Below are 57,671 nucleotides of genomic sequence, written 5' to 3'. Positions count from 1 at the left end.
CACCCGCGTGACCGCGGGCAGCTGCGAGGCCACGACCTTGGCTTCGGCCAGCGGCACCGCGTTGGCCTCCGAGCCGTCAGCAAACACGGGCTGCAGTTCGCTCAGGCGCCGGGCATTCTCGTCATCCGAAAACAGCTGCAGGTCGATACCATGGGCTGCCTGCAGCCGCAGAAGCACGGGCACGGTCAGGGGGCGCTGATCGTTCTCGATCTGGTTGAGGTAACTTGGCGAGATCTTGAGCGAAGCGGCCAGTGCGGCCTGCGTCAGTCCCTGCTGTTCCCGCAACGTCTTGAGCCGGACGCCCATGTAAGCCTTGGTCATCTTCGCAAACCTTGCAAATTTACAGGGGCCATTGTTGACATTCCTTGGCCTCTGCCGTTGTTGATCGCCCCTATTTTTGCGAAGATTGCAACGTTATGACAGATTCGATTGAGAAAAACATGAGCAACGCCGCGGATTTGGAATCCTGGAACAAGGCAGCCGCCAAGTCCGCCCCCGGGGGCGACGTGAGCGCGCTGAACTGGCGCACCCCCGATGGCATCACGGTCAAGGCGCTCTACACCGCAGCCGATCTGGTGGGCCTCAAGTACACCGACACGCTGCCGGGCTTCGAGCCGTACCTGCGTGGCCCGCAGGCCACGATGTATGCGGTGCGCCCCTGGACCATCCGCCAGTACGCCGGCTTCTCCACTGCGGAAGAGTCGAACGCCTTCTACCGCAAGGCATTGGCCGCGGGCGGGCAGGGCGTGAGCGTGGCCTTCGACCTAGCGACCCACCGCGGCTACGACAGCGACCATCCGCGCGTGACCGGCGACGTGGGCAAGGCCGGCGTGGCGATCGATTCGGTCGAGGACATGAAGATCCTGTTCGACCAGATTCCGCTGGACAAGGTGAGCGTGTCCATGACCATGAACGGCGCTGTGCTGCCGGTGCTGGCGGGCTACGTGGTCGCGGCCGAAGAGCAGGGCGTGGCGCAGGACCAGTTGAGCGGAACCATCCAGAACGACATCCTCAAGGAGTTCATGGTCCGCAACACCTACATCTTCCCGCCCGCGCCGAGCATGCGCATCATCGGCGACATCATCGAGTACACGGCGCAGAAGATGCCCAAGTTCAACTCGATCTCGATCAGCGGCTACCACATGCAGGAAGCCGGCGCCAACCAGGCGCTCGAGCTCGCCTTCACGCTGGCCGACGGCAAGGAATACGTGAAGACCGCGCTGGCCAAGGGCCTGGACGTCGACGGCTTCGCCGGGCGCCTGAGCTTCTTCTGGGCCATCGGCATGAACTTCTACCTCGAAGTCGCCAAGATGCGCGCCGCGCGCCTGCTGTGGTGCCGGATCATGAAGGAGTTCAACCCGAAGAACCCCAAGAGCCTGATGCTGCGCACGCACTGCCAGACCTCGGGCTGGTCGCTGACCGAGCAGGACCCCTACAACAACGTGGTGCGCACCACCATCGAGGCCATGGCCGCGGTGTTCGGCGGCACGCAGTCGCTGCACACCAACGCCCTGGACGAAGCCATCGCGCTGCCCACCGAATTCAGCTCGCGCATCGCGCGCAACACGCAGCTGATCATCCAGGAAGAGACCCACATCACCAGCGTGATCGACCCCTGGGCCGGCAGCTACATGATGGAGAAGCTCACGCAGGACATGGCCGATGCGGCCTGGACCATCATCGAGGAGGTCGAGGCCATGGGCGGCATGACCAAGGCGGTCGACAGCGGCTGGGCCAAGCTCAAGATCGAGGCCGCCGCGGCCGACAAGCAGGCCCGCATCGACTCGGGCCGCGACGTGATCGTGGGCGTGAACAAGTACAAGCTCAAGACCGAGGACGCGATCGACAGCCTGTCGATCGACAACGTGAAGGTGCGCGACGGACAGATCGCCAAGCTGCAGGCCATCCGCGCCACGCGCGACACCGCCAAGACCCAGGCCGCGCTCGATGCACTCACGGCAGCCGCCGAAAGCGGCGAGGGCAACCTGCTCGCGCTGAGCATCGACGCGGTGCGGCTGCGCGCCACGGTCGGCGAGATCAGCGACGCGCTGGAAAAGGTCTATGGCCGCCACCGCGCCGACACGCAGAAGGTGACGGGCGTCTACGCCGCGGCCTACGACTCGGCCGAAGGCTGGGAGGCGCTGCAGAACGAGATCGCCGCCTTCGCCGAAGCCCAGGGCCGCCGCCCGCGCGTGATGATCTCCAAGCTGGGCCAGGACGGCCACGACCGCGGTGCCAAGGTGGTGGCCACGGCCTTCGCCGACCTGGGCTTCGACGTCGACATGGGGCCGTTGTTCCAGACGCCGGAAGAGTGCGCGCGCCAGGCGATCGAGAACGACGTGCATGCAGTCGGCGTGAGCACGCTCGCGGCCGGCCACAAGACACTCGTGCCGGCGATCATCGCGGAGCTCAAGAAGCAGGGCGCGGACGACATCATCGTGTTCGTCGGCGGCGTGATCCCGCGCGGCGACTACGAGATGCTCTACGAGGCGGGCGTGAAGGGCATCTACGGCCCGGGCACGCCGATTCCGGCCAGTGCGAAGGATGTGCTGGAGCAGATTCGCGCTGCGGTCGCAGGCTGAGGCGTGTCTATATCCGATCAACCGTTCGGGCTGCGCTTGTCGAAGCCGTCCACCACGTGAAGCCCTTCCACGTCTACCTCCTGCGCTGCTCGGACGGTTCCTACTACGTCGGCCAGACCGACGACTTGGAAAGCCGCATGCAGCAGCACGGCGACGGGCTCATCGGCTACACAGCGACCCGCAAGCCCGTCGAGTTGCTGTGGCAGGGCGAATTCGAAACGCGTGAAGGCGCCATCGCTTTCGAGCGACAGATCAAGGGATGGTCGCGTGCGAAGAAGGAAGCGCTGATGCGAGGGGACTGGGAAGGTGTCAGGGAACTGGCGAAGTCGCGGTCTGCGGGTGCTGTGGATGTTGTTCCCGATGTCGCAGCGCCCATGTCTCCCGTGCTCGATGCCTCGGTGCCCATGTCCCCTGTGACCGATGCCTCGGTGCCCATGTCCCCTCTGACCGATGCGTCGGTGCCCATGTCCCCCGTGCCCGATGCCTTGGCGTCGCTCCCCCCCGTTCGGCCTGAGCTTGTCGAAGGCGGCGCGCGGCTTCGACAAGCTCAGCCCGAACGGTCGGAAGAGTTGCCACCCGAACGGTCGGAAGAGTTGCCGCCGGAACGGTCGGAAGAGTTGCCGCCCGAACGGTTGGAAGAGTTGCCGCCCGAGCGGTCGGAAAAGGTCCAGCTCGAACGGTTCAAGAAGTCCCAGCCCGAGCAGACACTGGCTCGCATCGATGCCGCAGCGCCCATGTCCCCCGTGCCCGATGCGTCGGTGCCGATGTTCCCGGTGCCCGATGCATCGGCGTCGCTCCCACCCGTTCGGCCTGAGCCTGTCGAAGGCGGCGCGCGGCTTCGACAAGCTCAGCCCGAACGGTGGGAAAAGCGCCAGTCTGAACGGTCGGAAGAGGCCCCACCCGAGCGGTCGGAGGAGTTTCAGGCCGAACGGCCCAAAAAGTCCCAGCCCGACCGGTCGGAGAACTCCCAGACCCAGCAGACACTCGCTCGAATCATCGACTCCATATCCCCGGCAACCCAGCGCCGCGCGATCGCCAAGGCGATCACGCTGCTCGAATCGACGCGCGCCGACCATCGCCTGCTGGCCGACGAACTGCTGACCGCGCTGCTGCCGCACACCGGCCGGTCGTTCCGCCTCGGCATCTCCGGCGTGCCCGGCGTGGGCAAGTCGACCTTCATCGAGACGCTGGGCCTGTTTCTGATCGAACAGGGCCACCGCGTCGCTGTGCTCACCATCGACCCTTCTTCCACCGTGTCGGGCGGCTCGATCCTCGGCGACAAGACGCGCATGGAGCGGCTGTCGGTGCACGAGCGGGCGTATATCCGGCCCAGCCCGTCGAGCGGCACGCTGGGCGGCGTGGCCGAGAAGACGCGCGAGGCCATGCTGGTCTGCGAGGCTGCGGGCTACGACGTCGTGATCGTCGAGACCGTCGGCGTGGGCCAGAGCGAGACGGCGGTGGCCGGCATGACCGACATGTTCGTGCTCATGCAGTTGCCCAATGCGGGCGACGACCTGCAGGCCATCAAGAAGGGCGTGATGGAGATCGCCGACCTGGTGGTCATCAACAAGGCCGACCTCGACCGCGACGCGGCCACACGCGCGCAGGCACAGATCACGTCGGCGCTGCGCCTGTTCGGCCACCATGGCAATCCGGCGCATGCCGAGGCCATGAAGGCCGCCCATGCCGCGCCCGGTTCGCCCGAGGCCGAGATCCGCTTCTGGCAGCCGCAGGTGATGCAGCTCAGCGCCTTGCTCGGCACCGGCGTCGATGCCTTTTGGGCCTCGGTCACGCGCTTCCGGCAACTGCAGTCCGCCAACGGCAAGCTCGAAACGCGGCGCGAGAAGCAGGCGCTGTCGTGGATGTGGGAACGCATCGACGCGGGCCTCAAGCAGGCCTTCCGCCAGCATCCGCAGGTGCGCGAGCTGCTGCCCGACACCCTGGCCCAGGTCGCCGCCGGCAAGCTGCCCGCATCGACTGCCGCCCGCAACCTGCTCGCCGCGCAAGCGACGCGGGCATCCTGAATCCCATCGCTCTTCCGATTCATCTTCACGATCGAACGCCATGAAAGAAATCCTCGAACAACTCGAAAAACGACGCGCCCAGGCGCGCCTCGGCGGTGGCCAGAAGCGCATCGACGCACAGCACAAGAAGGGCAAGCTCACGGCGCGCGAGCGCATCGAGCTGCTGCTCGACGACAACACCTTCGAGGAATGGGACATGTTCGTCGAGCACCGCTCGACCGACTTCGGTATGGCCGACAACAAGATCCCCGGCGACGGCGTGGTCACCGGCTACGGCATGATCAACGGCCGCCTGGTCTTCATCTTCAGCCAGGACTTCACCGTCTTCGGCGGCGCCTTGAGCGAAGCGCATGCCGAGAAGATCTGCAAGGTGATGGACCAGGCCATGAAGGTCGGCGCACCGGTCATCGGACTCAACGACTCGGGCGGCGCCCGCATCCAGGAGGGCGTGGCTTCGCTCGGCGGCTATGCCGACGTGTTCCAGCGCAACGTGATGGCGTCGGGCGTGGTGCCGCAGATCAGCATGATCATGGGCCCGTGCGCCGGCGGCGCGGTGTACTCGCCGGCCATGACCGACTTCATCTTCATGGTGCGCGACAGCTCGTACATGTTCGTGACCGGCCCCGAAGTGGTGAAGACCGTGACGCACGAGGACGTGACGGCCGAGGAATTGGGCGGCGCGCTCACCCACACCACCAAGAGCGGCGTGGCCGACATGGCCTTCGAGAACGATGTCGAGGCGCTGATGATGCTGCGCCGGCTCTACAACTACCTGCCGCTCAACAACCGCGAGAAGCCGCCCGTGCGCCCGAGCGGCGACCCGGCCGACCGCGCCGACCTGTCGCTCGACACGCTGGTGCCCGAGAACGCCAACAAGCCCTACGACATGAAGGAGCTGATCGGCAAGGTGGTCGACGACGGCGACTTCTTCGAGCTGCAGCCCGACTATGCGAAGAACATCGTGATCGGCTTCGCGCGCATGGAAGGCCAGAGCGTGGGCATCGTGGCCAACCAGCCGCTGGTGCTGGCGGGCTGCCTGGACATCAAGTCCTCGATCAAGGCCGCGCGTTTCGTGCGCTTCTGCGACGCTTTCAACATCCCGGTCGTGACCTTCGTCGACGTGCCCGGTTTCATGCCTGGCACCAGCCAGGAGTACGGCGGCATCATCAAGCACGGTGCCAAGCTGCTCTACGCGTACGCCGAGTGCACCGTGCCGAAGATCACGGTCATCACGCGCAAGGCCTACGGCGGTGCGTACGACGTGATGGCCTCCAAGCATCTGCGCGGCGACGTCAACCTCGCCTGGCCTCGTGCCGAAATCGCGGTGATGGGCGCCAAGGGCGCGGTCGAGATCATCTTCCGCGAGGACAAGAACGACCCCGAGAAGCTCGCGGCGCGCGAAGCCGAATACAAGGCCCGCTTCGCCAACCCCTACGTGGCCAGCACGCGCGGCTACATCGACGACGTGATCCTGCCGAGCGAGACGCGCAAGCGGATCTGCCGCTCGCTGGTCATGCTGCGTGAGAAGAAGCTCGAGAACCCGTGGCGCAAGCACGGCAATATCCCACTCTGAGAAGACCAAGATGTTCAAGAAGATCCTGATTGCCAACCGCGGCGAGATCGCATGCCGCGTCATCAAGACCGCCAAGAAGATGGGCATCCTCACGGTGGCCGTCTATTCCGATGCCGACAAGGACGCGCGCCATGTCGAGCTGGCCGACGAGGCCGTGCACATCGGCGGCTCGGCCAGCCGCGACAGCTACCTGCAGGCCGATCGCATCATCGCCGCCTGCAAGAAGACCGGTGCCGAGGCCGTGCATCCGGGTTACGGCTTCCTGTCGGAGAACGAGGCCTTCGCGCGCAAGGTCGAGGAAGAGGGCATCGTCTTCATCGGTCCGAAGCACTACTCGATCGCGGCGATGGGCGACAAGATCGCCTCGAAGAAGCTCGCGAACGAGGCGAAGGTCAACACCATCCCGGGCTGGAACGAAGCCATCGAGACGGCCGAGCGTGCGGTCGAGATCGCACGCGACATCGGCTACCCGGTGATGATCAAGGCCTCGGCCGGCGGCGGCGGCAAGGGCCTGCGCGTGGCGCATGACGACAAGGAAGCGCTCGAGGGCTTCACCGCCTGCCGCAACGAGGCGCGCAACTCCTTCGGCGACGACCGCGTCTTCATCGAGAAGTTCGTGGTCGAGCCACGCCACATCGAGATCCAGGTGCTGGGCGATTCGCAGGGCAACGTGATCTACCTCAACGAGCGCGAATGCTCGATCCAGCGGCGCCACCAGAAGGTGATCGAGGAGGCGCCGTCGCCCTTCATCTCCGAGGCCACGCGCAAGGCGATGGGCGAACAGGCGGTGGCGCTGGCCAAGGCCGTGAAGTACCAGAGCGCCGGCACGGTCGAGTTCGTGGTCGGCAAGGACCAGAGCTTCTACTTCCTCGAGATGAACACGCGGCTGCAGGTGGAGCATCCGGTGACCGAATGCATCACCGGCCTCGACCTGGTCGAGCTGATGATCCGCGTGGCGGCCGGCGAAGCGCTGCCGCTGACGCAGGCCCAGGTCAAGCGCGAAGGCTGGGCCATCGAGTGCCGCATCAACGCCGAAGACCCGTTCCGCAACTTCCTGCCCTCGACCGGCCGGCTGGTGAAGTTCCAGCCGCCGAAGGAGACGATGTTCTCGGCCGACACCGAGCACCTGTACGGCGTGCGGGTCGACACCGGCGTGTACGACGGCGGCGAGATCCCGATGTTCTACGACTCGATGATCGCCAAGCTGATCGTGCACGGCAAGGACCGCCAGCATGCGATCGCGCTGATGCGCGAGGCGCTCAACGGCTTCGTGATCCGCGGCGTCAGCAGCAACATCCCGTTCCAGGCGGCGCTGCTCGCGCATCCGAAGTTCGTCTCGGGTGACTTCAACACCGGCTTCATCGCCGAGCACTACAGCAAGGGCTTCCACGCGGAAGACGTGCCGCATGCCGATCCCGCGTTCCTGGTGGCGCTGGCCGCGTACGTGCACCGCCGCTACCGCGCGCGTGCCTCGGGCATCAGCGGCCAGCTCGAAGGCCATGGCGTGAAGGTGGGCGAGCAGTTCGTGGTGGTGGAATTGGGCGCGGACGGCCAGAACGTGCAGCACCCGGTCTCGGTGTCCGACTTCCATGGCAAGACCGGCGCGAGCGCGGTGACCGTGGGTGACAAGCACTACAAGATCGACAGCGGCTTCGCGCTCGGCGCGATCCGCGTGCAGGGCATCGTCAACGACAAGCCTTTCGTGGCCCAGGTCGAGCGCGGTGCGGGCAAGAACCCGCTGGCTTTGCGCATCGCGCACAACGGCACGCAGATCGAGGCCATGGTGCTGTCGCCGCTGGGCGCGCGCCTGCAGCAGCTGATGCCCTACAAGGCGCCGCCGGACCTGAGCAAGTTCCTGATGTCGCCGATGCCGGGCCTGCTGGTCGAGGTGTCTGTGCAGCCGGGCCAGCACGTGCAGGCCGGGGAGAAGCTCGCCGTGATCGAGGCGATGAAGATGGAGAACGTGCTGTTCGCCTCGCAGGACGGCGTGGTCGGCAAGATCTCCGCGGCCAAGGGCGAATCGCTGGCGGTCGACCAGATCATCATGGATTTCGTCTGATGGGGGCGAACGATCTCCACGGCGGCCAGGCCGTCACCTTGCACCGCCCCGTGGCAACTGCCGCAGCGGCATCCGGCGCCTGGTCGGTCGAGGCCGTGCAGGCGCTGCTCGACAAGCCCTTCATGGAACTGCTGTTCGAAGCGCAGACCGTGCACCGCCGGCACTTCCCCGAAGGCGACATCGAGCTCGCGACGCTGCTGTCGGTCAAGACCGGCGGCTGCCCCGAGAACTGCGGCTATTGCCCGCAGGCGGCCGAGTTCGACACCGGCGTCAAGGCGCAGAAACTGATGGAGGTCGACGAGGTGGTGCGCGCCGCGCAGGCCGCCAAGGACGCCGGTGCCACGCGCTTCTGCATGGGCGCCGCCTGGCGCGCGCCCAAGGACCGCGACGTGGAGAAGGTCGCGGTGCTGGTCGAGGCCGTCAAGGGCCTGGGCCTGCAGACCTGCGCTACCTTGGGCATGCTCGAGCCGCACCATGCCGAGCAGCTCAAGAACGCCGGCCTCGACTTCTACAACCACAACCTCGACACCGCGCCCGAGTACTACGCCGACGTGGTGGGCACGCGCACCTACCAGGACCGGCTCGACACGCTGGCCCATGTGCGCGCGGCCGGCATCAGCGTGTGCTGCGGCGGCATCATCGGCATGGGCGAGACGCCGGTGCACCGCGCGGGCCTGATCGCGCAGTTGGCCAACATGGCGCCGTACCCCGAGTCGGTGCCGATCAACAGCCTGGTGCGCGTGCCCGGCACGCCGCTGGCCGATGCCGACCCGGTGGACCCGCTGGACTTCGTGCGCGTGATCGCGGTCGCGCGCATCACCATGCCGACCGCGCGCGTGCGGCTGTCGGCCGGCCGCCAGCAGCTCGGCGATGCGGTGCAGGCGCTGTGCTTCATGGCCGGCGCGAATTCGATCTTCTACGGCGACAAGTTGCTCGTCACCGGCAACCCCGACGTCGAGGCCGATGTGCAGTTGCTGCGCAAGCTGGGCCTCAAGGCGCGCCAGGTGGCCGCCACCCACGGAGAACACGCATGACGACACGTCCCTTCAAGGTGCTCGGCATCCAGCAGATCGCCATCGGCGGACCGGACAAGCTGCGGCTGCAGAAGCTCTGGGTCGACATGCTGGGGCTCGAGGTCACGGGCACTTTCCGCAGCGAGCGCGAGAACGTCGACGAGGACATCTGCGCGATGGGCGCGGGCCCGTTCAAGGTCGAGGTCGACCTGATGCAGCCGCTCGACCCCGACAAGAAGCCCGCGGTGCACACCACGCCGCTCAACCACGTGGGCCTGTGGATCGACGACCTGCCCCAGGCCGTCGAATGGCTGACCGCGCAAGGCGTGCGCTTTGCGCCGGGCGGCATCCGCAAGGGCGCGGCCGGCTTCGACATCTGCTTCCTGCACCCGAAGGCGAACGACGAGTTTCCGATCGCGGGGGAGGGCGTGCTGATCGAGATGGTGCAGGCGCCGGCCGAGGTGGTGAAGGCCTTCGCGGCGCTGGCGGCGGGCGGCTGAGGGGTCAGGGCGTGCGGGCGGCCTTGGCCGCACGGGCGCGGGCCAGCGCGGCTTCGACGATGCTGCGTTTGCGGTCGGCGGGTGCTTCGACGTCCTGTGGCGGCGCGGCCTCGACCTTGGGGCTGCTGACACGTCGCTGGTGGAGGACATAGCGGGCCAGGGCCGCATCGGCCTGCGTCTTCGACCACGCGGCCCAGCCCGTGCGGCCGGGCGTCGCATCCTCGAGCGCGATGCAGTCGACCGGGCAGACCGGAATGCACAGCTCGCAACCCGTGCAATGAGCCTCGATCACGGTGTGCATGCGCTTGTTCATGCCGACGATGGCGTCGGTCGGGCAGGCATCGAGGCACAGCGTGCAGCCGATGCACCAGGCCTCGTCGATCACGGCCATGGCGCGCGGGCCTTCGGCGCCGAACTGGGCATCGAGCGGCAGCAGCGGCCGCCCGGTGCGTTGTGCCAGCCGCTCGATGCCTTCGGCACCGCCCGGCGGGCATTGGTTGATGGCGGCCGTCCCCTCGGCCACGGCCTGCGCGTAGCCCGCGCAATCCGGATAGCCGCACCGCGTGCACTGCGTCTGGGGCAGTGCGTCGTGGATGCGTGCGGCGAGTCCGTTCACTGGGGAAATGCGCGGCTCAGCGCGCGGCGCTGGCGCCGGACTTCTTGCGCGCCGCGGGCTTCTTTTTGGCCGCAGCGACGGGCGCCGCCACGGCCGCCTCGGTCACGGCTTTCCTGGCCACGACCTTCTGGGTCGCCACCTTCTTCGCCGCGGCAGGGGCTCCGGCCCGGGCCACCGGCTTCGCCACGTCTTCGGCCGCGAGCAGTGTCTCGTCGGCCGGCAGGGCGTCGCCCGCACGGCTCTGCGGCTCGTCGTTGGCGGCGATGAATTTCTGCACCTTCGGGTACACCAGCTCGCGCCAGCGGCGGCCGCTGAAGATGCCGTAGTGGCCGGCACCCTTGACCTCGTAGTGCTCGCGCTTGTCGTCGTCTATGCCGGTGCACAGCTCGTGCGCGGCTTCGGTCTGGCCCGAGCCCGAGATGTCGTCGAGTTCGCCTTCGACCGTGAGCATGGCGGTGCCGCGGATGTCCTGCGGCTTGACGCGCTCGACCGAACCGTCGGCCGCCTTCACGTCCCAGGTGCCTTCGACCAGCAGGAAGTCCTGGAACACCGTGCGGATGGTCTCGAGGTAGTAGTCGGCGTCCATGTCGAGCACGGCGTTGTACTCGTCGTAGAACTTGCGGTGGGCTTCGACGCTGGTGTCGTCACCCTTGATCAGGTCCTTGAAGTAATCGTAGTGGCTGGTCGCGTGCCGGTCCGGGTTCATCGCGACGAAGCCGGTGTGCTGCAGGAAGCCGGGGTAGACGCGGCGGCCGGCGCCGGGGAAGTTCTCGGGCACGCGATAGATCACGTTGTTCTCGAACCACTCGAAGCTCTTGTTCGTCGCCAGGTTGTTGACCGAGGTCGGCGACTTGCGCGCATCGATCGGGCCGCCCATCATGGTCATCGACAGCGGCGTCTGCTCGCCGCGGCTGGCCATGAGCGAGATCGCCGCGAGCACCGGCACGGTGGGCTGGCACACGCTGATCACATGGCAGTTGCCGTACTCGGTCTGCAGGTGGTGGATAAATTCCTCGACGTAGTGGATGTAGTCGTCGAGGTGGAATTCGCCGTCGGCGATGGGCACCGTGCGGGCGTTCTTCCAGTCGGTGATGTAGACCTTGTGGTCCTGCAGCATGGTGCGCACGGTGTCGCGCAGCAGGGTGGCGTAGTGGCCGGACAGCGGCGCCACGATCAGCACCACCGGCTGCTTCTTGAGCTTCTGCAGGGTCTCGGGCTTGTCGGTGAAGCGCTTGAAGCGCCGCAGCTGGCAGAAAGGCTTGTCGAGTTCGATCGCTTCCTGGATCACCACGTCGATGCCATCGACCTTGACCGAGGTGATGCCGAATTCCGGCTTCTCGTAGTCCTTGCCCAGCCGGTAGAGCAGGTCGTAGCCGGCCGCCATGCGCTGCGCGAGCGGCGTGTGCGACAGCGGCGTGCCGTTGCTGTAGAGCTTGGCCGCGGCCTGGGCGAAGTCGGTCAGCGGTTCCATCAGGGACCGCTGGGCTTCATAGAGGTGGTAGAGCATCGTGATCCCTGTCGTTGATTGCTGCAGTGCAATATATCAACTTGGGACGACGTGCGTGTAGGGGCCTGCCCCTACACGCACGTTTCCCCGGCGCCAGCGAGCCCCGTCAGATCACCTTGGCGATGCTCTGGCAGACGTAGTCGATGTTCTTGCTGTTGAGCGCGGCCACGCACATGCGGCCGGTGTCGGTGCCGTACACGCCGAATTCGTTGCGCAGGCGGACCATCTGGTCCTTGCTCAGGCCCGAATAACTGAACATGCCGATCTGCGTGGTGATGAAGCTCATGTCCTGCTGCACGCCGGCGGCCTTGAGGCCGTCGACCAGCGTCTGGCGCATCGCCTTGATGCGGGTGCGCATCTCGGCCAGCTCCTTTTCCCAGACCGCGCGGCGGGCCGGGTCGTTGAGCACGGCCGCCACCACGGCGCCGCCGTGGATCGGCGGGTTGCTGTAGTTGGTGCGGATCGTGATCTTGAGCTGCGACAGCACGCGCGCGGCCTGGTCCTTGTCCTCGCACAGCACCGACAGCGCGCCCACGCGTTCACCGTAGAGGCTGAAGCTCTTGGAGAACGAGGTCGAGACGAAGAAGCTCAGGCCGGCGGCGACGAACTTGCCGATCACGGCGCCGTCTTCCTCGATGCCGTTGCCGAAGCCCTGGTAGGCCATGTCGAGGAAGGCCACGAGGTCCTTCGACTTGACCGCCGCGATCACCTGGTCCCACTGGGCCGCGGTGATGTCGTAGCCGGTGGGGTTGTGGCAGCAGGCGTGCAGCACGACCACCGTGCCGGCCGGGGCGGCGTTGAGCGCGGCCAGCATGCCTTCGAAATTCACGCCGCGCTTGGCCGCGTCGTAGTAGGGGTAGCTTTCGACCACGAAGCCGGCGTTGGTGAACAGCGCGCGGTGGTTTTCCCAGCTCGGGTCGCTGATCAGTACCTTGGCGTCGGGGTTGAGCTTCTTGAGGAAGTCGGCGCCGACCTTGAGGCCGCCCGTGCCGCCGATGGCCTGGATGGTCGCCACGCGGCCGGATTTCACCGGTTCGCTGTCGGCACCGAAGACCAGGCCCTTGACCGCGCTGTCGTAGGCGGCGATGCCGTCGATCGGCAGGTAGCCGCGCGCGCTGGGCGCCTTCATCATGTCCTGCTCGACCGCCTGCACGCAGGCCAGGAGCGGCAGCTTGCCGTTGTCGTCGTAGTACACGCCGACGCCGAGATTGACCTTGTGGGGGTTGCTGTCGGCGGCATATTGCTCGTTGAGACCCAGGATCGGGTCGCGCGGCGCCATCTCGACGGCGGTGAACATAGACATGAAGAAGTCCTCAGGATGAATCGGTTCGCCGGCGGTTCGGGAAGCAAACCGCCTCTGGCTCTGGGCCCGAAGCTGTATTAGGCTTTCAGGTTGCCTTGAATTTTACCGACCGTACGCCACCTGGGACGGACACGCCATGCCCGAAATTTCCGAAGTCACCTCCAAATCTCCCCACGCCGACCCCGTGGGACCTGCCAAGGAGGGGACTTTCATCTCCTATCCGGGCTCGCCCTTCGAACTGTTCCAGCCCTATCCCCCGGCGGGCGACCAGCCGGCGGCGATCGAGAAGCTGGTCGAAGGGGTCGAAAACGGCGAGGTGTTCCAGACGCTGCTGGGCGTGACCGGGTCCGGCAAGACCTTCACCATGGCCAACGTGATCGCGCGCATGGGCCGTCCGGCGATCGTGTTCGCGCCCAACAAGACGCTGGCCGCGCAGCTCTACAGCGAGTTCCGCGAGTTCTTCCCGAAGAACGCGGTCGAGTACTTCGTCAGCTACTACGACTACTACCAGCCCGAGGCCTACGTGCCTCAGCGCGACCTGTTCATCGAGAAAGACAGCTCGATCAACGAGCACATCGAGCAGATGCGGCTGTCGGCCACCAAGAGCGTGCTCGAGCGGCGCGACACGGTGATCGTGGCCACGGTGAGTGCGATCTACGGCATCGGCACGCCCGAGGACTACACCCAGATGCGCTTCATCATGCGCACCGGCGACAAGATCGGCCAGCGCGACGTGATCGGCCGGCTGATCCGGATGCAGTACACGCGCAACGAGCAGGACTTTTCGCGCGGCACCTTCCGCGTGCGCGGCGACACCATCGACGTCTTCCCGGCCGAGCACAGCGAGCTGGCGATCCGCATCGAGCTGTTCGACGACGAGATCGAGACGCTGCAGCTCTTCGATCCGCTGACCGGGCGCATCCGGCAGAAGATCCCGCGCTTCACGGTCTACCCGTCGAGTCATTACGTGACGCCGCGCGACAAGGTCATGACCGCGGTCGAGACCATCAAGCTGGAACTCGTGGACCGCGTAAAGGAATTCGTCGGCCAGGGCAAGCTGGTCGAGGCGCAGCGGCTCGAGCAGCGCACCCGCTTCGATCTCGAGATGCTGGCCGAGATCGGCCACTGCAAGGGCATCGAGAACTACTCGCGGCACCTGTCGGGCGCGGCGCCGGGCGACCCGCCTGCGACGCTGACCGACTACCTCCCCAAGGACGCGCTGATGTTCCTCGACGAGAGCCATCAGATGATCGGCCAGCTCGGCGGCATGTACAACGGCGACCGGGCGCGCAAGACCACGCTGGTCGAATACGGTTTCCGGCTGCCTTCGGCCATGGACAACCGGCCGCTCAAGTTCGAGGAGTTCGAGAAGCGGATGCGCCAGTGCATCTTCGTCTCGGCCACGCCGGCACAGTACGAGAAGGACAATTCCGGCAATGTCGTGGAGCAGCTGGTGCGCCCGACCGGGCTGATCGATCCCCTCGTCGAGGTCCGCCCCGCCACCCACCAGGTCGACGACGTGCTGGGCGAGATCCGCATCCGTGTCGAGAAGAACGAACGGGTGCTGATCACCACGCTGACCAAGCGCATGGCCGAGCAGCTGACCGACTACCTGGGCGACAACGGCGTGAAGGTGCGCTACCTGCACAGCGACGTCGACACCGTCGAGCGGGTCGAGATCCTGCGCGACCTGCGGCTGGGCGCCTTCGATGTGCTGGTGGGCATCAACCTGCTGCGCGAAGGGCTGGACATTCCGGAGGTGTCGCTGGTGGCGATCCTCGACGCCGACAAGGAAGGCTTCCTGCGTGCCGAGCGTTCGCTGATCCAGACCATCGGCCGCGCGGCGCGGAACCTGAACGGCAAGGCGATCCTCTACGCCGACCGCATGACGGAGTCGATGAAGAAGGCGATCGGCGAGACCGAGCGCCGGCGCACCAAGCAGATCGCCCACAACGAGGCGAACGGCATCACGCCGCGCAGCATCGTGAAGAAGGTGCGCGATCTGATCGACGGCGTCTACAGCGAGAAGACCGGCAAGGAGATGGCCAAGCTGGAGCTGGAGCGCGCCAAGGTCGAGGACATGAGCGAGAAGGACGTGGCGCGCGAGATCAAGCGGCTCGAGAAGCTCATGCTCGAGCACGCCCGCGACCTGGAATTCGAGAAGGCGGCGCGGGTGCGCGACCAGCTTTCGGTGCTGCGCGAACAGGCCTTCGGCGCCTCGGGCGGGGACCATATTCCACCCGTCTGAGTCCGCGCGGGTTTACCCGAGCGCGACAGAGGGCTTTCTGCTATACTTGAGCGAAACAGTCAACAACAAGAAAAACTTCGCGATGAAGGACCGATTCGCACCTCGCGGTGACGGGCCGGCAAGGGCGGAGACCACGCCACCGGGCTTCGGCTTCGGTGTCTATGTTACGAGCACACAAGGAGCTTGCGATGCGTCTCACTACCAAAGGTCGTTTTGCGGTCACCGCCATGATCGATCTGGCCCTGCGCCAGAACACAGGGCCGGTCACGCTGGCGGCCATCAGCCAGCGCCAGCAGATCTCGCTGTCCTACCTGGAACAGCTGTTCGGCAAGCTGCGCCGGCATGAACTGGTCGAGTCCACCCGCGGCCCCGGCGGCGGTTATAGCCTCGGTCGCAAGGCGGCCGACATCACCGTCGCAGACATCATCGTCTCGGTCGACGAGCCGATCGATGCCACGCATTGCGGTGGCAAGGAAAACTGTCTGGGCGAGGCCGGTCGTTGCATGACGCACGAGCTCTGGGCATCGCTCAACCAGCGCATGGTCGAATTCCTCGATTCGGTCACCTTGCAGAAGCTGGTCGACGACCAGATCGCCAAGGGCGTCCAGATCGAGAACAAGCCCGCCATCAAGCGCGCCATTTCGAGCCAGCCGGTCGTAAAGCCCATCCGCGTGAACGCGCCGAATTCGGTGTTCGCGCTGGGCAACGTCTTTGCCAAGTCGTGATGACGGACGGCACCTCCGGGTGCCGCGTGCCTGCATCGCCTGAGATCAACAACATTCCCCACGCAGTCTGAGTGAGCCATGGACGTCACCCCGCATTTTCCCATCTACCTTGACTACGGCGCGACCACGCCGGTCGACCCGCGCGTCGTCGACGCCATGATCCCGTGGCTGCGCGAGCACTTCGGCAATCCCGCATCGCGCAGCCATGCGTGGGGCTGGGAAGCCGAAGAGGCGGTCGAGAAGGCCCGTGTCGAAGTCGCCGAACTGATCGGTGCCGATCCACGCGAAATCGTCTGGACTTCCGGTGCCACCGAGTCGAACAACCTCGCCATCAAGGGCGCGGCGCACTTCTACAAGGGCAAGGGCAAGCACCTGATCACGGTCAAGACCGAGCACAAGGCCGTGCTGGACACCATGCGCGAGCTGGAACGCCAGGGCTTCGAGGTGAGCTATCTCGACGTGCAGGAAGACGGGCTGCTGGACTTCGAGGTCTTCAAGGCCGCGATCCGTCCCGACACCATCCTCGCCAGCGTGATGTTCGTGAACAACGAGATCGGCGTGGTCCAGGACATGGTCGCGCTGGGCAATCTGTGCCGTGAAAAGGGCGTGATCTTCCACGTCGACGCGGCGCAGGCCACGGGCAAGGTCGAGATCGACATGGCCACGCTGCCGATCGACCTGATGAGCCTGGCTTCGCACAAGACCTACGGCCCCAAGGGCATCGGCGCCCTGTACGTGCGTCGCAAGCCGCGCGTGCGGCTCGAAGCGCAGATGCACGGCGGCGGCCACGAGCGCGGCATGCGTTCGGGCACCTTGCCCACGCACCAGATCGTCGGCATGGGCGAGGCCTTCCGCCTGGCCCGCCTCGAGATGAAGGAAGACATCGCCAAGGCCGCCGCGCTGCAGAAGCGCCTGCTGGACGGCCTCAAGGATGTCGAGCAGGTCTTCGTCAACGGCGACCTCGAACGCCGCGTGCCGCACAACCTGAACATCAGCTTCAACTACGTCGAAGGCGAGTCGCTGATCATGGGCATCAAGGGCCTGGCAGTGTCGTCGGGCTCGGCCTGCACCTCGGCCAGCCTCGAACCCAGCTACGTGCTGCGCGCCCTGGGCCGCAGCGACGAACTGGCGCACAGCAGCCTGCGCATGACCATCGGCCGCTTCACGACCGAGGAAGAGATCGACTACGCGATCTCCACGATCAAGCACAACGTCGCCAAGCTCCGCGAACTCAGCCCGCTGTGGGAAATGTTCAAGGACGGCATCGACATCAGCACGATCCAGTGGTCGGCCCACTGAACGTTCACAACATTCCGAAAAGAGGTACCCCATGGCTTACTCTCCCAAGGTCATCGACCACTATGAAAATCCCCGCAACGTCGGCTCCTTCGAAAAGGGTGACGACTCCGTAGGCACCGGCATGGTCGGCGCACCGGCTTGCGGCGACGTGATGAAGCTGCAGATCAAGGTCAACCCCGAAACCGGCGTGATCGAAGACGCGCGCTTCAAGACCTACGGCTGCGGCTCGGCCATCGCCTCGTCCTCGCTCGTGACCGAATGGGTCAAGGGCAAGACGCTCGACGAAGCGGCAGCCCTCAAGAACGCGCAGATCGCCGAAGAACTGGCGCTGCCGCCGGTCAAGATCCATTGCTCGATCCTGGCCGAAGACGCGATCAAGGCGGCGGTCAACGACTACAAGCAGAAGCACGCCGTCGGCGCTGCGGCTGCTGCCACTGCCGAAGCGGTTCACTGACATGGCCGTGACGCTCACTGAAGCCGCCGCGCGCCACGTCAACCGGTACCTCGGCAAACGAGGCAAGGGCGTGGGCGTGCGGCTGGGCGTCAAGACCACGGGCTGCTCGGGCCTGGCCTACAAGCTCGAGTACGTGGACGAGTTCACGCCTGAAGACGTGGTCTTCGAGGACCAGGGCGTGAAGGTGCTGGTCGATCCGAAGAGCCTGGCCTACATCGACGGCACACAGCTCGACTTCGTGCGCGAAGGCCTCAACGAGGGCTTCAAGTTCAACAACCCCAACGAGCGTGATCGTTGCGGTTGCGGAGAGAGTTTCAGGATCTAGTCCGCCCCCGAAGCGGCTCACTTCGTGTAGCCGCCTCCCCCTCAAGGGGGGCAACACCAGCGGCCCGGCAAAGCCGGTTCCGCGGTGTTTCTGGAATGAACAACGCCGCCGCCTCATATGACGGCGGCATTTTTTTGCCATGAACCTCAACGACACCGATTTCGAACTGTTCGCCGTTCCCGCGACGTTTGCCCAGGACCGCGGGGCGCTCGACGCCCGTTGGAAAGAGCTGCAGCGCGAAGCGCATCCTGACCGCTTCGCCGCGCAGGGCGCCGCGGCACAGCGCGTGGCCATGCAGTGGTCGGTGCGCATCAACGAGGCCTACCAGCGGCTCAAGGACCCGATCCGCCGCGCGAGCTACATCTGCGAACTGCACGACGCACCGCTGAACGCCGAGAACAACACGGCCATGCCGGCGGCCTTCCTGATGCAGCAGATGGAATGGCGCGAGGCGCTCGACGAGATCGGCGATGTCGCCGCGCTGGAGACGCTGCAGGCCGAGGTCGAGGCGGGCCGCGCGCGTGCGCTGTCTTCGCTCGATTGGTTGATCGATGAGAAGGGCGACCACCCGGCCGCCGCGCAGCAGGTGAGAGCCCTCATGTTCATTGAGCGCTTCGCGCAGGACGTCGAAGCCAAGTTCGATCAGTTGGGACAATAGCCCTCTATGGCTCTACTTCAAATTTCCGAACCCGGCCAGGCGCCCGATCCGCACCAGCGCCGCATCGCCGTGGGCATCGACCTGGGCACCACGCATTCGCTGGTGGCTTCGGTGCGCAACGGCGTGGCCGAGTGCCTGCCCGACGACCAGGGCCGGGTGCTGCTGCCGTCGGCCGTGCGCTACCTCGAGAACGACCGTCGCCAGATCGGCTTCGATGCCCTGGCCGCGCGCGCGCAGGACCCGGCCAACACCATCACCTCGGTCAAGCGGCTCATGGGCCGCGGCCTGGCCGACATCGCGAACCGTGACGACATGTCCTACCGCATCGGCGGCAGCGACGCCGGCATGGTGACGGTGCAGACCCTGGCGGGCGAGAAGTCGCCGGTCGAGATCAGCGCCGAGATCCTGGCGACGCTGCGCTACCGCGCGCAGGACACCTTCGACGACGACGAGCTCTACGGCGCGGTCATCACCGTGCCCGCCTACTTCGACGAGGGCCAGCGCCAGGCGACCAAGGATGCCGCGCAGCTGGCCGGCCTCAACGTGCTGCGCCTGATCAGCGAACCCACGGCCGCGGCCATCGCCTACGGCCTCGACAACGCCAGCGAAGGCGTCTATGCGGTCTACGACCTGGGCGGCGGCACCTTCGACATTTCGATCCTGCGGCTCACGCAGGGCGTGTTCGAAGTGATCTCCACGGGCGGCGACTCCGCGTTGGGCGGCGACGACTACGACCACGCACTGGCCGACTTCGTGCGGGCCGAGACCGGCCTTCAGGTCGGCAGCGATGCCGACAAGGCGTCTCTGCTGGTGGCCGCGCGTGCCGCCAAGGAAGCGCTGACCGCGTCGACTTCGACCGTCTTCAGCGCGAACGTGGCCGGCGCGCCGATGGCGTTCGACCTGAGCCGCGCGCAGTTCGATGCCGCCACGCAGCCGCTCACCGACCGCACCATCGCAGCCGTGCGCAAGGCATTGCGCGATGCCAAGCTCAAGCCCGACGCACTGCAAGGGATCGTGCTGGTCGGCGGTTCCACGCGCATGCCGCAGGTGCGCAGCGCCGTGGCCGATTTCTTCGGCCGCGAGCCGCTGATCAACCTGAACCCCGACGAGGTCGTGGCGCTGGGTGCCGCGATCCAGGCCAACCAGTTGGCCGGCAACAGCGGTGCCGACGACCTGCTGCTGCTCGACGTGATCCCGCTGTCGCTGGGCATCGAGACCATGGGCGGGCTGGTCGAGCGCATCGTGCCGCGCAACCAGACCATCCCGACGGCGATGGCGCAGGACTTCACCACCTACCAGGACGGCCAGACCGCGCTGGCGCTGCATGTGGTCCAGGGCGAGCGCGATCTGGTCGCCGACTGCCGCAGCCTGGCGCGCTTCACGTTGCGCGGCATCCCGCCGATGGCCGCGGGCGCGGCGCGCATCCGCGTCACCTTCACCGTCGATGCCGACGGCCTGCTGAGCGTGAGCGCCAAGGAGCAGGGCAGCGGCGTCGAGGCCAGCGTGGCCGTCAAGCCCTCGTATGGCCTGTCGGACGACCAGGTCGCCACCATGCTGCGCGAGAGCTTCTCGACCGCGCAGCAGGACATGCAGGCACGCGCGCTGGTCGAGGCGCGGGTCGATGCCGACCGCATGCTGCTCGCGACGCAGAGCGCGCTCGATGCCGACGGCGACCTGCTGACCGAGGCCGAGCGCGCAGCCATCGACACGCTGATGAGCGGATTGCGCGACACGCTCGCCACCGCCACGGAAGCGGCCGCCGTCGAAGCCGCCACCAAGGCGCTGGCCGATGGCACCGAGGCTTTCGCGGCGGAGCGCATGAACCGGGGCATCGCGCGCGCGCTGTCCGGGCGCAAGGTCGAATCTCTTTAAAAAACCATGCCCACGATCAAGATCTTTCCCCACCCCGAGTACTGCCCGAACGGCGCCGAACTGAGTGCGCCTGCCGGCACCTCGATCTGCGAGGCGCTGCTGGACCATCACATCAACATCGAGCATGCCTGCGAGATGAGCGCGGCCTGCACCACCTGCCACGTGGTGGTGCGCCAGGGCTTCAACTCGCTCAATGCGTCCGACGAGACCGAAGACGATCTGCTCGACCGCGCCTGGGGCCTGGAGCCGCAGTCGCGGCTGAGCTGCCAGGCCATCCTGGCGCAGGAGGACGTGACGATCGAGATTCCCAAGTACTCGATCAATCACGCCAAAGAGAACCACTGAGAAAGAGCCCGCCGCATGTCACGTCAGATCGTCCTCGACACCGAAACCACTGGCCTGTCCGCCGAGAACGGCGACCGCGTCATCGAACTCGGCTGCGTCGAGCTGCTCAACCGCAAGCTCACCGGCAACGACCTGCACATCTACTTCAACCCCGAGCGCGAGAGCCACGAGGAAGCGTTGAAGGTGCACGGGCTCACGACCGACTTCCTGCGCGACAAGCCCAAGTTCGCGACGCTCGCCAACGACGTGATCGAGTACCTGCGCGGTGCCGAGCTGATCATCCACAACGCGGCCTTCGACGTGGGCTTCCTCAACAAGGAATTCGAGCGCGTCGGCCTGCCGCCGCTGCGCACCTTCGTCGACGAGGTGACCGACACGCTGGCCATGGCCAAGCTGGTCTATCCCGGCAAGCGCAACTCGCTCGACGCCCTGTGCGACCGCTTCGGTGTCGACCGCTCGAACCGGACCTTCCACGGCGCCAAGCTCGATGCGCAGCTGCTGGCCGACGTCTACATCAACCTCACGCGCGGCCAGGACGCGCTGCTGATCGACGAGGCATCGAACGAACCGACCGCGGGCGCCGTCGTGGCCGTGGACCTGCGCAGTTTCGTGCTGCCGGTGCTGATGGCCACGGATCACGAACTGACGGCCCACGAAGACCTGCTCGCGCAGCTCGACAAATCGAGCAAGGGGAAAACGATTTTTCGTCAAGTCGACGTGTCGCTGCAAAACTCTGTGGCATAATCAGAGGCTTCGCAGGACGCGAAACACTGAGTGGCACGAAAGTGCTGCAAGGGCGGTTAGCTCAGGGGTAGAGCACAGCATTCACACTGCTGGGGTCGGAGGTTCGAAACCTCCACCGCCCACCAAAACACCTCCGAAAAAAGGCTTGGCGCTATCGCCAGGCCTTTTTTGCGTCCGGGAGGTCGATCACGCCGATCTACGCAACCGCCGCGAGGGCGGTCACGAGAGATCGGTGGCCGTGCGCTGTCAGGCCGATGCGCGCGCCGTCAGCCACTGCGAAGGCGGCAGCGGCTTCGCGACGATGCGGATTTCGCCCATGGCGCCCAGGAAGCCGCCGCCGGGGCCGTTGCCCTGGTAGTAGCCGGCACCCACGACCCACGGCAGGTTCTGCGACGCCAGGCCCACGGTGTCGACCGTGTTGCGCAGGATCGGCGCGCCTTCCACGTACATCGTGGTTTCCTTGGCCACCGGGTCGTTGACCACCGCGACGTGCAGCCAGCTGTCGAGCAGGATCTCGCCCGACCAGTTGGCGCGCGAGGAGGTCGGCGCCGGCTTCTGCGGGATCACCTCGAACTGCACCTCCTTGAGATTCGAGATCGCGAACTGCACCGGCGGTGAGGCGTCCCAGCCCTGGAAGCCGGGGAAGTTCCGGTTCCATCCGCCGCGCGTCATGATGTTCATCCAGGCGTTCTTGTCGGTCCAGTTCTTGTCGAGCTTGATGAAGGCCTCGATCGTGTAGCCCGTGGTCTCGAAGGTCTCGCTGTTGAGCGCGGCGGTGGCGTCGGTCATGAAGTAGCTCAGGCGCGCGCTCGCCGCATTGCTGAACTGCACGCTGCCGGGCGCCGACGACAGGCGGTGGCGGTCGCTGCTCCAGCGCAGGTCGGCGAGCTGGGCCGTGTTGCCCGCGGGTGCATCGAGTGCGCCGCGCGTCAGCTTCGCGCCCTTGTTGGAGGCGTCGGCAATGACTTCACGGTCGTTGAGCGCCGCACCCACTGTGCCGCCGAAGAAGCGCCAGTGGGCCAGGGTCTCGGCAACGTGCGGGTAGTCTTCCGCGTTCGCGGCGGGCTTGGCCGGCGGTGTCTCGATGGCGTTGAAGCCGTCGAGCATCAGCGACGTGGCGGCCAGCGTGCGTGGCGTGGCACTCGGCGTGGCGGCCCGGAAGTTCGGCGCGAAGCGCGCGAAGCGCTTGGCGAAGTCCATCTTGATGCTGAACTCGTTGTTGCTGTCGCGCAGCATCACATGGTCGAACTCGTTGAGCGTCGCCACCGGTTTCTGACGCACCCACGGCGAGAAGGAGAGGGCGCGGATTTCCTGGGCCGTGAGGTCGAATTCGTAGAAGCGCATCAGGCCGTTGCCGCCCTGGTAGGCCATCTGGTAGTCCACCACCATTTCCTCGACCGCGTTGCCGAAGTCGTTGGTCTTGGTCAGGTGCGCCGAGCCGTGGTGGTGGCCATTGACCGTCATGAAGATCTGGTCGTTGTCGCGGATGAGTTTTTCCCACAGCATCAGGCCGTAGTCCACCTCGAGCGGCTTCACGCCGTCGGGCGCGATGGCGATCAGCTGGTGGTTGACCAGGATCGCGGGCAACGTCGGGTTGTCCTTCAGCACGCGGCGGGCCCAAACGATGCCGTTGTCCGACACGCGCCACGAGAGCGACAGCACCAGGAACTGCTGGCCTTCGGCCGTGAAGACGTGGTACTCGTGAAAGCCGCTCGGATCACGGCCGCCGAAGGTGCTCTGCTTCTTCGCGCGTTCGGTGCCGAACCACTGCAGGTAGGGTTCCTTCGCGAGGTCGCGCTGCGCATCGGTACCGACCGATTGGCCGTTCTCGAAGCCGATGTCCTGCAATACGTCGTGATTGCCGGCGAGCACCGAGTAGGGCAGCTTCTTGGCCTCCAGCGCCTGCATGGCCTTGTCGGCGATCTCCCACTGCTGCGGCTTGCCCACCTGGTCGACGATGTCGCCCACATGGATCACGAACGGGATCTTGAGTGCGGCCGCGTTGTCGGCCAGCCATTGCGTCTGCGCGAGGAAGGGTGTGCTGCCGAAGCGCTTGTCGAACTGGTTGCCGGTCTCTGCGCTTGCGTAGCGCGCATAGAACTGCGTGTCGGGCAGCACCGCCAGCCCGAAGCTCGAGACGCGCGTGTCGACGGCTGGTTCGCCGGGATTCGGGGGTGGGTTGGACGGGTCCCCGGGCGCGGGTGGGGGCGTGCTCGCCCCCGAGTCACTGCCGCCTCCGCATGCGGCGAGCAGCGAAGCCGCGCCGAGCGCAGGCACGAGGGAGCCAGCCTTCAACAGGCTGCGGCGGTGAAGAAGCGAACTGCGGGGGGAAGAATCGGAAGACAAGAATGCTGCTCCAGTGGATGCATGAAGAGGAGCAGGGGAGCGTAGGGAGGCCGGATGACAGCGCGGTGATGACCCTGCTCGCCACGTGCGTGACGAGAAGGTGCGTCACACAGGCCTGTTAGCGCATGCGCCACGTCGTGCCTTGTCGGTCCGCACCGACGGCGAGTGCGGCCATGGGCTGGCGCGCGGTGCTGGGCAGCCTCGTAGAACGGAGGCTTGTAAAAGGAGCACACCATGGCCACCAGTCCCGATCTTCCGTCGCCCATCACCCCCGATGTGCCGAATACGCCGGAGCCGGCAGACCTGCCGGTCGAACCCGATCAAGGCAGCGTGACGCGCTTCCCCTTCAGCCTCTCGCTGCACCTGCAGGCGCATCGCCAGTTCATGAGCGCCGCCTGCTTCCGATGGACGCTGGGTCGCACGCGCGCCTGGGTCCTCTGATCGCTTCGCCGTGGGGCGATGGGCCGCGCTAAGCTCGCGGCATGGATGAATTTGATTGCGCCGTGATCGGCGCGGGTGTGGTGGGGCTGGCCGTGGCGCGAGCTCTGGCGTTGGCGGGTCGTGATGTCATCGTGCTGGAAGCCGAGGGTGCCATCGGCACGGGCACCAGTTCGCGCAACAGCGAGGTGATCCACGCTGGCATCTACTATCCCCAAGGCTCTTTGAAGGCGCGCCTCTGCGTCGAGGGGCGGCAGGCGCTGTATGCCTATACGGCTGAGCGCAACCTGCCCCATCGCCGCTGCGGCAAGCTGATCGTCGCGACCTCCGCGGCCCAGGTCGGCGAACTCGAGTCGATCATCGCCAAGGGTCGCGCCAACGGCGTCGATGACCTGATCATGCTCACGCGCGACGAAGCGCGCGCGCTCGAACCCGCGCTCGAATGCCTGGCGGCCGTGCATTCACCCAGCACCGGCATCGTCGACAGCCATGCCCTGATGCTGAGCCTTCAGGGCGACCTCGAAAACGCTGGCGGCGTGGTGGCGCTCAAGTCGGCCGTCCGCCATGCCGACTGCACGCCGGATGGCATCGTGCTGCACACGGAGGACGGCACGGTGCTGCGTTGCGCCAGCGTGGTCAACGCAGCGGGCTTGTCTGCTCCCGGCCTGGCGCGCGATTTCGACGGCCTGCCGCCAGCAACGGTACCGGGTGCGTGGTACGCCAAGGGCAACTACTTCACGCTGGCCGGTCGTGCGCCTTTCGGCCGCCTGATCTATCCCGTGCCCGAGGCGGCCGGTCTGGGCGTGCACCTGACGCTGGACCTGGGCGGCCAGGCCAAGTTCGGACCCGACGTGCAATGGGTCGACTCGCCCGAGGACCTGGTGGTCGATGCGCGGCGCGGCGATGCCTTCTATGCCGAAGTGCGGCGCTATTGGCCCGCCTTGCCCGACGGCGCGCTGATCCCGGGCTACGCCGGCATCCGCCCCAAGATCTCGGGCCCAGGCGAGGCTGCGCGCGACTTCGTGATCGACGGGCCGGCGCGCCACGGCGTGCCCGGGCTGGTCAATCTGTTCGGGATCGAGTCGCCCGGGCTGACGAGCAGCTTAGCCATCGGACGACATGTGGTTGAAGTGCTGGCGCGATGATGGTCAGCCTGTACCATGGAAAGGCATGCCGCTTGCATGCATCCAATCGCCGGCGCCGTTGCCGGCAGTCCCACCACGGAGGAAGATTTCAATGAGTGCATCCAACAACCTTGAAGCTGCAGCCAACGCCGTCGTCGAAGACATCGCCAACGACGTCAAGGGCGTGCTGGGTGGCAAGGACCTCGAATCGAATCCGCAGATCAAGGCGTTGCGCCAGCGCGTCGAGGCCAAGCTGGCCATCGCGCGTGAACTCGCGGCCGAGAAGAGCAAGATCGCCGCGAAGAAGGCCAAGGACGCTGCCAGCACGGCCAATGCCTATGCGCACGACGAGCCATGGCAGATCGCTGCCGGTGCGCTGGCCGTGGGCGTTCTGGTCGGCTTGCTGCTGGGCCGTCGCTGAGCGCATCCGCGCATCTGAGAGGCGCGCCACCGCGCGCGTGACCGGGAGGATCGAATGAACAAGTTGCTGTCCCTGCTGGGACTGGATGCGCGCATCCGCCACCTCAAGATCGCCGCGGGCGAAGGCGCCATGGCGATCGAAGACCGCACCCAGCTCCTGCGCATGGCCTGGGACGACGAGAAGGACCGGCTTCAGCGCGTGCTGTTGCTGGTCATTGCCGTGCTCGGCCTGACCACCGTCGCGGTGGCCTTGCTGTCGGTGGCCGTGGTGGTCCATTTCTGGGACACACCCCACCGTGCCACCGCCGCCTGGTCGGTGGCAGGTGTATGGATCGCCTTGTGGGCCGTCTCGCTGATCGGCCTGCTCTCGACGCTGCGCGGTGCCAGTGGCGCCTTTGCGCCGAGCCGGCATGAATTCGAGCGCGACTGGGCCTGGGTACAGGACCGTCTGGGCATCGGCAACGAAGGCCAGCCCGAAGGCACGCCGCGCCCGACGCGGCCGGCCACGCGCGAGGAATTGCTGGCCCGCATCGCCCGTCAGCGCCAGCGCATCGCGGTGCTGCAGGACGCCAGCGAGGATGCGGCAGCCGCTGCCTCGGCTGCAGCGCCGCCACCCGACGAAACCCCGAGCGAGACGGCCATGCGCCTGCTGCGGGCCCATCCCGTGGCCGCGGGCGTGGCCGCCGCTGCGGTGGTGGCGGTGGTCAAGCCGCGCCGGCTGTTGCGCTGGGCGGCTTTCGTGGCCCCGGTGCTCTGGCGGATGCGCTGATCAGGCCTGGCGAGACTGCAAGGCCTGCGCCACTTCCCGGACCAGCGCCGGTCCGCGGTAGATCAGGCCGGTGTAGACCTGCACCACGTCGGCGCCTGCGGCCAGCTTGGCCTGGGCATCGGCACCGTTCAGAATGCCGCCCACCCCGATGATCGGATAGCCTGCACCCAACGCCGCACGCAGCTGTGCGATCACGCGGTTGCTGGCCTCGCGCACCGGTGCGCCGGACAGGCCGCCGGCTTCCTCGGCATGCGGCAGCCCGGCCACCGCCGTACGCGACAGCGTGGTGTTGCTGGCGATCACGCCGTCCACGCCGTGGCGCTTCAGCGTGGCGGCGATCACTGTGACCTGTGTTTCGTCGAGATCGGGTGCGATCTTGAGAAACATCGGCACCCGGCGGCCGTGCTGCTGCGTCAGTTCGGCGCGGCGTGCCACCAGGGCGCCGAGCAGCGCATCCAGCGCTTCGTCGCTCTGCAACGAACGCAGGTTCGCGGTGTTGGGACTCGATATGTTGATCGTCACGTAGTCGGCATGCGGGTAGACACCCGCCAAGCCGATCAGGTAGTCGTCGGTGGCCCGCTCGATCGGCGTGGCCGCGTTCTTGCCGATGTTGAGGCCGAGCAGCATCGGCGCCGCCTGGGCGCCGCCCTGACGGAAACGCGCGCGCTGCACGTTGGCGAGGAACACGTCCAGCCCCTCGTTGTTGAAGCCCAGCCGGTTGATCAGCGCGTCGCGCTGGGGCAGGCGGAACATGCGCGGCTTGGGGTTGCCCGGCTGGGCCTTGGGCGTGACGGTGCCGACCTCGACGAAGCCGAAGCCCATGGCCGAGAAGGCGTCGATGCAGCGGGCGTTCTTGTCCAGCCCCGCGGCCAGCCCGACGCGGTTGGGGAAATGCAGCCCCGCCAGCGTGACGGGATCGTCGACCCGCCGCGACGCGTAGGCGCAGGCCAGCGGCGTGTTCTGGGTCCGCGCCAGGCCGTCGAGCGTGAGCTCGTGGGCGTGTTCCGGGTCGAGGCCGAAGAGGACGGGGCGGGCGAGTCCGTAAAGGGACGAAAGCAGCGGCAGGGGCATTGGATAATTCTCGGCTTCGTAAGCTCCAGGATTCTCCCCGATGACCGCCCCTTCTTTGACCCAGGATGAACTCAAGGCCCAGGTGGCCCGTGCCGCGCTCGACTATGTGGTCGAGGGCGAGATCGTCGGTGTCGGCACCGGCTCCACGGTCAACAAGTTCATCGAGGCGCTGGCCACGATCAAGGGCCGCATCCGCGGCGCGGTGTCGAGCTCGGTCGTGTCGACCGAACGCCTGCGCGCGCTGGGCATCGAGGTGTTCGACAGCAATGCGGTGGAAGAACTGTCGGTCTACATCGACGGCGCTGACGAGATCGACGGCCGCGGCTTCATGATCAAGGGCGGCGGCGCGGCGCTGACGCGCGAGAAGATCGTCGCGGCCCAGTCACGCTCCTTCGTCTGCATCGCCGACGCCTCCAAGCGCGTGCACGTGCTGGGTGGCTTCCCGCTGCCGGTCGAGGTGGTGCCGATGGCGGCGCGCCGGATCATGCGGCAATTCGAACGGCTGGGCGGCGTGGCGCAGGTGCGCGAGAAGGACGGCGTGGCGCTGGTGACCGACAACGGCCAGCACATCGTCGACGTGAGCGGTCTGAAGATCACCGACCCGCTGGGCTTCGAGACCGAGGTCAGCCAGTGGCCCGGTGTGGTGACGGTCGGCGTGTTCGCGTACCAGCGCGCCAACGTGTGCCTGCTCGGCACGCCTTCGGGCGTGGAGACGCTGCGCTACGACTGATCGCCGTCAGAAACGGATGCCGGCCGGGTTCGACGGCGTCGGGCCTGTCGCGGGCACGACCGGCGCTGGCGGTGCCGCCTGCGCCGCGGGTGGCGCGCTCACCGGCGCCGGCCGCGCGGCCACCATGGGCTGGGGTGGCGCGTTGCGGTAGCCCGCGGGCAGGCGGATGCTCTTCGGGTAGCCGGCCGCATCCAGGTACTGCGACCATTCGCCGTCCGAAAAGCCCTTGAGCTGCTGCGAGCCGATGGTCAGCAGCGGCAGCGAGTTCTGCCCGCTCAGGCGCTGCAGTGCGTCGCCGTCTTCGTTGGTCTTGATCTGCCGTTCGGCAAAGGGCACGCCGCGCGTGCTCAGCAGCGAACGGCCGGTGTCGCAGGGCGCGCAGTCGTCTCGTGTGTAGATCGTGACGGGATAGCGCTGCACCACCTGCTGTAATTCATAGGGAAGGGCGGCGCCGCCGCTGTCCGAGGGTGACGCACCGGTGCGCGGTGTGGCGGGGCGCGCATCGGCGGCCGGTGGCTGATCGGAGAAGACGACCTTGCCGTTCGCATCCACATGGCGGTAGACCTGCTGGGCCGATGCCGCGGTGGCGGCGAGGGCCAGCAGCAGAAGGGAGAGGCGCGCGTTGCGATGCATGAGAAAGGCTCCGGGCTCGAAGATCGAAAGTCGAAGTATCTCAGGCCGCGCGACGCGCGCCATCGCCCTGTCAGGCCGGTTGGGGCTCCGCCATGCCCTGGTGGCGCAGCAGCGCGTCGAGCTGCGGCTCGCGGCCGCGGAAGGCCTTGAAGGAGTCCATCGCGCTGCGGCTGCCGCCGGCTTCCAGGATGGCCTGGCGGTACTTGCGGCCGGTCTCGATGTTGGGCTCGCCGCTGGCACCCGCGGTCTCCTCGAAGGCCGCGTAGGCATCGGCGCTCAGCACCTCGGCCCACTTGTAGCTGTAGTAGCCGGCCGCATAGCCGCCCGAGAAGATGTGGCTGAAGGTGTTGGGCGTGCGGCTGAAGGGTGGCGACGGCATCACGGCCACCTCGGCGCGCACCTGGGCCAGCAACGCCAGCACCGAATTGGGCGGCGTGGTTCCGCCGCCGGGCCGCCCCAAGGCGGAACGCGCCCCCTCGGGGGGCAGCGAGGACACGTCAGTGCCGAGCGTGGGGGCCACATACTCGGTGTGCAGCAGCATGTCGAACAGCGAGAACTCGATCTGGCGCAGCGTCTGCATGCCGCTCTGGAAGTTCTTCGCGGCGGTCATCTTGTCGAACAGCGCGCGTGGCAGCGCTGCGCCGGTGTCGACATGGGCCGTCATGTGCGCGAGCACGTCCCACTCCCAGCAGAAGTTCTCCATGAACTGGCTCGGCAGCTCGACCGCGTCCCACTCGACACCGCTGATGCCCGACACGTCGCGCTCGTTGACCTGCGTGAGCATGTGGTGCAGTCCGTGGCCGAACTCGTGGAACAGGGTGGTGACGTCGTCGTGCGTGAGCAGCGGCGGCTTGCCGTCGACGCCCTCGGCGAAGTTGCACACCAGCTGCGCGACGGGCGTCTGCAGCACGCCGGTGTCGGGGCGCAGCCAGCGGGCGCGCACGTCGTCCATCCAGGCACCGCCGCGCTTGCCGGCGCGCGCCGAGGGGTCGAGGTAGAACTGGCCGACGCGCTGCCCGTCGCGCTCGATGCGATAGAACTCGACGGTCGGGTGCCAGACCGGCGCGAAGTCGCGGCGGATCGAGACCTCGAACAGCGTCTCGACGATCTTGAACAGGCCCGCCATCACCTTGGGCGCCGGGAAGTACTGCTTGACCTCCAGTTCGCTGAAGGCGTAGCGCGCTTCCTTGAGCTTCTCGCCGACGAAGGTCCAGTCCCAGGGCTGCGGGTCGGCCAGGCCCAGGGTGGAAGCGAACACGCGCAGGTCGGCCAGGTCGCGTTCGCCGAAGGGCTTGGCGCGTGCGCCGAGGTCGCGCAGGAACTTCACGACCTGCTCGGGCGTGTCGGCCATCTTGGGCACGACCGACAGCTCGCCGTAATTGCGGTAGCCCAGCAGCTTGGCTTCTTCCTCGCGCAGGGCCAGGATCTCGGTGATGAGCGCGCTGTTGTCGAAGGCCGGGTCGCCGAGCTCGCTGGCTCGCGTCACGTAGGCGCGGTAGAGCGTCTCGCGCAGCGCGCTGCTCTTTGCGAACTGCATGACCGGCAGGTAGCAGGGCATCTTGAGCGTGAGCTTGTAGCCGGGCTTGCTGTCGGCTTCGGCGCCCGCGCGGGCGGCCGCGATCACGTCTTCGGGCAGGCCTTCGAGCTCGCTCGCTTCGGCGTAGTAGGCGAAGGCGTCGGTCGCGTCGAGCGCGTTCTCGCTGAACTTCTGGCTCAGTTCGGCCTGGCGTTCCTGGATCGCGGCAAAGCGCTCCTTGGCCGCGCCCTGCAGTTCGGCACCGCCCAGCACGAAGTTGCGCACCGCGTTGCGATGGGCCTGCTTCTGCTCCGCGTTGAGCGTGGCGGTGTCGATGGCCTTGTACTTGGCGTACAGGCGCTCATCGGAACCCAGCCGGGTCCAGAAGGCGGTGACGCGCGGCATCGCCTCGTTGTAGGCGGCGCGCAGCTCGGGCGTGTCGGCCACCGCGTTCAGGTGCCCGATCGCGCCCCAGGCCCGGCTGAAGCGCTCCGACGACACGTCGAGCACCTTCGAGATCGCCAGCCAGTCGGCCGGGAAGTCGGCCGCGGTGACGGTCTGCAGCGCGGTTTCGGCCTCGGCCAGCAAGGCGTCGACTGCGGGCGCGACGTGGGCCGGCTGGATCTGGTCGAAGAGCGGAAGATCGGTGAAGTCGAGGAGCGGATTGGTCATGGAGAGCATCTGGCGCCAGGCGCCGCAAGTTCAAGGTTAATTCCCGGCCAGCGGTGGCGTGCCGTGCCGCATGAAACTGGCGCGGCCCAATGCCAGGGATACCGCGGAACTGGCTTTGCCAGGCCGCTGGTATCGCCCCCTGGAGGGGGAAGCGCTGCAGGCGCTTCGGGGGTGGTTCATGCTTCCGCGGCTTCGAGGGTGTTGACGAGGAGCATGGTGATCGTCATCGGGCCGACGCCGCCGGGCACCGGCGTGATCCAGCCGGCCACTTCCTTGACACCATCGAAATCGACGTCGCCGCAGAGCTTGCCTTCGTCGTTGCGGTTCATGCCCACGTCGATCACGACCGCGCCGGGCTTGACCATGTCGGCGGTCAGCACGTTGCGCTTGCCCACGGCGGCGACGATCACGTCGGCCTGGCGGGTCATGGCGCCGAGGTCGGGCGTGGCGCTGTGGCAGATGGTCACGGTCGCGTTCTTCGCGAGCAGCATCAGCGCCATCGGCTTGCCGACGATGTTGCTGCGGCCGATGACCACCGCATGCTTGCCGCGCAGGTCGTAGCCGATCGATTCGAGCATCTTCATGCAGCCGTAGGGCGTGCAGGGCCAGAAGCCCGGGGCGCCGGTCATGAGTGCGCCGGCGCTGGCGACGTGGAAGCCGTCGACGTCCTTCTCGGGCGAGATGGCCTCGATGACCTTCTGGGCGTCGATGTGCCTGGGCAGCGGCAGCTGCACCAGGATGCCGTGGATGGCCGGGTCGTCGTTGAGCGCGTCGATGCGCGCGAGCAGCTCGGCTTCGCTCAGTTCGGCCGGGTACTTCTCGAGCACCGAGTGCAGGCCGTTGTCTTCGCAGGCCTTGATCTTGTTGCGCACGTAGACCTGGCTGGCCGGGTTCTCGCCGACCAGGACCACGGCCAGGCCGGGCGTCACGCCACGGGCCTTGAGGGCCGCGGCGCGCGTGGCGACCTCGGTGCGCAGGGTGCGGGAGAGGGCGTTGCCGTCGATCAGTTGGGCAGTCATCGTGATTTGATTTTCCAAGTAGAAACGCCCGCTTGCGCAGGCGTCGGGGGACTTTGTGGCTATCTCGCCGATAGCGATCAGGAAGACTTCGCGGTCGGCTGGGCCTGGCCGAGTGCGATCTTCAGCAGATCGGCCACGGTATTGGCGTTGAGCTTTTCCATGATGTTGGCGCGGTGCGCCTCGACCGTCTTGATGCTGATGCCGAGGTCGTCGGCGATCTGCTTGTTCAGGCGGCCGGCGACGATGCGCTCGAGCACCTGGGCCTCGCGGCCGGTGAGCTTGGACAGCAGCGCGTCGCGGCTGGCCGACTGCTGGTGCTGGGCGAAGGCGCCGCGCGCATGTTCGAGCATGCGCTCGACCAGCGAGACCAGTTCGTCTTCGTTGAAGGGCTTCTGGATGAAGTCCATCGCGCCCTTCTTCATCGAGTCGACCGCCATCGGCACGTCGCCGTGGCCGGTGATGACCATGATCGGCAGCGGCGAGCGCCGTTCGATCAGGCGGTCCTGCAACTCGATGCCCGACATGCCGCCCATGCGGATGTCCACGATCAGGCAGGCCACCTCGCGCGGGTCGTAGCGGGACAGAAATGACTCTGCGGAGTCGAAGCAGCGGACGCGGTAGTCCTTGCCTTCGAGCAACCATTGCAGCGAGTCACGCACGGCTTCGTCATCGTCGACGACATAGACCGTGCCCTTCTTCGGGATCAAACTCATGCGGGTACCTTTGCCTCGTCGTTTGCTACGGAACTGCTAGCGTCCATCACCGGAATCCAGAAGGAAAAACGGCATCCGACCACGTCCGGACCATTGTAGATGTTCTCCGCCTGCATCCGGCCGCGATGCGACTCGACGATGGTGCGGCACAGATTGAGCCCGATGCCCATGCCTTCGGGCTTGGTCGAGAAGAAGGCCTCGTACAGGCGGTCCATGACCTCGGGCGCCAGGCCCATGCCGGTGTCCTGCACCGAGAACTCGATCGTGTTCTGGTTATCGATGACCTTGGGCAGCACCCGCAGCTCCACGCTGCGGCGCGCCAGCGGACGCTGGGCCAGGTCGATCGACTCGGCAGCGTTCTTCAGCAGGTTGACCATCACCTGCTCGATCAGGATCGGGTCGACGCGCACGATCGGCAGCCGGGCCGCCACGTAGTGGTTGAGCCGCACGTTGCGTCGGCGCAGCTCGATGCCGGCCAGTTCGACCGCTTCGCTCACCATGGTGGCGACCTCGGCCGGTGTGCGGTTGGGCTCGCTGCGCTTCACGAAGGAGCGGATGCGCTGGATGATCTGGCCGGCGCGCTGGGCCTGCTTCGACGTCTTCTCGAGCGCGGCCAGCAGTGCGTCGTTGTCGATCGACTGCCCCTTGATGCGCGACATCATGCCGTTGCAGTAGTTGGTGATGGCGGTCAGCGGCTGGTTGAGCTCGTGTGCCACGCTGGACGCCATCTCGCCCATGGTGATCAGGCGGCTGGACGCGTGCGCGCGATCGGCCTGCGCCGCCGCCTGCTCCTCGGCGTCGCGCCGCGGCGTGATGTCGGTGGCGATCACCAGTTGCGCCAGCCGGCCGTCGACCCAGGTCAGGTAGCGCGAGCGCACCTCGAGCCACTTGCCCAGCTCGGGCACGAAGATCTCGTTGTTGGCCGGCTGGGCGGTGGTCAGCGTGTCGATGGGCAGGCCGGCGAAGGGGTCGACGTCGTCCAGCTCCTCGTCGTGCGCGGCCGAGGCGGGCACGCCGGCCTGCGCCACCATGCCCAGGTGGCCCACGGTGTCGGAGCCGAACCAGAGCCGGTAGAGCTTGTTGGCGAACAGCAGCTCCTCGCTGCCGATGGGCGCCACCGACACCGCCGCGTCGAGCGCCTCGAGCACCGTGGTGAAGCGCTCGTACGAAGCCGACAGCTGCTCGCGGATGCGCGTGGGCTCGGTGATGTCGGTCATCGAGGTCATCCAGCCGGTCTGATGGCCGCGGGCGTCGATCAGCGGCGAGACGTAGAGCCGCGCATTGAAGATGCTGCCGTTCTTGCGCTTGACCCGCACCTGGAAGCCGCCGGGCAGGGCGCGGCCGTGCAGTTCTTCCTCGAGCCGCTCGTTCATGACCTCGCGGTCGGATTCCAGCCAGTAGGGGAACGGGGGCGTCTGGCCGACGAGTTCGGTCTCGCTCCAGCCGGTCATGGCGCAGAAGGCGGCGTTGACGTAGGTGATGCGGCCCTCGAGGTCGAGCACGCGCATGCCGGTCAGCATGGAGTTCTCCATCGCGCGCCGGAAATTGGTTTCCGCGACCAGCGCCTGCTGCGCCTGCAGCCGCTTGCGCGTGTGGCGCCAGGTGCCGATGAGCATCCAGGCGGTCAGCACGCTGAGCGCGCCGACCAGCCAGAACAGGCCGTTGCCGACCAGGCCGGGCGAGGTCCGGTAGGCCTGGGCGCGCAGCATCATGGCGTTGCCGATGGGCGAGACCGGCACTTCGTAATCGTTGGTGTGCTCGATCCAGGGCAGCAGCCGCGCGCCGGCCTCGCGCGGGTTGACCGTGTTGCCGGCCAGCAGCCCGCCCTTGGCGTCGAGCAGCGCGACCGCGTAGCGCGCGCTGACCTCCGGCGGCACGCCGTAGCGCAGCAGGCTGTCGACCGAGAACTCGCCCAGCACCATGCCCGCGAACAAGCCCTGGTCGAACAGGGGGATGTGCAGCTGCAGCATGCCGGGCGGCTCGCCGCCGGCCACCGGCTGCGAGAACACCGGCTGGCGCAGCTCCCGGGCCAGCGCGTAGTTGCTTTCGATGTCGCCGGGCCGCAGCACCTCTTCGAGCGCGTGCTGCTGGGCGGGCGGCACGCCGGGCGCCGCGTAATTGGCCTTGAAGCGCCGACGGTCATCGATCCAGCTGATGGCCTGCAACTCGGGATACTGGCTGATCAGGGACTCGGCGCGGCTGGTGAATTCGGCCGCATCGATTTCGCGGTTCGAGGCATCGCGGGCGATGCGCATCAATTGTTCCTGGCGTTCCAGCAGACGCAGCCGCAGGCGCTGCTGCGCGTACTCGACGTCGCGCTTGACCGACTCCTGCTCGCGTTCGATCTCTTCGGCGCGCAGGTACCAGAAGGCGCAGACGATCGCCGCCAGGAACAGCATCACCGCAGCCAGGGGCGCGAGCATCGCGACGGTGTCCTGCAGCACCGGCGTCTGACGCTTCCACCAACGCCGCCACCATGAAAGGGGCGACGATTTGACGGCGCTGCGAGCGGCGGCGAGCGGGCTGAAGAAGGGCATCTCTCGAGTGTAGGGGAACCCCTAGTGAGACCGATGCGGTGGGTTCATGAAAAGCGTTCAGACTGGCAACGGCGTGTCGCCGGGCACGATCGCCGTGAACACAAGTTATTTCACATTAAGAAAAGACGAAACACCATTTGAAATTTGATCTGTTCTGTGCGACATTTCCGCCCAGTTTCAGATCTACAGCCACGCCCACTAGGAGACAAGCATGTCGGCAATCCCCGAGAACCCCATCGGCTCGGCCGCGAACGACGCGGATGCGCAGGAAACCCGTGAATGGATGGACGCCCTGTCCGCCGTCATCCAGAGCGAAGGCCCCGAACGGGCGCACTTCCTGCTCGAACAGCTGCTCGAACATGCGCGGCAGAACAGCATCGACAAGCCTTTCTCGGCCAACACCGCCTACGTCAACACGCTCGAGACCGACCAGGAAGAGCGTTCGCCGGGCAACGCCGAGATCGAGGAGCGCCTGCGCTCCTACATGCGCTGGAACGCGATGGCGATGGTGGTCAAGGCCAACCGCCTGCACCCCGCCGACGGCGGCGACCTGGGTGGCCACATCGGCTCCTTCGCCTCGCTCGCGACCATGTTCGGCGCCGGCTTCAACCACTTCTGGCGCGCCGAGAGCGAAGGCCACGGCGGCGACTGCCTCTACATCCAGGGCCACGTGTCGCCCGGCATCTACGCCCGCGCCTTCCTCGAAGGCCGCCTGACCGAAGAGCAGCTGCTCAACTTCCGCCAGGAAGTCGACGGCAAGGGCCTGTCGAGCTATCCGCATCCCAAGCTGATGCCCGAGTTCTGGCAGTTCCCGACCGTGTCGATGGGCCTGGGCCCGCTGATGTCGATCTACCAGGCGCGCTTCCTCAAGTACCTGCATGCCCGCGGCATCGCCAACACCGAGAACCGCAAGGTCTGGGTGTTCTGCGGCGACGGCGAGATGGACGAGGTCGAATCGCTGGGCGCCATCGGCCTGGCCGCGCGCGAGAACCTCGACAACCTGATCTTCGTGATCAACTGCAACCTGCAGCGACTCGACGGCCCGGTGCGCGGCAACGGCAAGATCATCCAGGAGCTCGAGAGCGAATTCCGCGGTGCCGGCTGGAACGTGCTCAAGCTGATCTGGGGTTCCAACTGGGATCCGCTGCTGGCGCGCGACAAGGACGGCGCGCTGCGCAAGCTGATGATGGAAACGAACGACGGCGATTACCAGTCGTTCAAGGCCAACGACGGCGCCTACGTGCGCAAGAACTTCTTCGGCCGTGACCCGCGCACGCTCGAGATGGTCAGCAAGATGAGCGACGACGACATCTGGCAACTGCGCCGCGGCGGCCACGATGCGCAGAAGGTCTTCGCGGCCTTCGACTCGGCCGTCAAGCACAAGGGCCAGCCCACCGTGCTGCTGGTGAAGACCGTCAAGGGCTTCGGCATGGGCAAGATCGGCGAAGGCAAGAACAACGTCCACCAGACCAAGAAACTGGCCGACGAGGACATCAAGCTCTTCCGCGACCGCTTCAACATCCCGATCCCGGACAGCCAGCTGGCCGACATCCCGTTCTACAAGCCGGCCGACGACACGCCGGAAATGCAGTACCTGCACGAACGTCGCAAGGCGCTGGGCGGCTACCTGCCGCACCGCCGCGTGAAGGCCGACGAGAGCTTCACCGTGCCTGCGCTCGAGACCTTCAAGGCGGTGCTCGAGCCCACGGCCGAAGGCCGCGAGATCTCGACCACCCAGGCCTATGTGCGCTTCCTCACGCAGCTGCTGCGCGACCAGGCGCTGGGCCCGCGCGTCGTGCCGATCCTGGTCGACGAAGCGCGCACCTTCGGCATGGAAGGGTTGTTTCGCCAGATCGGGATCTACAACCCGCATGGTCAGCAGTACACGCCGGTCGACAAGGACCAGGTCATGTACTACAAGGAAGACAAGGCTGGCCAGATCCTGCAGGAAGGCATCAACGAAGCGGGCGGCATGTCGAGCTGGATCGCGGCGGCCACGTCGTACAGCACGAACAACCGCATCATGGTGCCGTTCTACGTGTACTACTCGATGTTCGGCTTCCAGCGCATCGGCGACCTGGCCTGGGCGGCCGGCGACATGCAGGCCCGCGGCTTCCTGCTGGGCGGCACCTCGGGGCGCACCACGCTCAACGGCGAAGGCCTGCAGCACGAAGACGGTCACAGCCACATCCTGGCCAACACCATCCCGAACTGCGTGAGCTACGACCCGACCTTCGCGCACGAAGTCGGCGTGATCCTGCACCATGGCCTGAAGCGCATGGTGGAGAAGCAGGACAACGTCTACTACTACCTGACGCTGCTCAACGAGAACTACGCGATGCCCGGCCTGCAGCCCGGCACCGAAGAGCAGATCCTCAAGGGCATGTACCTGAGCAAGCAGGCGCCGGTGGTCAAGGCCGCCAAGGGCAGCAAGGAAGCGCCGAGCGTGCAACTGCTGGGCAGCGGCACGATCCTGCGCGAAAGCTTTGCCGCGCAAGAGCTGCTCGAGAAGGACTGGGGCATCAGCGCCGGCGTCTGGAGCTGCCCGAGCTTCAACGAACTCACGCGCGACGGCCAGAACGCCGAGCGCTGGAACCTGCTGCACCCGACCGAGGAGCAGCGCGTGTCCTTCGTGGGCCAGCAGCTCGCCGCGAGCACCGGGCCGGTGGTGGCATCGACCGACTACATGAAGGCGTACGCCGAGCAGATCCGTCCCTTCATTCCGAAGGGCCGTACCTACAAGGTGCTGGGCACCGACGGCTTCGGCCGCAGCGATTTCCGCAGCAAGCTGCGCGAACACTTCGAGATCAACCGACACTTCATCGTGGTGGCGGCGCTCAAGGCCCTGGCCGAAGACGGCGTGCTGCCGGCGGCGAAGGTGGCCGAGGCGATCAAGAAGTACGGCATCGATGCCGACAAGGTCAACCCGCTCTACGCGTAAGAATCAACCCGAACAACCGACGCGCCCGACGGGCGGGAGACAACGATATGGCAGCAGTGGAAGTGAAAGTGCCCGACATCGGCGATTTCGATGAAGTCGCGGTGATCGAGGTGCTGGTGAAAGTGGGCGACACGGTCAAGGCCGAGCAGTCGCTCATCACCGTGGAGTCCGACAAGGCCTCGATGGAGATCCCATCGTCGACGGCCGGTGTCGTCAAGGAACTCAAGGTCGCGATGGGCGACAAGATCAAGCAGGGCTCGGTCGTGCTGGTGCTGGAAGCCGAAGGCGCGAGCGAGGCGGCAGCGCCGGCCCCGGCTCCGGCGGCACCTGCCCCCGCGCAGGCGGCGGCACCGGCGCCCAGCGCCGCGCCCGCGGCCGCCCCTGCGGCGTCGGCCGGACCGGTCGACGTCAAGGTGCCCGACATCGGCGACTTCAAGGACGTGTCGGTGATCGAACTGCTGGTGAAACCGGGCGACACGATCGCGGCCGACCAGTCGCTGATCACGGTGGAATCGGACAAGGCCTCGATGGAGATCCCGTCGTCGGCGGCCGGCGTGCTCAAGGAGCTCAAGGTCAAGATCGGCGATGTGGTGAACATCGGCGACCTGATCGCGGTGCTCGAAGGCGCGGCCGGTGCGGCACCGGCGGCCGCTCCGGCGCCTGCGTCCTCGGCGGCCCCGGCTGCCGCGGCCCCCGCGACGGCTGCAGCCTCTGCGCCTGCCGCAGCGGCTGCGTCGTCGGCAGCACCGGCGGCACACGACCCCACCACGGCCCCCACCGGCAACCTGCCGCATGCCTCGCCCTCGATCCGCAAGTTCGCGCGCGAGCTGGGCGTGCCGCTGGAAGAGATCAAGGGTTCGGGCCCGAAGGGCCGGATCACGCAGGAAGACATCCAGAACTTCACCAAGGCCGTGATGAGCGGCGCGGCCAGCACCAAGGCATCGGCGGCCAAGGCCCCGGCGGGCGGCGGCGGCGATGGCGCGGCGCTGGGCCTGATCCCCTGGCCCAAGGTCGACTTCGCCAAGTTCGGCGCTGTCGAGCGCAAGGAGCTGTCGCGCATCAAGAAGCTCAGCGGCGCGAACCTGCACCGCAACTGGGTGATGATCCCGCACGTCACCAACAACGACGAGGCCGACATCACCGCGCTGGAAGCCTTCCGCGTGGCGACCAACAAGGAGAACGAGAAGTCGGGCGTGAAGGTCACGATGCTGGCTTTCGTGATCAAGGCGGTGGTCTCGGCGCTGAAGAAATTCCCCGAGTTCAACGCCAGCCTGGACGGCGACACGCTGGTCTACAAGCAGTACTACAACGTCGGCTTCGCGGCCGACACGCCCAACGGGCTGGTGGTGCCGGTGCTCAAGGATGCCGACAAGAAGGGCATCCTGCAGATCAGCCAGGAGATGGGCGAACTCGCCAAGAAGGCGCGCGACGGCAAGCTCGGCGGCGCCGACATGCAGGGCGGCTGCTTCTCGATCAGCTCGCTCGGCGGCATCGGCGGCACGCACTTCACGCCCATCATCAACGCGCCCGAAGTCGCGATCCTCGGCCTGTCGAAGAGCGCGATGAAACCGGTCTGGGACGGCAAGCAGTTCGTGCCGCAACTCACGCTGCCGCTGTCGCTGTCGTACGACCATCGCGTGATCGATGGCGCCTCGGCCGCACGCTTCAATGCCTATCTCGGCCAGGTCCTCACGGACTTCCGCCGCGTGCTGCTCTAAGGAACCCGAGATGAGTGAACAACAGATCAAGGTTCCGGACATCGGCGACTTCGACGAGGTCGCGGTGATCGAGGTGCTGGTGAAGGTGGGCGACACGGTCAAGGCCGAGCAGTCGCTGATCACCGTGGAGTCGGACAAGGCCTCGATGGAGATCCCGTCGTCGGCCGCGGGCACGGTGAAGGCCGTGGCCGTGAAGATCGGTGACAAGATCAAGCAGGGCTCGGTGGTGTTGACGCTGGACGTGGTGGAGGGTGCTGCAGCAGCGCCTGCGCCTGCGGCAGCGGCACCGGCACCGGCTGCGGCGGCTCCGGCCGCCAAGGCCGCGGCACCCGCGCCTGCATCGGCCCCCACGGCCGCACCCATCGTCTCCAACTACGGCGGCAAGGTCGACGTCGAATGCGACGTGGTCGTGCTCGGTGCCGGCCCCGGCGGCTACTCGGCGGCCTTCCGCGCAGCCGACCTCGGCCTCAAGGTGGTGCTGATCGAGCGCTATGCCACGCTGGGCGGCGTCTGCCTCAACGTGGGCTGCATTCCGTCGAAGGCGCTGCTGCACGTGGCTTCGGTGATGGACGAGGTCAAGCATTTCGCCGACCTGGGCGTCGACTTCGGCGCGCCGACCATCGACCGCGCCAAGCTGCTGAGCCACAAGAACAAGGTGGTGGGCAAGCTCACGGGCGGCCTCACGGCCATGGCCAAGATGCGCAAGGTGACGGTGGTGCGCGGCGTGGGCAGCTTCATCGATGCCAACCACCTCGAAGTCGACGAGACCTCGGGCACGGGCTGGGACACCAGCGGCAAAAAGCAGGTCGTGAAGTTCCGCAACGCGATCATCGCGGCCGGTTCGCAATCGGTGAGCCTGCCCTTCATGCCCAAGGGCGACCCGCGCATCGTCGACTCGACCGGCGCGCTGGAGATGGGCACCGAGCCCAAGCGCATGCTGATCCTGGGCGGCGGCATCATCGGCCTGGAAATGGGCACGGTGTATTCGTCGCTGGGCGCGCGCCTGGACGTGGTCGAGATGCTCGACGGCCTGATGCAGGGCGCCGACCGTGACCTGGTCAAGGTCTGGCAGAAGATGAACGCGCCGCGCTTCGACAACATCATGCTGAAGACCAAGACCGTGGGCGCCGAGGCGACCAAGGACGGCATCAAGGTCACCTTCGAAGGCGAGAACGCGCCCAAGGAACCACAGCTGTACGACCTGGTGCTGCAGGCCGTGGGCCGCAGCCCGAACGGCAAGAAGATCGGTGCCGAGAAGGCCGGCGTGACGGTGACCGACCGCGGCTTCATCCCGGTCGACATCCAGATGCGCACCAACGTACCGAACATCTTCGCCATTGGCGACATCGTGGGCCAGCCCATGCTGGCGCACAAGGCGGTGCACGAGGCGCACGTGGCCGCCGAGGTCATCGCTGGCGAGCAGAAGGGCGACAAGGAGCTGTCGAGCGCGGCCTTCAACGCCCGCGTGATCCCGAGCGTGGCCTACACCGATCCCGAGGTGGCCTGGGTCGGCCTCACCGAAGACCAGGCCAAGGCCGAAGGCATCAAGGTCAAGAAGGGCCACTTCCCGTGGAGCGCTTCGGGCCGCGCGATCGCCAACGGCCGCGACGAGGGCTTCACCAAGCTGCTGTTCGATGCGGAGACGCATCGCATCCTGGGCGGCGGCATCGTCGGTACGCATGCCGGTGACATGCTGGGCGAGATCGTGCTGGCCATCGAGATGGGCGCCGACGAGATCGACATCGGCAAGACCATCCACCCGCACCCGACGCTGGGCGAGAGCATCGGCATGGCCGCGGAAGTGGCGCACGGTACCTGCACCGATCTGCCACCGGCCAAGCGCTGAACGGCGAACTCGGCCTGAACGAAAAAATCCCGCGGTCGGCGGGATTTTTTCTGTGTGGGTGGGCGATACCATCGAGCGACTGCGCCTGAACCGTCGCGATGAGTTCCATCGCCAAGCCATGTCTTCCGCCGTCCGCCGCGGCCCACCCACGCCATCGAGGTTCTTATCCAAGCCCTGCTCGACACCATCGCCCGCATGGAACGGCCCACCGACGCCGTCCGCGTCTTCCACGGGCGCGGTGGCCTGCACCCGGGCTGCGAAGACTGGGCGCTCGACGCCTTCCCGCCCGTGCTGTTGCTGACCAGCTTCCGGCCCGTCGCTGACGCGGAGCTGGCCACGGTGGGCGATGCGCTGGCCGCTCGCTGGCAGCAGCTCGATGCGGGCCCGTTGAACTGGGTCCTGCAGACGCGCGAAGGGGGCGGGCATACCGAGACGCGGCTGATGGCCGGCGAAGTGCCCGCGCTGCACGACGTGTCGGAGCACGGCACGCGCTATCGCGTCCACCTGCTGCAAGGGCAGAACCACGGCCTGTTTCTCGACATGGCCGCGGGCCGCCAGTGGGCCCGCGCGCATGTCGCACAGCGCGCGGTCGGCAATGCGGCGGCACGCGCGGCGGGGGGTTGGGCGCCGAGCCTGAAGGTGCTCAATCTGTTCGCCTACACCTGCGCCTTTTCGGTGGTCGCGCTGCAAGCCGGCGCGGACCAGGTGCTGAACATGGACATGAGCAGCCGCGCGCTGGCCGTCGGTCAGCAGAACCACCGTCTCAACGATGTGCTGAAGGGGGCGAGCTTCCTCGCCCATGACATCTTCAAGAGCTGGGGCCGCATCGGCCGTGGCGGGCCGTACGACCTGGTGATCGCCGATCCGCCGAGCTATCAGAAGGGCAGTTTCGTCGCCACCAAGGACTACGCACGCCTGCTCAAGCGTTTGCCGGACTTGCTCGCGCCGGAGGGCCATGTGCTGCTGTGCCTCAACGCACCGGAGCTGGGTCCGGACTTCCTGCAGCGGCAGGTGGAGGAATCGGCCCCGTCGTTGACATTTGTCGAGCGGCTGGCCAATCCCCCGGCTTTCGCCGATGCGGCGCCCGACCGTGCACTCAAGGTGCTGGTCTACCGTGTGGGCTGACCCGTCGCGCCCATGAAAAAACCCGCCATCGGCGGGTTTTTTCATGGGCCCTGAGGCCACTGTCCGAGTTACTTGCCCGAGATGGCGGCCGTCTTCTCGCCCTGCGCTGCCTGGACCCGGCGGGCGCCGTCGAAGCGACGTTGCCAGTAGCTGCCGTTCATGTCTTCCACCCGGACCTGGGCGCCGGTGCGCGGCGAGTGGATGAACTTGCCTTCGCCGACGTAGATGCCCACATGGCTGAAGGCGCGGCGCATGGTGTTGAAGAACACCAGGTCGCCGGGCTTGAGTTCGCTGCGGTCGATCTTCTCGGTGGCGGCGGCCTGTTCTTCGGCGCGGCGCGGCAGCAGGTGGCCGACAGTCTGGTTGTACATCGCGCGGACGAAGCCGCTGCAGTCGAAGCCGGTCTCGGCCGAGTTGCCGCCGCGGCGGTAAGGTACGCCCAGGAAGCCCACGGCGGTGACCACCAGGTCGGAGGTGCGATCGACCACCGTCTGGCTGACGTGCTGGAGGTGTCCGATGAGACCCTTGTCTGCGAGCATGCGCTCCATGTCGTCCGAGCGGTCCTGCGGGGGAGCGGCATGCGCCGCGCTGGCGAGGAGGAGGGAGGCGAGTAGGAGGGGAATTCGCATGGGCTCGTAGGATAGGGATGACAGCGTGTGCCGTCAAATTCAGGCGAAGTCGCGATTTTGCATGCAAATGGCTGTGGCGATTGGGGTTTTTGACTTTTTTGCCCCTCAAAGATGTAACGATGGACGGCTCCGCGCGCTGCTGGACGGCGCGCTGTACATAGAAGGTTTTCAAAGTTCGCGGGTTCGTGCCTCACTCTTGTGGCGCGGGCCGCCGCAAGGAGTCGCAGATGCATATGAACCCAAGCCGCAGCCGAACCGTCCTGCACGGGTTGCTGTCCTCCCTGCTGGCGCTGGCCGGCACGGGCGTCATGGCCCAGGCCGACGTCCGGGCCGAGCGCGTGGCCGCGGGCCTGCAGAACCCCTGGGCCGTGGCCTTCCTGCCCGACGGCCGCTTCCTCGTGACGGAGAAGGCCGGACGGCTGCGCGTGGTCGGCGCGGACGGCAAGGTGGGCGCGCCCCTGGCCGGCCTGCCTGCCATCGCGGCCGGCGGGCAGGGCGGCCTGCTGGACGTGGTGACCGACAGCGGCTTCGCCGACAACCGCACGCTGTATTTCTGCTTCTCCGAGCCCGAAGTCGGCGGTTCGGCCAACAGCACCGCCGTGGCGCGCGCGCAGCTGTCGGCCGACGGCGCCCGGCTCGAAGGCATGAAGGTGATCTTCAGCCAGCGGCCCAGGGTGACCAGCAGCGCCCACTTCGGCTGCCGCATCGTCGAGGCCCGCGACGGCACGCTGTTCGTCACGCTGGGCGACCGCTTCAGCCGCAAGGAGGACGCGCAGAAGCTGGACAACCATCTGGGCAAGGTGGTCCGGATCCAGAAAGATGGCATGGTGCCGCGCGACAACCCCTTCGTCGGCCGTGCCGGGGCGCTGCCCGAGATCTGGAGCTATGGCCACCGCAACGGCCAGGGCGCGACGCTGGCGCCCGACGGCCGTTTCTGGATGCACGAGCATGGCCCGCAGGGCGGTGACGAGATCAACGTGCCCCAGGCCGGCAAGAACCACGGCTGGCCCGTGATCACCTACGGCGAGAACTACGGCGGCGGCAAGATCGGTGAGGGCCTGAGCGCCAAGGAGGGCATGGAACAGCCCCTGCACTACTGGGTGCCCTCGATCGCGCCCTCCGGCATGGCCTTCCTCACCAGCGACCGCTACGGCGCCGCCTGGAAGGGCAACCTGTTCGTCGGTTCGCTCAAGTTCGGCTATCTCGACCGCATCGCGCTCAAGGACGGCAAGGTGGCGGCCGAGCACAAGTTGCTGGAAGATGGCCGGGCGCGCATCCGCGACGTGCGCCAGGGGCCCGATGGCTGGCTCTATGTGCTGACCGACGAGGCCGACGGCAAGCTGCTGCGGCTGCGCCCGCGCTGAGCGCGCGCCAGGCACTCAGGCCGCACTGCGTGGCAGCGGCAGCGTCGGCACGTCTCGCGAGCCGCCTTGCGATACGGTCTAATTCTGCGCTGCACGGGCCGAAGTCGCCCGTCCCGTTTTTCCGAAGGATTTCCCATGCTGCTCGACGTCTCTCTTTCCCAACTGGTCCTGGTCGACTACCAGGCGCGCCTGATGCCCGCCATCTTCGAAGCCGATGCCGCGGCCGCCAATGCGGTGCGCCTGGGCAAGATCGCGCAGCTGCTCGAGGTGCCGGTGTTCGGCACCGAACAGAACCCGTCGAAGCTGGGCGAGAACCTGCCCGACATCCGCGCGCTGTGCCAGCGCACGCTGGCCAAGATGCACTTCAGCGGCGTCGAGGAGGGACTGGGCGAATGGCTGCGGCCGCCGGCCAAGGCCCCGCAAGGCAATGCGCGCAGCCTGCCAAAGCACCTGCAGAAGCCGGCCGGCGGCGCCCAGGAAGAGCGGAACACCATCGTGATCGCCGGCTGCGAGGCGCACGTGTGCCTGCTGCAGACCGCGCTCGACCTGCTCGAGGACGAGTTCGAGGTCTGGGTCGTGACCGACGCCTGCAGTTCGCGCACCGAGCGTAACCGCGACGCGGCCTTCGACCGGCTGGCCGGTGCCGGCGCCGAGCTGGTGACCACCGAGATGGTCGGCTTCGAATGGCTGCGCACGGCCGAGCATCCGGCCTTCCGCGACTACCAGGCGCTGATCCGCTGATCCGCTGAGTGCGGGGCGGGCAGGGCGGGTGTCAGGCTGCCGCAAGCCCGCCGAACCATGATGAATCCAACCCCGCGCCATAAGCGGGGCGTCCCAGGAGACACACCGACATGCGTTCGTACAGCGACTTCTATCGCCGGTCCGTCGACGACAGCGAGGCCTTCTGGGCCGAGCAGGCCCGGCTGATCGACTGGCAGACCCCGCCGCAACAGATCCTCGACGCCAGCCACCCGCCGTTCGCGCGCTGGTTCGTGGGCGGCACGACCAACCTGTGCCACAACGCGATCGACCGCCATCTCGATGTGCGCGGGGACCAGCCGGCGCTGATCTGCGTCTCGACCGAGACCGGCCTCGAGCGCAGCTACAGCTTCCGCGAACTGCACGCCGAGGTGCAGCGCACCGCGGCCAGCCTGCTCGCGCTGGGCGTGAAGCGCGGCGACCGCGTGCTGATCTACATGCCCATGATCGCGGAGGCCACCTTCGCGATGCTGGCCTGCGCGCGCATCGGTGCCATCCATTGCGTGGTGTTCGGCGGCTTCGCCAGCGGCTCGCTGGCCTCGCGCATCGAGGATGCCGAGCCGACCGTGATCGTGAGCGCCGACGCGGGCTCGCGCGGCGGCAAGGTGCTGGCGTACAAGCCGTTGCTCGACGAGGCGATCCGGCTGTCGAAGCACAAGCCCGCGGCCGTGCTGCTGGCCGACCGGGGCCTGGCGGCCATGGACCTCGTGGCCGGCCGCGACCACCTGATGCGCGACCTCACGGGCCGGCACCGCGACGCGGTCGTGCCCTGTGCCTGGCTCGAATCGACCGAGATCAGCTACACGATCTACACCAGCGGCACCACCGGCAAGCCCAAGGGCGTGCAGCGCGACACCGGCGGCTATGCCGTCGCGCTGGCGGCCAGCATGCCGCACATCTTCGACGCCCGGGCGGGCGAGACCTACTTCTGCACCAGCGATATCGGCTGGGTCGTGGGCCACAGCTACATCGTCTACGGCCCGCTGATCGCGGGCATGGCCACCATCCTCTACGAAGGCCTGCCGACCCAGGGCCTGGACCGCCAGCCCGACGGCGGCATCTGGTGGCAGCTGGTCGAGAAGTACAAGGTGACGGTGATGTTCAGCGCGCCGACCGCGGTCCGCGTGCTCAAGAAGCAGGATCCGGCGCTGCTCAAGAAGTACGACCTGTCGAGCCTGCGCGCGTTGTTCCTGGCGGGCGAGCCGCTCGACGAACCCACCGGGCGCTGGATCGGCGAGGGCCTGGGCGTGCCGATCATCGACAACTACTGGCAGACCGAATCCGGCTGGCCGATCATCACCATCGCCAACGGCGTCGAGAAAAAGGCCGGCAAGCTGGGCAGCCCGGGCGTGCCCATGTACGGCTGGCGGGTGAAGATCCTCGACGAATCGACCGGCGAGGAGCTGACCGAGCCCAACGAGAAGGGCGTGGTGGTGATCGAGGGGCCGACGCCGCCCGGTTTCATGCAGACCATCTGGCGCGACGATGCGCGCTTCGTCAACACCTACTGGAAGAGCGTGCCCGGAAAGACGGTCTACTCGACCTTCGACTGGGGCATCCGCGACGCCGACGGCTACTTCTTCATCCTCGGCCGGACCGACGACGTGATCAACGTCGCGGGTCATCGGCTCGGCACGCGCGAGATCGAGGAGGTGATCTCGGGCCATGCCAACGTCGCCGAGGTCGCGGTGGTCGGCGTGGCCGACGCGCTCAAGGGCCAGGTTGCGGTCGCCTTCGTGGTGCCGCGCAATGCAGACGGCGTCGAAGGGGCCGGCGCTCTGGCGCTCGAGGGCGAGATCATGCGGCGCGTGGCCGACCAGTTGGGTGCGCTCGGCCGCCCGTCGCGCGTGCACTTCGTGACGGGCCTGCCCAAGACGCGCAGCGGCAAGTTGCTGCGCCGCGCGATCCAGGCCGTGTGCGAAGGACGCGATGCGGGCGACCTCACCACCATCGACGATCCCGCCACGTTGCAGCGCATCCGGCAACTGCTCTCGTGACAGGGTTGCTCCGCGGCCAAGGCTGTCACAGGGATGACGTGGCACAATGCCAAGGTACTCAGGCCCTTCCCTAGCCACAGTCGCATCCGCCAATCGGTTCAGCCGTGTAGCGGAAGGTTTCTTAAACCAGCTAATGCTTCCTTCAGGGGAGCGAAAGTCAGCGGAATATGAGCGATTCCTCGACGTCCAACGTCTATCAAGCCTACCAAGGCAACACCTATCTCTTCGGTGGCAATGCGCCCTATGTCGAGGAGATGTACGAAAACTATCTCGCCAACCCCGGCAGCGTGCCTGACAACTGGCGCTCCTACTTCGACGCGCTGCAGCATGTGCCGGCCGCCGACGGCAGCAGCGCCCGCGACGTGGCGCACCAGCCCGTCATCAACGCCTTCGCCGAACGCGCCAAGCAGGGCACGACCAAGGTCGTGCACGCGAGCGGCGCCGACTCCGAGCTGGGCCGCCAGCGCACCGCCGTCCAGCAACTGATCGCCGCCTACCGCAACGTCGGCGCACGCTGGGCCGACCTCGACCCGCTCAAGCGCACCGAGCGTCCCGCCATCCCCGAACTCGAACCCTCGTTCTACGGTTTGCGCGATGCCGACCTCGAGACCGTGTTCAACACGAGCAACACCTTCTTCGGCAAGGACACCATGTCCTTGCGCGACCTGCTCAACGCGCTGAACGAAACGTACTGCGGCACCATCGGCGCCGAGTACATGTACACCACCGACCAGAACCACAAGCGCTGGTGGCAGCAGAAGCTCGAGAGCGCCCGGACCAATCCGAAGCTCAACGCCGACCAGAAGAAGCACGTGCTCGAACGCCTGACGGCCGCCGAAGGCCTCGAGCGTTTCCTGCACACGAAGTACGTCGGCCAGAAGCGTTTCTCGCTCGAAGGCGGCGAGAGCTTCATCGTGTCGATGGACGAGCTGATCCAGGAAGCCGGCGCCAAGGGCGTGCAGGAAATCGTGATCGGCATGGCCCACCGCGGCCGTTTGAACGTGCTGGTGAATTCGCTGGGCAAGATGCCCGCCGACCTGTTCGCCGAGTTCGACCACACCGCCCCCGAAGACCTGCCCAGCGGCGACGTCAAGTACCACCAGGGCTTCAGCTCCGACGTGACCACGCGCGGCGGCCCGGTGCATCTGAGCCTGGCATTCAACCCGTCCCACCTCGAAATCGTGAACCCGGTGGTCGAAGGCTCGGTGCGCGCCCGCATGGACCGCCGCGGCGATCCGCTGGGCAAGCAGGTGCTGCCGATCATCGTGCACGGCGACGCGGCCTTCGCGGGCCAGGGCGTCGTGATGGAAACGCTGGCGCTGGCCGAAACCCGTGGCTACTCCACGGGCGGCACGGTGCACATCGTGATCAACAACCAGATCGGTTTCACCACCAGCGACCCGCGCGACAGCCGCTCGACGCTGTATTGCTCGGACATCGTCAAGATGATCGAAGCGCCGGTGCTGCACGTGAACGGCGACGACCCCGAAGCCGTGGTGCTCGCCACCCAGCTCGCGCTGGACTTCCGCATGGAATTCCAGAAGGACGTGGTCGTCGACATCATCTGCTTCCGCAAGCTGGGCCACAACGAACAGGACACGCCTTCGCTGACCCAGCCGCTGATGTACAAGAAGATCGCGGCCCACCCCGGCACGCGCAAGCTGTACGCCGACAAGCTGGCCGCGCAAGGCCTGGGCGAGACGCTCGGCGACGACATGGTCAAGGCGCAGCGCGCCGCCTTCGATGCCGGAAAGAACACCTCGGACCCGGTGCTGACCAACTTCAAGAGCAAGTACGCGGTCGACTGGAGCCCCTTCCTGAACAAGAAGTGGACCGACGCCGGCGACACCGCCATCCCGACCTCGGAATGGAAGCGCCTGGCCGAACGCGTGACCTTCGTGCCCGAAGGCTTCACCGTGCATCCGCTGGTGAAGAAGGTGCTGGACGACCGCGCCGCCATGGGCCGTGGCGACGTCAACGTCGACTGGGGCATGGGCGAGCACATGGCCTACGCCTCGCTGGTGGCCAGCGGCTACCCGGTGCGTCTGTCGGGCGAAGACTCGGGCCGTGGCACGTTCACGCACCGCCATGCCGTGCTGCACGACCAGAACCGCGAGAAGTTCGACACCGGCACCTACACGCCGCTGCAGAACGTGGCCGACAACCAGGCCCCGTTCGTGGTCATCGACTCGATCCTGTCCGAAGAAGCCGTGCTGGCCTTCGAATACGGCTACGCCTCGAACGACCCGAACACGCTGGTGATCTGGGAAGCCCAGTTCGGCGACTTCGTCAACGGTGCGCAGGTCGTGATCGACCAGTTCATCGCCTCGGGCGAAGTGAAGTGGGGCCGCGTCAACGGCCTGACGCTGATGCTGCCGCACGGCTACGAAGGCCAGGGCCCCGAGCACAGCTCGGCACGCCTCGAGCGCTTCATGCAGCTGTCGGCCGACACCAACATGCAGGTCGTCCAGCCGACCACGGCCAGCCAGATCTTCCACATCCTGCGCCGCCAGATGGTGCGCAACTTGCGCAAGCCGCTGATCATCCTCACGCCCAAGTCGCTGCTGCGCAACAAGGACGCGACTTCGCCGATCTCCGAGTTCACCAAGGGTGCGTTCCAGACGGTTATCCCCGACCAGAAGGAACTCAAGGCCGACAAGGTCAAGCGCATCGTGGCCTGTTCGGGCAAGGTCTACTACGACCTGGTGAAGAAGCGCGAAGAACGCGGCCAGGACGACACGGCGATCATCCGGGTCGAACAGCTCTACCCGTTCCCGCACAAGGCCTTCGCGACCGAGATCAAGAAGTACCCGAACCTGGTCGACGTGGTCTGGTGCCAGGACGAGCCGCAGAACCAGGGCGCCTGGTTCTTCGTGCAACACTACATCCACGAGAACATGGTCGACGGCCAGAAGCTCGGCTACTCGGGTCGTGCCGCTTCCGCTTCGCCTGCGGTCGGCTACTCGCATCTGCACCAGGAGCAACAGAAGGCCCTGGTCGAAGGCGCGTTCGGCAAGCTCAAGGGTTTTGTCCTCACGAAGTGAGCGAGCTCCTTCCTATCCATCCCACAAAAAGTACAAGTCGGAGCACTCTCCAAAATGTCCATCGTTGAAGTCAAAGTCCCCCAATTGTCCGAATCCGTGGCCGAGGCCACCATGCTCACCTGGAAGAAGAAGCCAGGCGACGCCATCGCCATCGATGAAATCCTGATCGAGATCGAAACCGACAAGGTCGTGCTCGAGGTGCCCGCACCCGCTGCCGGCGTGCTGGCCGAGATCGTCCAGGGCGACGGCGCCACCGTCGTGGCCGACCAGGTCATCGCCAAGATCGACACCGAAGGCAAGGCCGGCGCAGCTGCACCCGCACCTGCCGCTGCAGCGTCTGCACCCGCTGCGGCACCCGCACCGGCGCAAGCCGCTGCGGCCGCCACCGGTGGCGCCAAGTCCGACGTCGCCATGCCCGCCGCTGCCAAGCTGCTGGCCGACAACAACCTGAAGACCAGCGATGTGGCCGGCTCGGGCAAGGACGGCCGCGTGACCAAGGGCGACGTGCTCGGCGCCGTGGCTTCGGGCACGACCGCCAAGGCACCGGCCGCAGCGCCCGCCGCCAAGCCCGCGCTGCAGCAGGTCGCTGCGCCCGCGAGCCCCAAGGACCTGGGCGAGCGCCCCGAGCAGCGGGTGCCGATGAGCCGCCTGCGCGCGCGCATCGCCGAGCGTCTGCTGCAGTCGCAGTCGACCAACGCCATCCTGACCACCTTCAACGAAGTCAACATGGCCCCGGTCATGGACATGCGCAAGAAGTTCCAGGACGCGTTCACCAAGGAACACGGCGTGAAGATCGGCTTCATGAGCTTCTTCGTGAAGGCCGCGGTGCATGCGCTCAAGAAGTACCCGGTGATCAACGCCTCGGTCGACGGCAACGACATCGTCTACCACGGCTACTTCGACATCGGCATCGCGGTGGGTTCGCCGCGCGGCCTGGTGGTGCCGATCCTGCGCAACGCCGACCAGATGAGCTTCGCCGAGATCGAGAAGAAGATCGCCGAGTTCGGCCAGAAGGCCAAGGACGGCAAGCTGGGCATCGAAGAGATGACCGGCGGCACCTTCTCCATCAGCAATGGCGGTACCTTCGGCTCGATGCTGTCGACGCCCATCATCAACCCGCCGCAGTCGGCCATCCTGGGCGTGCATGCGACCAAGGACCGCGCGGTGGTGGAAAACGGCCAGATCGTGATCCGCCCGATGAACTACCTGGCCATGAGCTACGACCACCGCATCATCGACGGCCGCGAAGCCGTGCTGGGCCTGGTCGCGATGAAGGAAGCGCTGGAAGATCCTTCGCGCCTGCTGTTCGACATTTGATTCGAACGCAATGCGCCGCCTGGCCGTTGTCATGCTTTGCGCGATCGGCGCCTCGGCTTCGGCCGGGGCGGCGGAGCGCGATGCGTGGAGCGGCTTCTACCAGCATCAATGGGTGGCCAACACGAAGGCCGCCCGCGAGCGCCCGGGTGCCGAACCGTCGCAGCTGACGATCGCCCGTGCGCCCGATGCCGACCCCGCCAGGCTGGCGGAGCGCTACCAGGCGGACCCGGCCCGCTGGACCCTGGCCGAGGGCAGCGGCGGCGGCGAGAAAAGCAACCCCCTGCGCCGCTTCCTGCCCCGTGAATACGCCGAGTGGGGCTGGACGGCCCTGCACGAGGCCGGCCGCATGGAGTGCCTCGACGGCGGCCATCTTTTCCTTTGCAAGACCACACCCGACAGCACGGTCGCCTTCGGCCCCGAGGGCCCCAGGCAGGAGACCCTGCGCGTCAAGACGGGTGTCTTTGGAATCGCCCTCCATGCGGGCGCATTCGAACTCAAGAAACTGGACTAAACATGAGCAAGCAATTCGACGTCATCGTCATCGGTGGTGGCCCCGGCGGCTACATCGCCGCCATCCGCGCGGCCCAACTCGGCTTCAACGTGGCCTGCGTCGACGAATGGAAGAACGCCAAGGGCGGCCCCGCGCTGGGCGGCACCTGCACCAACGTCGGCTGCATCCCCTCGAAGGCGCTGCTGCAGTCGTCCGAGCACTACGAGCACGCCGGCAAGCACTTCGCCGACCATGGCATCAACGTCAAGGGACTGGAACTCGACCTCGGCAAGATGCTGGCCCGCAAGGACCAGGTCGTGAAGCAGAACAACGACGGCATCACCTACCTGTTCAAGAAGAACAAGATCACGTCCTTCCATGGCCGTGCTTCCTTCGTGAAGGCTGCGGACGGCGGCTACGAGATCAAGGTGACCGGTGCGGCCGAAGAGTCCATCATCGGCAAGCACATCGTCGTGGCCACGGGCTCCAACGCCCGCGCGCTGCCCGGCACGCCTTTCGACGAAGAGAACATCCTGTCGAACGACGGCGCGCTGCGCGTCGGCGACGTGCCGAAGAAGCTCGCGCTGATCGGCTCGGGCGTGATCGGTCTGGAAATGGGCTCGGTCTGGCGCCGTCTGGGCGCCGAAGTCACGGTGCTCGAAGGTCTGCCGACCTTCCTGGGCGCGGTCGACGAGCAGATCGCCAAGGAAGCCAAGAAGGCCTTCGACAAGCAGGGCCTGAAGATCGAACTCGGCGTCAAGGTCGGTGAGATCAAGTCGGGCAAGAAGGGCGTGAATGTCGCCTACACCAACGCCAAGGGCGAAGCGGTGTCGCTCGACGTCGACAAGCTGATCGTCTCGATCGGCCGCGTGCCCAACACCATCGGCCTGAACGCCGAAGCCGTGGGCCTGGCGCTCGACGAGCGCGGTGCGATCAACGTGGACGACGAGTGCAAGACCAACCTGCCCAACGTCTGGGCGATCGGCGACGTGGTGCGCGGCCCGATGCTGGCGCACAAGGCGGAAGAAGAGGGCGTGGCCGTGGCCGAGCGCATCGCGGGCCAGCATGGGCACGTCAACTTCAACACCATTCCCTGGGTCATCTACACCTCGCCCGAGATCGCATGGGTCGGCCAGACCGAGCAGCAGCTCAAGGCCTCGGGCCGCGCCTACAAGGCCGGCACCTTCCCCTTCCTGGCCAACGGCCGCGCACGCGCGCTGGGCGACACGACCGGCATGGTCAAGTTTCTGGCCGATGCCGCCACCGACGAGATCCTCGGCGTGCACATGGTCGGCCCGCAGGTCAGCGAGCTGATCTCCGAAGCCGTCGTGGCGATGGAGTTCAAGGCCAGCGCCGAAGACATCGCCCGCATCTGCCACGCGCACCCGTCGCTCTCCGAAGCGACCAAGGAAGCGGCACTGGCGGTCGACAAGCGCACGCTGAACTTTTGAGCGTCAAGCAAGCCTACGAGGCCGAGCTCGTCGCTCGCGGCTTCCAGAGCGACCCCGCGCAACTGCGCGCGGTGGACGCGCTGGAGCGCTGCGCCGGCGAGTGGGCCGATTACAAGGCGCAGCGCTCCAACGCGCTGAAGAAGCTGATCAACCGGCCGGAGGTGCCGCGCGGCGTCTACATGTACGGCGGCGTGGGACGGGGCAAGAGCTTCCTCATGGACTGCTTCTTCAATGCCGTGCCGATCAAGCGCAAGACGCGGCTGCATTTCCACGAGTTCATGCGCGAGGTGCACCGCGAGCTGGCCGACATGCAGGGCACGGTCAATCCGCTCGACGAGCTGGGCCGGCGCATGTCGAAGCGCTTCAAGCTGATCTGCTTCGACGAGTTCCATGTCGCGGACATCACCGACGCCATGATCCTGCACCGGTTGCTGGCCTCGCTGTTTGAGAACGGCGTGGGCTTCGTGACCACCTCCAACTTCAAGCCGGACGACCTGTATCCGGACGGCCTGCACCGCGACCGCATCCTGCCGGCGATCGCGTTGCTCAACGAGAAGCTGGAAGTCATCAGCGTGGACAACGGCACCGACTACCGGCGCCGCACACTGGAGCAGCTGCGGCTCTATCTGACCCCCAACGGCCCCGAGGCCGACGCGGAGATGACGCAGGCCTTCGACCGGCTGGCCGAGTCCGCCGACGACGATCCGGTGCTGCACATCGAAGCGCGTGAGATCCGTGCGCGGCGCAAGGCGGGTGGCGTGGTCTGGTTCGATTTCAGGACCCTGTGCGGCGGACCCCGCTCGCAGAACGACTACCTCGAGATCGCGACCCAGTTCCACACGGTGCTGCTGTCCGATGTGCCGCAGATGACGGTGGCACGCGCCTCCGAAGCACGCCGTTTCACCTGGCTGGTCGACGTGTTCTACGATCGGCGGGTCAAGTTCATCCTGTCGGCGGCCGTGGAGCCGGAGGCGTTGTACACCGAGGGCCCGTTGGCCCACGAGTTTCCGCGCACCGTTTCCCGGCTCACCGAGATGCACTCCGCTGAATTCCTTGCGCTCGAAAGGCGCGTGGTGGACACCCGACTCACATGAAGATCCGCACCCTGTTCCTGTCGCTGCTGCTGGCCCTGGGCGCGTTGCCTGGCGTGGCGCAGACCAATGCGGCCGATGGCAACGTGAACCTCGAGGCCGAGCGGGCCCGCCTGACGGCGGAGCGTGCGGCCATCGAGGCCGAGGCGAGCAAGGAGCAGGCGGCCTGCTATCAGAAGTTCGCGGTCGAGGGCTGTCTGGTCGACAGCCGTCGCAAGCGCCGTGCGCAGGAGGACGACATCAAGCGCCAGGAGGCGACGCTGAGCGACATCGACCGCCGGCGCCGCGCCGCGGCCCAGTTGAAGCGCCTCGAAGAGGCGGCCCCGCGTCCGCAGGACGATCCGGCGCAGCGCGAACGCTCGCAGGCGGCGCAGCAGGGGCGCGAAGAGCGTGCCGCCGATCACGCCAAGAGCCGCGAAGAGTTGGCCGCACAGGCGGAGGCCAATCGCCAGAAATTCGAGGCCAAGCAGCGCGCGCAGGTGGCGGAGCAGGCCAAGGCCGCTCGTGTGCAGGCTGCGGCACCGGAAGCCCGCGCGCGCCACGAGCGCAAGCTCGAGAAGGCGCAGGAACATCGCGAGGCCCGCGAACGGAGCAATGCGGAGCGCGCCAAGCCGCGCTCGCCCGGGCTGCCCACGCCGCCCTGAAACGGGCCGCGCTTTCGGGGTGCGCTGGCAGCCAGGCTGCCAGGCCCCCGTGAGGCAAATCAGTACTTGTCCAGCACCGCGCCGGAGCTCGCGCTCGAGGCGTTGAATGCGAACTTGGCCTGCACGCCGCGCGTGTAGCGCGGAGCCGGAGCTTTCCAGCCTTCACGGCGCTTGGCGATCTCGGCCTCGGGCACGTTGAGTTCGAGCACCAGCTTGTGCGCGTCGATGGTGATCGAGTCGCCTTCGTTGACGAAGGCGATGGTGCCGCCGGCCGCCGCTTCAGGCGCCACGTGACCCACCACCATGCCCCAGGTACCGCCCGAGAAGCGACCGTCGGTGATCAGGCCCACGCTCTCGCCCAGGCCCGCGCCGATCAGCGCGCCCGTGGGTGCCAGCATCTCGGGCATGCCCGGACCGCCCTTGGGGCCGAGGTAGCGCAGCACCATCACGTCGCCGGCCACGATCTTGCCGGCCAGGATGGCTTCCAGCGCCGACTGCTCGTCGTCGAACACGCGCGCCGGGCCGGTGATGACCGGGTTCTTCAGGCCGGTGATCTTGGCGACCGCGCCTTCGGGCGACAGGTTGCCCTTGAGGATGGCCAGGTGGCCTTCGTCGTACATCGGCTTGTCGATCGGGCGGATCACGTCCTGGTCGGCGCGCGGCACATCCGGCACGTCGGCCAGCACTTCGGCGATGGTCTGGCCGGTGATGGTGATGCAGTCGCCGTGCAGCAGGCCGGCCTTGAGCAGCACCTTCATGACCTGCGGAATGCCGCCCGCCTGGTGCAGGTCGACCGCCAGGTACTTGCCCGAGGGCTTGAGGTCGCAGATGACCGGCACCTTCTTGCGCATGCGCTCGAAGTCGTCGATGCTCCATTCGACGCCGGCCGTGTGGGCGATCGCCAGGAAGTGCAGCACCGCATTGGTCGAGCCGCCCGTGGCCATGATCACGGCCACCGCGTTCTCGATCGCCTTCTTGGTCACGATGTCGCGCGGCTTCAGGTCCTTCTTGATCGCCTCGATCAGCACCTTGGCCGATTCCTTGGCCGAGTTCTGCTTCTCGTCGTGCGGGTTCGCCATGGTCGAGGAGTAGGGCAGCGACATGCCCAGGGCCTCGAAGGCGCTCGACATGGTGTTGGCCGTGTACATGCCGCCGCAGGAGCCGGTGCCGGGGATGGCGCGCTTCTCGATCTGTAGCAGGTCCTCGTCGCTCAGGTTGCCGGCGGCGTTCTGGCCCACGGCCTCGAACACGCTCACGATGTTCAGGTCCTGGCCCTTGTAGCGGCCCGGCAGGATGGTGCCGCCGTAGACGTAGATGGCCGGCACGTTGGCGCGCAGCATGCCCATCATGCCGCCGGGCATGTTCTTGTCGCAGCCGCCGACCACCAGCACGCCGTCCATCCACTGGCCGCCGACGCAGG

45 protein-coding genes, 1 tRNA gene and 2 pseudogenes (2 of these 48 cut by a window edge) are annotated in these 57,671 nt (G+C 66.8%); 35 read left to right on the top strand and 13 right to left on the bottom strand.

Annotated elements, in window-relative coordinates; all coding sequences use genetic code 11:
- A protein-coding gene (locus tag ACSFBC_RS03120) for a short-chain fatty acyl-CoA regulator family protein (protein ID WP_435508835.1) crosses the window boundary here: on the bottom strand, positions 1-321 show its 5' portion. 1,140 nt of this gene lie to the left of the window's left edge; 321 of the gene's 1,461 nt are visible here — the first part of the coding sequence; its start codon is at positions 319-321; its stop codon lies beyond the left edge, outside the window.
- Positions 322-440: 119 nt separating this feature from the next.
- On the opposite strand from ACSFBC_RS03120, the gene scpA reads away from it, so the two are divergent.
- From scpA to ACSFBC_RS03085, 7 genes and pseudogenes are all read left to right on the top strand, one after another.
- Complete coding sequence (scpA, locus tag ACSFBC_RS03115; RefSeq protein WP_435508834.1) at positions 441-2,582, top strand: methylmalonyl-CoA mutase; 2,142 nt, start codon at positions 441-443, stop codon at positions 2,580-2,582.
- Between the two features lie 56 nt (positions 2,583-2,638).
- Positions 2,639-2,848, top strand: a pseudogene (locus ACSFBC_RS03110) (GIY-YIG nuclease family protein); the annotation flags it as partial.
- 678 nt (positions 2,849-3,526) lie between these two features.
- A pseudogene (gene meaB, locus ACSFBC_RS03105) lies at positions 3,527-4,606 on the top strand (methylmalonyl Co-A mutase-associated GTPase MeaB); the annotation flags it as partial.
- Between the two features lie 40 nt (positions 4,607-4,646).
- Complete coding sequence (locus ACSFBC_RS03100; protein WP_435508833.1) at positions 4,647-6,179, top strand: acyl-CoA carboxylase subunit beta; 1,533 nt, start codon at positions 4,647-4,649, stop codon at positions 6,177-6,179.
- Positions 6,180-6,189: 10 nt separating this feature from the next.
- Entirely contained in the window at positions 6,190-8,238 is a 2,049-nt protein-coding gene (locus tag ACSFBC_RS03095) for an acetyl-CoA carboxylase biotin carboxylase subunit (RefSeq protein WP_435508832.1), read from the top strand.
- Positions 8,238-9,272 carry a biotin synthase BioB gene (gene bioB / locus ACSFBC_RS03090; RefSeq protein ID WP_435508831.1) on the top strand — a complete coding sequence of 345 codons (1,035 nt, stop codon included), beginning with the start codon at positions 8,238-8,240 and terminating at the stop codon, positions 9,270-9,272. The genes ACSFBC_RS03095 and bioB overlap by 1 nt, the downstream gene beginning before the upstream one ends.
- Complete coding sequence (locus ACSFBC_RS03085) at positions 9,269-9,751, top strand: VOC family protein (protein ID WP_435508830.1); 483 nt, start codon at positions 9,269-9,271, stop codon at positions 9,749-9,751. The genes bioB and ACSFBC_RS03085 overlap by 4 nt, the downstream gene beginning before the upstream one ends.
- 4 nt (positions 9,752-9,755) lie before the next feature.
- On the opposite strand, the gene ACSFBC_RS03080 is transcribed toward ACSFBC_RS03085, so the two are convergent.
- From ACSFBC_RS03080 to ACSFBC_RS03070, 3 genes are all read right to left on the bottom strand, one after another.
- Positions 9,756-10,367: an RnfABCDGE type electron transport complex subunit B gene (locus ACSFBC_RS03080; protein WP_435508829.1), complete on the bottom strand. Its 612-nt coding sequence runs from the start codon at positions 10,365-10,367 to the stop codon at positions 9,756-9,758.
- 16 nt (positions 10,368-10,383) lie between these two features.
- Complete coding sequence (locus ACSFBC_RS03075; protein WP_435508828.1) at positions 10,384-11,874, bottom strand: polyhydroxyalkanoate depolymerase; 1,491 nt, start codon at positions 11,872-11,874, stop codon at positions 10,384-10,386.
- A 106-nt stretch (positions 11,875-11,980) separates the two neighbouring features.
- Entirely contained in the window at positions 11,981-13,177 is a 1,197-nt protein-coding gene (locus ACSFBC_RS03070; RefSeq protein WP_435508827.1) for an amino acid aminotransferase, read from the bottom strand.
- A gap of 136 nt (positions 13,178-13,313) precedes the next feature.
- On the opposite strand from ACSFBC_RS03070, the gene uvrB reads away from it, so the two are divergent.
- From uvrB to ACSFBC_RS03020, 10 genes are all read left to right on the top strand, one after another.
- Positions 13,314-15,425: an excinuclease ABC subunit UvrB gene (gene uvrB, locus ACSFBC_RS03065; protein WP_435508826.1), complete on the top strand. Its 2,112-nt coding sequence runs from the start codon at positions 13,314-13,316 to the stop codon at positions 15,423-15,425.
- A gap of 188 nt (positions 15,426-15,613) precedes the next feature.
- Positions 15,614-16,150: a Fe-S cluster assembly transcriptional regulator IscR gene (gene iscR, locus ACSFBC_RS03060; protein WP_140842281.1), complete on the top strand. Its 537-nt coding sequence runs from the start codon at positions 15,614-15,616 to the stop codon at positions 16,148-16,150.
- Between the two features lie 78 nt (positions 16,151-16,228).
- Positions 16,229-17,449 carry an IscS subfamily cysteine desulfurase gene (locus ACSFBC_RS03055; RefSeq protein WP_435508825.1) on the top strand — a complete coding sequence of 407 codons (1,221 nt, stop codon included), beginning with the start codon at positions 16,229-16,231 and terminating at the stop codon, positions 17,447-17,449.
- Positions 17,450-17,480: 31 nt separating this feature from the next.
- Positions 17,481-17,903 carry a Fe-S cluster assembly scaffold IscU gene (gene iscU, locus ACSFBC_RS03050; RefSeq protein WP_435508824.1) on the top strand — a complete coding sequence of 141 codons (423 nt, stop codon included), beginning with the start codon at positions 17,481-17,483 and terminating at the stop codon, positions 17,901-17,903.
- 1 nt (position 17,904) lies between these two features.
- A complete protein-coding gene (gene iscA, locus ACSFBC_RS03045; RefSeq protein ID WP_183027613.1) occupies positions 17,905-18,228 on the top strand; it encodes an iron-sulfur cluster assembly protein IscA in 324 nt (107 codons plus the stop codon).
- A 139-nt stretch (positions 18,229-18,367) separates the two neighbouring features.
- A complete protein-coding gene (hscB, locus tag ACSFBC_RS03040; RefSeq protein ID WP_435508823.1) occupies positions 18,368-18,886 on the top strand; it encodes a Fe-S protein assembly co-chaperone HscB in 519 nt (172 codons plus the stop codon).
- Between the two features lie 6 nt (positions 18,887-18,892).
- On the top strand, positions 18,893-20,758 hold the full coding sequence (gene hscA / locus ACSFBC_RS03035) for a Fe-S protein assembly chaperone HscA (RefSeq protein WP_435508822.1): 1,866 nt from the start codon (positions 18,893-18,895) through the stop codon (positions 20,756-20,758).
- Positions 20,759-20,764: 6 nt separating this feature from the next.
- Positions 20,765-21,103: an ISC system 2Fe-2S type ferredoxin gene (gene fdx / locus ACSFBC_RS03030; RefSeq protein ID WP_435508821.1), complete on the top strand. Its 339-nt coding sequence runs from the start codon at positions 20,765-20,767 to the stop codon at positions 21,101-21,103.
- Positions 21,104-21,118: 15 nt separating this feature from the next.
- Positions 21,119-21,847 carry a DNA polymerase III subunit epsilon gene (gene dnaQ / locus ACSFBC_RS03025; protein WP_435508820.1) on the top strand — a complete coding sequence of 243 codons (729 nt, stop codon included), beginning with the start codon at positions 21,119-21,121 and terminating at the stop codon, positions 21,845-21,847.
- A gap of 50 nt (positions 21,848-21,897) precedes the next feature.
- Positions 21,898-21,972: transfer RNA gene (locus tag ACSFBC_RS03020), tRNA-Val, on the top strand.
- Between the two features lie 121 nt (positions 21,973-22,093).
- Here the strand turns inward: ACSFBC_RS03020 and ACSFBC_RS03015 are convergent.
- Positions 22,094-24,124, bottom strand: coding sequence for a LamG-like jellyroll fold domain-containing protein (locus tag ACSFBC_RS03015; protein WP_435508819.1), 2,031 nt, complete (start codon positions 24,122-24,124; stop codon positions 22,094-22,096).
- A gap of 303 nt (positions 24,125-24,427) precedes the next feature.
- Here ACSFBC_RS03015 and ACSFBC_RS03010 point away from each other — a divergent pair, with 303 nt between their 5' ends.
- From ACSFBC_RS03010 to ACSFBC_RS02995, 4 genes are all read left to right on the top strand, one after another.
- Positions 24,428-24,634, top strand: a complete 207-nt coding sequence (locus ACSFBC_RS03010) for a hypothetical protein (protein WP_435508818.1) — start codon at positions 24,428-24,430, stop codon at positions 24,632-24,634.
- Positions 24,635-24,675: 41 nt separating this feature from the next.
- Positions 24,676-25,776 carry an NAD(P)/FAD-dependent oxidoreductase gene (locus tag ACSFBC_RS03005; RefSeq protein ID WP_435508817.1) on the top strand — a complete coding sequence of 367 codons (1,101 nt, stop codon included), beginning with the start codon at positions 24,676-24,678 and terminating at the stop codon, positions 25,774-25,776.
- A 91-nt stretch (positions 25,777-25,867) separates the two neighbouring features.
- The gene (locus tag ACSFBC_RS03000) at positions 25,868-26,176 is read left to right on the top strand and encodes a glycine zipper domain-containing protein (protein ID WP_183027598.1); all 309 of its coding nucleotides are present in this window, start codon (positions 25,868-25,870) and stop codon (positions 26,174-26,176) included.
- Positions 26,177-26,230: 54 nt separating this feature from the next.
- Positions 26,231-26,944 carry a phage holin family protein gene (locus tag ACSFBC_RS02995; RefSeq protein ID WP_435508816.1) on the top strand — a complete coding sequence of 238 codons (714 nt, stop codon included), beginning with the start codon at positions 26,231-26,233 and terminating at the stop codon, positions 26,942-26,944.
- On the opposite strand, the gene ACSFBC_RS02990 is transcribed toward ACSFBC_RS02995, so the two are convergent.
- The gene (locus ACSFBC_RS02990; protein WP_435508815.1) at positions 26,945-28,015 is read right to left on the bottom strand and encodes a quinone-dependent dihydroorotate dehydrogenase; all 1,071 of its coding nucleotides are present in this window, start codon (positions 28,013-28,015) and stop codon (positions 26,945-26,947) included. It lies immediately after the preceding gene.
- A 40-nt stretch (positions 28,016-28,055) separates the two neighbouring features.
- Between ACSFBC_RS02990 and rpiA the strand changes: the two genes are divergently transcribed.
- The gene (gene rpiA / locus ACSFBC_RS02985) at positions 28,056-28,745 is read left to right on the top strand and encodes a ribose-5-phosphate isomerase RpiA (protein ID WP_435508814.1); all 690 of its coding nucleotides are present in this window, start codon (positions 28,056-28,058) and stop codon (positions 28,743-28,745) included.
- A gap of 6 nt (positions 28,746-28,751) precedes the next feature.
- Here rpiA and ACSFBC_RS02980 read toward each other — a convergent pair whose 3' ends face one another.
- The 5 genes from ACSFBC_RS02980 to ACSFBC_RS02960 all read right to left on the bottom strand — a co-directional run bounded on the left by ACSFBC_RS02980 (position 28,752) and on the right by ACSFBC_RS02960 (position 35,835).
- Positions 28,752-29,378, bottom strand: coding sequence for a glutaredoxin family protein (locus ACSFBC_RS02980; RefSeq protein WP_435508813.1), 627 nt, complete (start codon positions 29,376-29,378; stop codon positions 28,752-28,754).
- 70 nt (positions 29,379-29,448) lie between these two features.
- Complete coding sequence (locus tag ACSFBC_RS02975) at positions 29,449-31,575, bottom strand: M3 family metallopeptidase (protein WP_435508812.1); 2,127 nt, start codon at positions 31,573-31,575, stop codon at positions 29,449-29,451.
- 167 nt (positions 31,576-31,742) lie between these two features.
- Positions 31,743-32,585 (bottom strand): bifunctional methylenetetrahydrofolate dehydrogenase/methenyltetrahydrofolate cyclohydrolase FolD, encoded by an 843-nt coding sequence (gene folD / locus ACSFBC_RS02970; RefSeq protein ID WP_435508811.1) that lies wholly within the window; start codon positions 32,583-32,585, stop codon positions 31,743-31,745.
- Positions 32,586-32,662: 77 nt separating this feature from the next.
- A complete protein-coding gene (locus tag ACSFBC_RS02965; protein WP_435508810.1) occupies positions 32,663-33,298 on the bottom strand; it encodes a response regulator transcription factor in 636 nt (211 codons plus the stop codon).
- Entirely contained in the window at positions 33,295-35,835 is a 2,541-nt protein-coding gene (locus tag ACSFBC_RS02960; protein ID WP_435508809.1) for a PAS domain S-box protein, read from the bottom strand. The genes ACSFBC_RS02965 and ACSFBC_RS02960 overlap by 4 nt, the downstream gene beginning before the upstream one ends.
- Positions 35,836-36,046: 211 nt before the next feature.
- Between ACSFBC_RS02960 and aceE the strand changes: the two genes are divergently transcribed.
- The 4 genes from aceE (at position 36,047) to ACSFBC_RS02940 (ending at position 43,465) form a co-directional block, all read left to right on the top strand.
- Complete coding sequence (gene aceE / locus ACSFBC_RS02955) at positions 36,047-38,776, top strand: pyruvate dehydrogenase (acetyl-transferring), homodimeric type (RefSeq protein WP_435508808.1); 2,730 nt, start codon at positions 36,047-36,049, stop codon at positions 38,774-38,776.
- Between the two features lie 47 nt (positions 38,777-38,823).
- Complete coding sequence (aceF, locus tag ACSFBC_RS02950) at positions 38,824-40,494, top strand: dihydrolipoyllysine-residue acetyltransferase (RefSeq protein WP_435508807.1); 1,671 nt, start codon at positions 38,824-38,826, stop codon at positions 40,492-40,494.
- Between the two features lie 10 nt (positions 40,495-40,504).
- Positions 40,505-42,340, top strand: a complete 1,836-nt coding sequence (lpdA, locus tag ACSFBC_RS02945) for a dihydrolipoyl dehydrogenase (protein WP_435508806.1) — start codon at positions 40,505-40,507, stop codon at positions 42,338-42,340.
- Positions 42,341-42,505: 165 nt separating this feature from the next.
- Positions 42,506-43,465, top strand: coding sequence for a class I SAM-dependent methyltransferase (locus ACSFBC_RS02940; RefSeq protein WP_435509256.1), 960 nt, complete (start codon positions 42,506-42,508; stop codon positions 43,463-43,465).
- A 68-nt stretch (positions 43,466-43,533) separates the two neighbouring features.
- On the opposite strand, the gene ACSFBC_RS02935 is transcribed toward ACSFBC_RS02940, so the two are convergent.
- Positions 43,534-44,094, bottom strand: coding sequence for a C40 family peptidase (locus ACSFBC_RS02935; protein WP_435508805.1), 561 nt, complete (start codon positions 44,092-44,094; stop codon positions 43,534-43,536).
- A gap of 308 nt (positions 44,095-44,402) precedes the next feature.
- Here ACSFBC_RS02935 and ACSFBC_RS02930 point away from each other — a divergent pair, with 308 nt between their 5' ends.
- The 9 genes from ACSFBC_RS02930 (at position 44,403) to ACSFBC_RS02890 (ending at position 56,251) form a co-directional block, all read left to right on the top strand.
- Positions 44,403-45,458: a PQQ-dependent sugar dehydrogenase gene (locus ACSFBC_RS02930; RefSeq protein ID WP_435509255.1), complete on the top strand. Its 1,056-nt coding sequence runs from the start codon at positions 44,403-44,405 to the stop codon at positions 45,456-45,458.
- A 135-nt stretch (positions 45,459-45,593) separates the two neighbouring features.
- Positions 45,594-46,199 (top strand): isochorismatase family protein, encoded by a 606-nt coding sequence (locus ACSFBC_RS02925; RefSeq protein ID WP_435508804.1) that lies wholly within the window; start codon positions 45,594-45,596, stop codon positions 46,197-46,199.
- A 110-nt stretch (positions 46,200-46,309) separates the two neighbouring features.
- Positions 46,310-48,214: a propionate--CoA ligase gene (locus ACSFBC_RS02920; protein WP_435508803.1), complete on the top strand. Its 1,905-nt coding sequence runs from the start codon at positions 46,310-46,312 to the stop codon at positions 48,212-48,214.
- Positions 48,215-48,381: 167 nt separating this feature from the next.
- Positions 48,382-51,258 (top strand): 2-oxoglutarate dehydrogenase E1 component, encoded by a 2,877-nt coding sequence (locus tag ACSFBC_RS02915; protein WP_435508802.1) that lies wholly within the window; start codon positions 48,382-48,384, stop codon positions 51,256-51,258.
- Between the two features lie 54 nt (positions 51,259-51,312).
- Positions 51,313-52,575 (top strand): 2-oxoglutarate dehydrogenase complex dihydrolipoyllysine-residue succinyltransferase, encoded by a 1,263-nt coding sequence (gene odhB / locus ACSFBC_RS02910; RefSeq protein ID WP_435508801.1) that lies wholly within the window; start codon positions 51,313-51,315, stop codon positions 52,573-52,575.
- Positions 52,576-52,585: 10 nt separating this feature from the next.
- Positions 52,586-53,086, top strand: a complete 501-nt coding sequence (locus tag ACSFBC_RS02905) for a hypothetical protein (RefSeq protein WP_435508800.1) — start codon at positions 52,586-52,588, stop codon at positions 53,084-53,086.
- Between the two features lie 2 nt (positions 53,087-53,088).
- Positions 53,089-54,516: a dihydrolipoyl dehydrogenase gene (gene lpdA / locus ACSFBC_RS02900; protein WP_435508799.1), complete on the top strand. Its 1,428-nt coding sequence runs from the start codon at positions 53,089-53,091 to the stop codon at positions 54,514-54,516.
- Positions 54,513-55,610, top strand: coding sequence for a cell division protein ZapE (zapE, locus tag ACSFBC_RS02895; RefSeq protein ID WP_435508798.1), 1,098 nt, complete (start codon positions 54,513-54,515; stop codon positions 55,608-55,610). The genes lpdA (ACSFBC_RS02900) and zapE overlap by 4 nt, the downstream gene beginning before the upstream one ends.
- A complete protein-coding gene (locus tag ACSFBC_RS02890; protein ID WP_435508797.1) occupies positions 55,607-56,251 on the top strand; it encodes a hypothetical protein in 645 nt (214 codons plus the stop codon). The genes zapE and ACSFBC_RS02890 overlap by 4 nt, the downstream gene beginning before the upstream one ends.
- Before the next feature lie 59 nt (positions 56,252-56,310).
- Here ACSFBC_RS02890 and ilvD read toward each other — a convergent pair whose 3' ends face one another.
- A protein-coding gene (gene ilvD / locus ACSFBC_RS02885; RefSeq protein WP_435508796.1) for a dihydroxy-acid dehydratase crosses the window boundary here: on the bottom strand, positions 56,311-57,671 show its 3' portion. The gene runs 334 nt beyond the window's last position; the window shows 1,361 of its 1,695 coding nt (coding positions 335-1,695); its start codon lies beyond the right edge, outside the window — the gene reads right to left on this strand; the stop codon is at positions 56,311-56,313.

Source organism: Variovorax frigidus (genome assembly GCF_051216515.1).
GTDB lineage: Bacteria > Pseudomonadota > Gammaproteobacteria > Burkholderiales > Burkholderiaceae_C > Variovorax.
The sequence above is the reverse complement of the archived record's forward strand: the minus strand, read 5'-3'. Positions and strand labels throughout refer to the sequence as shown.

Excerpts from the sequence above, each read along its gene's own strand:
- ACSFBC_RS03000 (WP_183027598.1), top strand. The coding sequence starts at position 25,868 with ATGAGTGCATCCAACAACCTTGAAGCTGCAGCCAACGCCGTCGTCGAA.
- ACSFBC_RS03075 (WP_435508828.1), bottom strand. The coding sequence starts at position 11,874 with ATGCTCTACCACCTCTATGAAGCCCAGCGGTCCCTGATGGAACCGCTG.
- aceE (WP_435508808.1), top strand. The coding sequence starts at position 36,047 with ATGTCGGCAATCCCCGAGAACCCCATCGGCTCGGCCGCGAACGACGCG.
- ACSFBC_RS02990 (WP_435508815.1), bottom strand. The coding sequence starts at position 28,015 with ATGCCCCTGCCGCTGCTTTCGTCCCTTTACGGACTCGCCCGCCCCGTC.
- ACSFBC_RS03100 (WP_435508833.1), top strand. The coding sequence starts at position 4,647 with ATGAAAGAAATCCTCGAACAACTCGAAAAACGACGCGCCCAGGCGCGC.
- ACSFBC_RS02905 (WP_435508800.1), top strand. The coding sequence starts at position 52,586 with ATGCGCCGCCTGGCCGTTGTCATGCTTTGCGCGATCGGCGCCTCGGCT.
- rpiA (WP_435508814.1), top strand. The coding sequence starts at position 28,056 with ATGACCGCCCCTTCTTTGACCCAGGATGAACTCAAGGCCCAGGTGGCC.
- ACSFBC_RS02920 (WP_435508803.1), top strand. The coding sequence starts at position 46,310 with ATGCGTTCGTACAGCGACTTCTATCGCCGGTCCGTCGACGACAGCGAG.
- bioB (WP_435508831.1), top strand. The coding sequence starts at position 8,238 with ATGGGGGCGAACGATCTCCACGGCGGCCAGGCCGTCACCTTGCACCGC.
- uvrB (WP_435508826.1), top strand. The coding sequence starts at position 13,314 with ATGCCCGAAATTTCCGAAGTCACCTCCAAATCTCCCCACGCCGACCCC.
- ACSFBC_RS02965 (WP_435508810.1), bottom strand. The coding sequence starts at position 33,298 with ATGAGTTTGATCCCGAAGAAGGGCACGGTCTATGTCGTCGACGATGAC.
- ACSFBC_RS02960 (WP_435508809.1), bottom strand. The coding sequence starts at position 35,835 with ATGCCCTTCTTCAGCCCGCTCGCCGCCGCTCGCAGCGCCGTCAAATCG.
- folD (WP_435508811.1), bottom strand. The coding sequence starts at position 32,585 with ATGACTGCCCAACTGATCGACGGCAACGCCCTCTCCCGCACCCTGCGC.
- aceF (WP_435508807.1), top strand. The coding sequence starts at position 38,824 with ATGGCAGCAGTGGAAGTGAAAGTGCCCGACATCGGCGATTTCGATGAA.
- ACSFBC_RS03095 (WP_435508832.1), top strand. The coding sequence starts at position 6,190 with ATGTTCAAGAAGATCCTGATTGCCAACCGCGGCGAGATCGCATGCCGC.
- hscB (WP_435508823.1), top strand. The coding sequence starts at position 18,368 with ATGAACCTCAACGACACCGATTTCGAACTGTTCGCCGTTCCCGCGACG.
- ACSFBC_RS03055 (WP_435508825.1), top strand. The coding sequence starts at position 16,229 with ATGGACGTCACCCCGCATTTTCCCATCTACCTTGACTACGGCGCGACC.
- scpA (WP_435508834.1), top strand. The coding sequence starts at position 441 with ATGAGCAACGCCGCGGATTTGGAATCCTGGAACAAGGCAGCCGCCAAG.
- ACSFBC_RS03005 (WP_435508817.1), top strand. The coding sequence starts at position 24,676 with ATGGATGAATTTGATTGCGCCGTGATCGGCGCGGGTGTGGTGGGGCTG.
- hscA (WP_435508822.1), top strand. The coding sequence starts at position 18,893 with ATGGCTCTACTTCAAATTTCCGAACCCGGCCAGGCGCCCGATCCGCAC.
- ACSFBC_RS03070 (WP_435508827.1), bottom strand. The coding sequence starts at position 13,177 with ATGTCTATGTTCACCGCCGTCGAGATGGCGCCGCGCGACCCGATCCTG.
- dnaQ (WP_435508820.1), top strand. The coding sequence starts at position 21,119 with ATGTCACGTCAGATCGTCCTCGACACCGAAACCACTGGCCTGTCCGCC.
- ACSFBC_RS02935 (WP_435508805.1), bottom strand. The coding sequence starts at position 44,094 with ATGCGAATTCCCCTCCTACTCGCCTCCCTCCTCCTCGCCAGCGCGGCG.
- ACSFBC_RS03085 (WP_435508830.1), top strand. The coding sequence starts at position 9,269 with ATGACGACACGTCCCTTCAAGGTGCTCGGCATCCAGCAGATCGCCATC.
- ACSFBC_RS02930 (WP_435509255.1), top strand. The coding sequence starts at position 44,403 with ATGGCCCAGGCCGACGTCCGGGCCGAGCGCGTGGCCGCGGGCCTGCAG.
- odhB (WP_435508801.1), top strand. The coding sequence starts at position 51,313 with ATGTCCATCGTTGAAGTCAAAGTCCCCCAATTGTCCGAATCCGTGGCC.
- ACSFBC_RS02915 (WP_435508802.1), top strand. The coding sequence starts at position 48,382 with ATGAGCGATTCCTCGACGTCCAACGTCTATCAAGCCTACCAAGGCAAC.
- ACSFBC_RS02890 (WP_435508797.1), top strand. The coding sequence starts at position 55,607 with ATGAAGATCCGCACCCTGTTCCTGTCGCTGCTGCTGGCCCTGGGCGCG.
- lpdA (WP_435508806.1), top strand. The coding sequence starts at position 40,505 with ATGAGTGAACAACAGATCAAGGTTCCGGACATCGGCGACTTCGACGAG.
- fdx (WP_435508821.1), top strand. The coding sequence starts at position 20,765 with ATGCCCACGATCAAGATCTTTCCCCACCCCGAGTACTGCCCGAACGGC.
- iscA (WP_183027613.1), top strand. The coding sequence starts at position 17,905 with ATGGCCGTGACGCTCACTGAAGCCGCCGCGCGCCACGTCAACCGGTAC.
- ACSFBC_RS02925 (WP_435508804.1), top strand. The coding sequence starts at position 45,594 with ATGCTGCTCGACGTCTCTCTTTCCCAACTGGTCCTGGTCGACTACCAG.
- ACSFBC_RS03010 (WP_435508818.1), top strand. The coding sequence starts at position 24,428 with ATGGCCACCAGTCCCGATCTTCCGTCGCCCATCACCCCCGATGTGCCG.
- ACSFBC_RS02980 (WP_435508813.1), bottom strand. The coding sequence starts at position 29,378 with ATGCATCGCAACGCGCGCCTCTCCCTTCTGCTGCTGGCCCTCGCCGCC.
- ACSFBC_RS02975 (WP_435508812.1), bottom strand. The coding sequence starts at position 31,575 with ATGCTCTCCATGACCAATCCGCTCCTCGACTTCACCGATCTTCCGCTC.
- ACSFBC_RS02995 (WP_435508816.1), top strand. The coding sequence starts at position 26,231 with ATGAACAAGTTGCTGTCCCTGCTGGGACTGGATGCGCGCATCCGCCAC.
- iscR (WP_140842281.1), top strand. The coding sequence starts at position 15,614 with ATGCGTCTCACTACCAAAGGTCGTTTTGCGGTCACCGCCATGATCGAT.
- lpdA (WP_435508799.1), top strand. The coding sequence starts at position 53,089 with ATGAGCAAGCAATTCGACGTCATCGTCATCGGTGGTGGCCCCGGCGGC.
- iscU (WP_435508824.1), top strand. The coding sequence starts at position 17,481 with ATGGCTTACTCTCCCAAGGTCATCGACCACTATGAAAATCCCCGCAAC.